This window comes from Clostridium estertheticum subsp. estertheticum, assembly GCF_001877035.1.
Classification (GTDB): Bacteria; Bacillota; Clostridia; order Clostridiales; family Clostridiaceae; genus Clostridium_AD; species Clostridium_AD estertheticum.
Window position 1 is genome coordinate 691,713 of sequence record NZ_CP015756.1, and the last position, 57,671, is coordinate 749,383.

Annotated in this window: 53 protein-coding genes, 1 pseudogene and 1 riboswitch (2 of these 55 cut by a window edge); of the genes and pseudogenes, 28 read left to right on the forward strand and 26 right to left on the reverse strand. The window is 30.3% G+C overall.

What is annotated here, in order from left to right:
* From A7L45_RS03320 to rpiB, 4 genes are all read right to left on the reverse strand, one after another.
* A protein-coding gene (locus A7L45_RS03320) for an ABC transporter ATP-binding protein (RefSeq protein WP_071611449.1) crosses the window boundary here: on the reverse strand, positions 1–235 show its 5' portion. It extends 689 nt beyond the left edge of the window; 235 of the gene's 924 nt are visible here — the first part of the coding sequence; it begins with the start codon at positions 233–235; its stop codon lies beyond the left edge, outside the window.
* Between the two features lie 191 nt (positions 236–426).
* A complete protein-coding gene (locus A7L45_RS03325) occupies positions 427–1,767 on the reverse strand; it encodes a sensor histidine kinase (protein ID WP_071611450.1) in 1,341 nt (446 codons plus the stop codon).
* Complete coding sequence (locus tag A7L45_RS03330) at positions 1,764–2,483, reverse strand: LytR/AlgR family response regulator transcription factor (protein ID WP_071611451.1); 720 nt, start codon at positions 2,481–2,483, stop codon at positions 1,764–1,766. Before A7L45_RS03330 ends, A7L45_RS03325 begins: the two co-directional genes overlap by 4 nt.
* Positions 2,484–2,701: 218 nt before the next feature.
* Positions 2,702–3,190 (reverse strand): ribose 5-phosphate isomerase B, encoded by a 489-nt coding sequence (gene rpiB / locus A7L45_RS03335; protein ID WP_338132995.1) that lies wholly within the window; start codon positions 3,188–3,190, stop codon positions 2,702–2,704.
* A 242-nt stretch (positions 3,191–3,432) separates the two neighbouring features.
* On the opposite strand from rpiB, the gene sstT reads away from it, so the two are divergent.
* The gene (gene sstT / locus A7L45_RS03340; RefSeq protein ID WP_071611453.1) at positions 3,433–4,665 is read left to right on the forward strand and encodes a serine/threonine transporter SstT; all 1,233 of its coding nucleotides are present in this window, start codon (positions 3,433–3,435) and stop codon (positions 4,663–4,665) included.
* Positions 4,666–4,864: 199 nt separating this feature from the next.
* On the opposite strand, the gene A7L45_RS03345 is transcribed toward sstT, so the two are convergent.
* On the reverse strand, positions 4,865–5,194 hold the full coding sequence (locus tag A7L45_RS03345; protein ID WP_071611454.1) for a rubredoxin-like domain-containing protein: 330 nt from the start codon (positions 5,192–5,194) through the stop codon (positions 4,865–4,867).
* A 376-nt stretch (positions 5,195–5,570) separates the two neighbouring features.
* Positions 5,571–6,866, reverse strand: coding sequence for a C40 family peptidase (locus A7L45_RS03350; protein WP_071611455.1), 1,296 nt, complete (start codon positions 6,864–6,866; stop codon positions 5,571–5,573).
* Between the two features lie 300 nt (positions 6,867–7,166).
* Here A7L45_RS03350 and A7L45_RS03355 point away from each other — a divergent pair, with 300 nt between their 5' ends.
* Positions 7,167–7,982: a zinc ribbon domain-containing protein gene (locus A7L45_RS03355; protein ID WP_071611456.1), complete on the forward strand. Its 816-nt coding sequence runs from the start codon at positions 7,167–7,169 to the stop codon at positions 7,980–7,982.
* A gap of 81 nt (positions 7,983–8,063) precedes the next feature.
* Here the strand turns inward: A7L45_RS03355 and A7L45_RS03360 are convergent, their stop codons facing one another.
* Positions 8,064–9,467: a sensor histidine kinase gene (locus tag A7L45_RS03360; protein WP_084647336.1), complete on the reverse strand. Its 1,404-nt coding sequence runs from the start codon at positions 9,465–9,467 to the stop codon at positions 8,064–8,066.
* A gap of 365 nt (positions 9,468–9,832) precedes the next feature.
* Here A7L45_RS03360 and A7L45_RS24025 point away from each other — a divergent pair, with 365 nt between their 5' ends.
* A complete protein-coding gene (locus A7L45_RS24025) occupies positions 9,833–9,967 on the forward strand; it encodes a hypothetical protein (protein WP_257786562.1) in 135 nt (44 codons plus the stop codon).
* Between the two features lie 271 nt (positions 9,968–10,238).
* Here the strand turns inward: A7L45_RS24025 and A7L45_RS03365 are convergent, their stop codons facing one another.
* The gene (locus A7L45_RS03365; RefSeq protein ID WP_071611457.1) at positions 10,239–10,832 is read right to left on the reverse strand and encodes an SH3 domain-containing protein; all 594 of its coding nucleotides are present in this window, start codon (positions 10,830–10,832) and stop codon (positions 10,239–10,241) included.
* Between the two features lie 162 nt (positions 10,833–10,994).
* On the opposite strand from A7L45_RS03365, the gene A7L45_RS03370 reads away from it, so the two are divergent.
* From A7L45_RS03370 to A7L45_RS03390, 5 genes are all read left to right on the forward strand, one after another.
* Entirely contained in the window at positions 10,995–11,999 is a 1,005-nt protein-coding gene (locus A7L45_RS03370) for a potassium channel family protein (protein ID WP_071611458.1), read from the forward strand.
* A 98-nt stretch (positions 12,000–12,097) separates the two neighbouring features.
* Entirely contained in the window at positions 12,098–12,889 is a 792-nt protein-coding gene (locus A7L45_RS03375) for a GDSL-type esterase/lipase family protein (RefSeq protein ID WP_071611459.1), read from the forward strand.
* Positions 12,890–12,914: 25 nt separating this feature from the next.
* Positions 12,915–13,400, forward strand: coding sequence for a DUF4358 domain-containing protein (locus tag A7L45_RS03380; RefSeq protein WP_071611460.1), 486 nt, complete (start codon positions 12,915–12,917; stop codon positions 13,398–13,400).
* A 29-nt stretch (positions 13,401–13,429) separates the two neighbouring features.
* Entirely contained in the window at positions 13,430–14,836 is a 1,407-nt protein-coding gene (locus tag A7L45_RS03385) for an MBOAT family O-acyltransferase (protein WP_071611461.1), read from the forward strand.
* A 21-nt stretch (positions 14,837–14,857) separates the two neighbouring features.
* Positions 14,858–16,021, forward strand: a complete 1,164-nt coding sequence (locus tag A7L45_RS03390; protein ID WP_071611462.1) for a DHHW family protein — start codon at positions 14,858–14,860, stop codon at positions 16,019–16,021.
* 148 nt (positions 16,022–16,169) lie between these two features.
* Here the strand turns inward: A7L45_RS03390 and A7L45_RS03395 are convergent, their stop codons facing one another.
* Positions 16,170–17,090 carry an AEC family transporter gene (locus A7L45_RS03395; RefSeq protein WP_151554016.1) on the reverse strand — a complete coding sequence of 307 codons (921 nt, stop codon included), beginning with the start codon at positions 17,088–17,090 and terminating at the stop codon, positions 16,170–16,172.
* A gap of 229 nt (positions 17,091–17,319) precedes the next feature.
* Here A7L45_RS03395 and A7L45_RS03400 point away from each other — a divergent pair, with 229 nt between their 5' ends.
* The gene (locus tag A7L45_RS03400) at positions 17,320–18,150 is read left to right on the forward strand and encodes a pyridoxamine kinase (protein WP_071611463.1); all 831 of its coding nucleotides are present in this window, start codon (positions 17,320–17,322) and stop codon (positions 18,148–18,150) included.
* 67 nt (positions 18,151–18,217) lie between these two features.
* Positions 18,218–18,871: a TIGR04100 family radical SAM protein gene (locus A7L45_RS03405; RefSeq protein WP_071611464.1), complete on the forward strand. Its 654-nt coding sequence runs from the start codon at positions 18,218–18,220 to the stop codon at positions 18,869–18,871.
* 116 nt (positions 18,872–18,987) lie between these two features.
* Here the strand turns inward: A7L45_RS03405 and A7L45_RS03410 are convergent, their stop codons facing one another.
* Both A7L45_RS03410 and A7L45_RS03415 read right to left on the reverse strand, forming a co-directional pair.
* On the reverse strand, positions 18,988–19,371 hold the full coding sequence (locus tag A7L45_RS03410; protein ID WP_071611465.1) for a YsnF/AvaK domain-containing protein: 384 nt from the start codon (positions 19,369–19,371) through the stop codon (positions 18,988–18,990).
* 70 nt (positions 19,372–19,441) lie between these two features.
* Complete coding sequence (locus tag A7L45_RS03415; RefSeq protein WP_071611466.1) at positions 19,442–19,903, reverse strand: YsnF/AvaK domain-containing protein; 462 nt, start codon at positions 19,901–19,903, stop codon at positions 19,442–19,444.
* Between the two features lie 372 nt (positions 19,904–20,275).
* Here A7L45_RS03415 and A7L45_RS03420 point away from each other — a divergent pair, with 372 nt between their 5' ends.
* The 3 genes from A7L45_RS03420 to A7L45_RS03430 all read left to right on the forward strand — a co-directional run bounded on the left by A7L45_RS03420 (position 20,276) and on the right by A7L45_RS03430 (position 23,798).
* Positions 20,276–20,902, forward strand: a complete 627-nt coding sequence (locus A7L45_RS03420; protein WP_071611467.1) for an IS607 family transposase — start codon at positions 20,276–20,278, stop codon at positions 20,900–20,902.
* A 22-nt stretch (positions 20,903–20,924) separates the two neighbouring features.
* Positions 20,925–22,415 carry an IS200/IS605 family accessory protein TnpB-related protein gene (locus tag A7L45_RS03425; RefSeq protein ID WP_071611468.1) on the forward strand — a complete coding sequence of 497 codons (1,491 nt, stop codon included), beginning with the start codon at positions 20,925–20,927 and terminating at the stop codon, positions 22,413–22,415.
* A gap of 333 nt (positions 22,416–22,748) precedes the next feature.
* Complete coding sequence (locus A7L45_RS03430; RefSeq protein WP_071611469.1) at positions 22,749–23,798, forward strand: alpha/beta hydrolase; 1,050 nt, start codon at positions 22,749–22,751, stop codon at positions 23,796–23,798.
* Between the two features lie 126 nt (positions 23,799–23,924).
* Here A7L45_RS03430 and A7L45_RS03435 read toward each other — a convergent pair whose 3' ends face one another.
* From A7L45_RS03435 to A7L45_RS03445, 3 genes are all read right to left on the reverse strand, one after another.
* Positions 23,925–24,437, reverse strand: a complete 513-nt coding sequence (locus A7L45_RS03435; protein WP_071611470.1) for a DUF3189 family protein — start codon at positions 24,435–24,437, stop codon at positions 23,925–23,927.
* A gap of 104 nt (positions 24,438–24,541) precedes the next feature.
* The gene (locus A7L45_RS03440; RefSeq protein ID WP_084647339.1) at positions 24,542–25,297 is read right to left on the reverse strand and encodes a PHP domain-containing protein; all 756 of its coding nucleotides are present in this window, start codon (positions 25,295–25,297) and stop codon (positions 24,542–24,544) included.
* Between the two features lie 287 nt (positions 25,298–25,584).
* Positions 25,585–26,136, reverse strand: a complete 552-nt coding sequence (locus A7L45_RS03445) for a hypothetical protein (protein ID WP_084647340.1) — start codon at positions 26,134–26,136, stop codon at positions 25,585–25,587.
* 195 nt (positions 26,137–26,331) lie between these two features.
* Between A7L45_RS03445 and A7L45_RS03450 the strand changes: the two genes are divergently transcribed.
* The 8 genes from A7L45_RS03450 (at position 26,332) to A7L45_RS03480 (ending at position 35,588) form a co-directional block, all read left to right on the forward strand.
* Positions 26,332–28,104: an aminopeptidase P family protein gene (locus A7L45_RS03450; protein WP_071611471.1), complete on the forward strand. Its 1,773-nt coding sequence runs from the start codon at positions 26,332–26,334 to the stop codon at positions 28,102–28,104.
* Between the two features lie 81 nt (positions 28,105–28,185).
* Positions 28,186–28,347 carry a transcriptional regulator gene (locus A7L45_RS22710; protein ID WP_151554143.1) on the forward strand — a complete coding sequence of 54 codons (162 nt, stop codon included), beginning with the start codon at positions 28,186–28,188 and terminating at the stop codon, positions 28,345–28,347.
* A 204-nt stretch (positions 28,348–28,551) separates the two neighbouring features.
* The gene (locus tag A7L45_RS03455; protein ID WP_071611472.1) at positions 28,552–29,151 is read left to right on the forward strand and encodes a P-loop nucleotide/nucleoside kinase family protein; all 600 of its coding nucleotides are present in this window, start codon (positions 28,552–28,554) and stop codon (positions 29,149–29,151) included.
* A gap of 26 nt (positions 29,152–29,177) precedes the next feature.
* A complete protein-coding gene (locus A7L45_RS03460) occupies positions 29,178–29,825 on the forward strand; it encodes a Bax inhibitor-1/YccA family protein (protein WP_071611473.1) in 648 nt (215 codons plus the stop codon).
* 25 nt (positions 29,826–29,850) lie between these two features.
* A complete protein-coding gene (locus A7L45_RS03465; protein WP_071611474.1) occupies positions 29,851–30,420 on the forward strand; it encodes a DJ-1 family glyoxalase III in 570 nt (189 codons plus the stop codon).
* A 170-nt stretch (positions 30,421–30,590) separates the two neighbouring features.
* Positions 30,591–32,330 carry an ABC-F family ATP-binding cassette domain-containing protein gene (locus tag A7L45_RS03470; protein ID WP_071611475.1) on the forward strand — a complete coding sequence of 580 codons (1,740 nt, stop codon included), beginning with the start codon at positions 30,591–30,593 and terminating at the stop codon, positions 32,328–32,330.
* A gap of 135 nt (positions 32,331–32,465) precedes the next feature.
* Positions 32,466–32,581: riboswitch (SAM riboswitch) on the forward strand.
* 117 nt (positions 32,582–32,698) lie between these two features.
* Positions 32,699–33,814, forward strand: a complete 1,116-nt coding sequence (locus A7L45_RS03475) for a trans-sulfuration enzyme family protein (RefSeq protein WP_071614849.1) — start codon at positions 32,699–32,701, stop codon at positions 33,812–33,814.
* 253 nt (positions 33,815–34,067) lie between these two features.
* Positions 34,068–35,588, forward strand: a complete 1,521-nt coding sequence (locus tag A7L45_RS03480) for an FAD-dependent oxidoreductase (RefSeq protein ID WP_169829557.1) — start codon at positions 34,068–34,070, stop codon at positions 35,586–35,588.
* Positions 35,589–35,747: 159 nt separating this feature from the next.
* Here the strand turns inward: A7L45_RS03480 and A7L45_RS03485 are convergent, their stop codons facing one another.
* Positions 35,748–36,422 (reverse strand): HAD family hydrolase, encoded by a 675-nt coding sequence (locus A7L45_RS03485; RefSeq protein WP_224616783.1) that lies wholly within the window; start codon positions 36,420–36,422, stop codon positions 35,748–35,750.
* Between the two features lie 295 nt (positions 36,423–36,717).
* Between A7L45_RS03485 and A7L45_RS03490 the strand changes: the two genes are divergently transcribed.
* The gene (locus A7L45_RS03490; RefSeq protein WP_071611476.1) at positions 36,718–38,805 is read left to right on the forward strand and encodes a methyl-accepting chemotaxis protein; all 2,088 of its coding nucleotides are present in this window, start codon (positions 36,718–36,720) and stop codon (positions 38,803–38,805) included.
* A gap of 511 nt (positions 38,806–39,316) precedes the next feature.
* Positions 39,317–39,490 (forward strand): hypothetical protein, encoded by a 174-nt coding sequence (locus A7L45_RS23070; RefSeq protein ID WP_169829558.1) that lies wholly within the window; start codon positions 39,317–39,319, stop codon positions 39,488–39,490.
* 190 nt (positions 39,491–39,680) lie between these two features.
* Here A7L45_RS23070 and A7L45_RS03495 read toward each other — a convergent pair whose 3' ends face one another.
* On the reverse strand, positions 39,681–40,616 hold the full coding sequence (locus A7L45_RS03495) for a flavodoxin family protein (protein ID WP_071611477.1): 936 nt from the start codon (positions 40,614–40,616) through the stop codon (positions 39,681–39,683).
* 176 nt (positions 40,617–40,792) lie between these two features.
* Between A7L45_RS03495 and A7L45_RS03500 the strand changes: the two genes are divergently transcribed.
* Entirely contained in the window at positions 40,793–42,226 is a 1,434-nt protein-coding gene (locus A7L45_RS03500) for a DDE-type integrase/transposase/recombinase (protein WP_084647343.1), read from the forward strand.
* A gap of 266 nt (positions 42,227–42,492) precedes the next feature.
* On the opposite strand, the gene A7L45_RS03505 is transcribed toward A7L45_RS03500, so the two are convergent.
* From A7L45_RS03505 to A7L45_RS03535, 7 genes are all read right to left on the reverse strand, one after another.
* On the reverse strand, positions 42,493–43,944 hold the full coding sequence (locus tag A7L45_RS03505) for a DHA2 family efflux MFS transporter permease subunit (RefSeq protein WP_071611478.1): 1,452 nt from the start codon (positions 43,942–43,944) through the stop codon (positions 42,493–42,495).
* A 107-nt stretch (positions 43,945–44,051) separates the two neighbouring features.
* Positions 44,052–44,621, reverse strand: coding sequence for a TetR/AcrR family transcriptional regulator (locus A7L45_RS03510; protein ID WP_071611479.1), 570 nt, complete (start codon positions 44,619–44,621; stop codon positions 44,052–44,054).
* Between the two features lie 152 nt (positions 44,622–44,773).
* The gene (locus A7L45_RS03515) at positions 44,774–46,144 is read right to left on the reverse strand and encodes a sensor histidine kinase (RefSeq protein ID WP_071611480.1); all 1,371 of its coding nucleotides are present in this window, start codon (positions 46,142–46,144) and stop codon (positions 44,774–44,776) included.
* Positions 46,135–46,797, reverse strand: coding sequence for a response regulator transcription factor (locus tag A7L45_RS03520; protein ID WP_071611481.1), 663 nt, complete (start codon positions 46,795–46,797; stop codon positions 46,135–46,137). Before A7L45_RS03520 ends, A7L45_RS03515 begins: the two co-directional genes overlap by 10 nt.
* Before the next feature lie 37 nt (positions 46,798–46,834).
* Positions 46,835–47,605: a lantibiotic immunity ABC transporter MutG family permease subunit gene (locus A7L45_RS03525; protein ID WP_071611482.1), complete on the reverse strand. Its 771-nt coding sequence runs from the start codon at positions 47,603–47,605 to the stop codon at positions 46,835–46,837.
* A gap of 1 nt (position 47,606) precedes the next feature.
* Positions 47,607–48,392 carry a lantibiotic immunity ABC transporter MutE/EpiE family permease subunit gene (locus A7L45_RS03530; RefSeq protein ID WP_071611483.1) on the reverse strand — a complete coding sequence of 262 codons (786 nt, stop codon included), beginning with the start codon at positions 48,390–48,392 and terminating at the stop codon, positions 47,607–47,609.
* Positions 48,389–49,108: a lantibiotic protection ABC transporter ATP-binding protein gene (locus tag A7L45_RS03535; protein ID WP_071611484.1), complete on the reverse strand. Its 720-nt coding sequence runs from the start codon at positions 49,106–49,108 to the stop codon at positions 48,389–48,391. The genes A7L45_RS03530 and A7L45_RS03535 overlap by 4 nt, the downstream gene beginning before the upstream one ends.
* A 291-nt stretch (positions 49,109–49,399) precedes the next feature.
* On the opposite strand from A7L45_RS03535, the gene A7L45_RS03540 reads away from it, so the two are divergent.
* Together A7L45_RS03540 and A7L45_RS03545 are read left to right on the forward strand one after the other, a co-directional pair.
* Entirely contained in the window at positions 49,400–49,885 is a 486-nt protein-coding gene (locus A7L45_RS03540; protein ID WP_071611485.1) for a MarR family transcriptional regulator, read from the forward strand.
* 178 nt (positions 49,886–50,063) lie between these two features.
* A complete protein-coding gene (locus A7L45_RS03545; protein ID WP_071611486.1) occupies positions 50,064–51,404 on the forward strand; it encodes an MATE family efflux transporter in 1,341 nt (446 codons plus the stop codon).
* A gap of 578 nt (positions 51,405–51,982) precedes the next feature.
* Here A7L45_RS03545 and A7L45_RS03550 read toward each other — a convergent pair.
* Positions 51,983–52,879, reverse strand: coding sequence for a DMT family transporter (locus A7L45_RS03550; RefSeq protein ID WP_071611487.1), 897 nt, complete (start codon positions 52,877–52,879; stop codon positions 51,983–51,985).
* A 47-nt stretch (positions 52,880–52,926) separates the two neighbouring features.
* On the reverse strand, positions 52,927–53,769 hold the full coding sequence (locus tag A7L45_RS03555; RefSeq protein WP_071611488.1) for a CPBP family intramembrane glutamic endopeptidase: 843 nt from the start codon (positions 53,767–53,769) through the stop codon (positions 52,927–52,929).
* 459 nt (positions 53,770–54,228) lie between these two features.
* On the opposite strand from A7L45_RS03555, the pseudogene A7L45_RS03565 reads away from it, so the two are divergent.
* Positions 54,229–54,525 (forward strand): annotated as a pseudogene (locus A7L45_RS03565) (MutS-related protein); the annotation flags it as partial.
* 5 nt (positions 54,526–54,530) lie between these two features.
* On the opposite strand, the gene A7L45_RS03570 reads toward A7L45_RS03565, so the two are convergent.
* A complete protein-coding gene (locus A7L45_RS03570) occupies positions 54,531–55,415 on the reverse strand; it encodes a MurR/RpiR family transcriptional regulator (RefSeq protein ID WP_071611491.1) in 885 nt (294 codons plus the stop codon).
* 839 nt (positions 55,416–56,254) lie between these two features.
* Here A7L45_RS03570 and A7L45_RS03575 point away from each other — a divergent pair.
* A protein-coding gene (locus A7L45_RS03575; RefSeq protein ID WP_224616782.1) for an aspartate ammonia-lyase crosses the window boundary here: on the forward strand, positions 56,255–57,671 show its 5' portion. The gene runs 11 nt beyond the window's last position; only the first 1,417 of its 1,428 coding nucleotides appear in the window; it begins with the start codon at positions 56,255–56,257; its stop codon lies off the right edge, out of view.

Below are 57,671 nucleotides of genomic sequence, written 5' to 3' on the forward strand. Positions count from 1 at the left end.
CAATAGCCTTTTCTCTTTGACTATGAACGTCATACCCGTTTATAATAACCTTTCCTGATGTAGGCTTTATGAGACCCATGATACTCTTTATAGTTGTACTTTTCCCCGCCCCATTTGGTCCAAGAAATCCATAAACATCTCCCTCATATACTGTAATGTTTAGATTATTCACCACTTTTTTACCCTTATATTCTTTAGTTAAACCCTCTGTTTCTAATAAATGCTTTTGCGTCATATATAATCAGCTCCATTTCTACTTGATGATTATATATTACCAATCTTTTAGTACTATATTGATTAGCTATTCCTAAGTGACATTTAATCCTTCATAAAAAAGCTTCTTTTTACGATAAGGCTTAAAAAATTAACGTTTACGAAAATTGAATAAATTATCAAACGCAAAAAAACATCCACATAGGATGCTTTTTAAATATATTTTATCCACAATTCTTGAACAAACATCTTACCTTCTATGCTTGTATTTAAGAATGCATTATGATATTTTTTATCTAAAATCTGTTTTACGCTATATAAACCTAATCCTCGTCTTTTCCCATTTGTGGAATAGCCTTCTTCATATATCTTATAAATCTTAGGTTTCTGCCCAAAAAAATTATTTTCAATAACTATGGTCACATAATTATCTTTGTTTACCAAGCAAACATAAAGCTTAGGATATTCACTTTTTTGTGCAGCTTCAATAGCATTATCTAGCAATATTCCTATGATTCTGCATAAATCCATTATATTCATAGCTATATTCTTTATATCTTCAATTATTTCCACTTTTATATCAATGTTAAGTCCTGCTGCCTTTATTAGCTTTGTAGATAGTATTGCTTTAAGGCCGTCTACCTTGATATATTTTAATTTATCAATATTGCTATTACTCCAATTTATGTCCTTGTCCATGTCAATAATATTATCATAAAAAAACTCCCTTAATCCTTCTATATCAGCCTTATCTATGTATTCTTTAAGGGGGGTCAGCATATTCATATAATCGTGCTTAAATCTTCTGGTTTCTCCGTACATTTCCTCTATCATATTAGAATATTCCATTATTTCTTTTTTTTCCTCAATCTCTCTTTTAAGATTAACACTATATTCTAAGCTCTTGTCATAGTTATACACAATTATGGTTATAAGAATAATAACTACTAAAGGCAATGCTACTGGTATAAAGTTACCTACAATAAAATCTACTTTCCCCTTATCTATTATGTGATAGCTCAAAATATACCACAGTCCAAATATCATCAAAGTTAAGGGTAGGCTAATAATTAATATAATTCTAAATCTTAATTTATCCGCTGTATGCTCATTATAGCCTTTTTTCCTTTTTACAGTGCTCTTTATTATTAAACAGCTTAAAATAACCACTGGTAACAATATAATAAATTCTAAAAAGCTGTATCTTGGTGGTGGTATATTATATAAGCTTTTACCTGAAAAAGCATATACAAGAATGTATAGCGTATGAAATAAATAAACCACATAAATTATTAGCAATGCTTTTATATTACTTCTATTATTTTTTAGCTGAAAAATAGTAATTATACAAAATGCAGGAAGAATGATTGAATAAGAACCAGTACTAATGAATATTCCTATTATAAAAGATATAAAAAAACATTTTCTTATCTCTTTTTTCCTTATTAATTCCTTATTTAAAATATATATAGAAATGCAACATAAAATGCTAATAAGTATGGAAGGTATAATCAGAGAACTTAAAATTACAATTATAGAAGATTCAAATATCATGCTAAAAGCCCCTTCATGTATCTAAAGGAAACATAACATTCTTCTCCATTTTCCATTATTATTTTATTATTTTTCTTGTCCACTTCTTTTATTTTATCCTTATTAACAATATAAGACTTATGACACCTGTAAAAGTTTGGAGTAAGCTTTTCCTTAATATCTTTTAGATTACCATAAAAGGCAAATCGCCTATCTTCCTCATGAACACATATCTTATGAGCCACTACTGTAGTTTCAATAAATAAAATGTCAAAAAGCTTTATATTTATTATTCTTGATTCATCTTTTATGGATATGTATCCATTTTTATTTTCTGATTTATAATAAGTGTTATAAGCCTTTAAAATGCAGCTGTTAACCCTATGCTTAAAATCTTCATCATCCTTTATTACATAATCCATAGCCTCCACCTTATATTTGAATGCCAAATAGCTCATCTCTAAATGAGTTGTGACAAATATAATAAAGCCTAGTGAATCCATTTCCCTTATAGTCTCGCCTAGCCTTATGCCATTTATATTGTTTTTCAAATCTACATCTAAAAAATATATACTTGTGTTTTGATTTTTTTGTACGTAGCTTATCACTTCTTCAGGATTCGCTGTGCAAACTGCTACTTCCAAGCTTAACTCTTCTCTTAAAATAGTATTTTCTATAAGATTGTTTAGCTTGCCTCTATGGACCGCATTATCTTCACAAATTATTACCTTAAGCATAACATTTCTCCTTAAGGTCATTGATATATTTCATACATCATGCCTTTTACCTTTATTATATCATTAGCAAATATAAACTTCCAGTTTATGTTATGACCCCAATGGACCTAACAATACGAATTTTATAAGTATTCTTAATGCAGCCTTTCTTATCTTAGTTGATAAAGGGCGCCCACAAAATGGACGCCCTTCACTTATATAGAAATATTTTAATTATGTTATATTTCGGAGAGCTTTTTCAAATGCTTTTCTGAAATTTCGTTTATTTTGTCCACTCGTAATTTATATTTTTTAGTGTCAACAAGAAAATCTGTAGTTAACCAGGTATTTACGATTTCAAGTGCTATCCCTGAACCAATTATTTTTGCGCCAATACAAAGGACATTTGTATTAGAATGTAATCGTGCTAATTTTGCACAAAATGGATCTTGACAAACAGCAGCATATAAACCATATATTTTGTTAGCAATTAAAGCACTTCCGTACCCGACTCCGTCAATAAAAATTCCTCTATCAGCTTCACCATTAGCAACAGCTAAGGATGCGGGATAGACAAAATCTGACAAATCACTGGCTTCTTCATTATATGTTCCATAATCTTGAACCTCATATCCTTTTGTTTCTAAAAATGTTTTTATCTCTTGTTTTAAAGCAAATCCAGAATGATCACTTGCAATAGCAATTTCCATATTCAATATAACCTCCATTTTGTTTCTAGTTTAATCAATATTAACATTTGTGAACTTCAAAAGTAAAGTAATGATTTAGAGTTTGAAATTTATACCATTATATTTTGCTACTTAAGAACGTCTTTATACTCAATTTCACGAATAGTGCGATAAAAGCTAACTTTGTGTTGAATTAATATATTATAAATGTTAAAATGAATTATTATATACACTAAACTTGCATTATTTCGTTATTATTAATTATTGGAGGGGAAATTATTTTGAAAAAATTAATTAAACAGTGGAATCAAGTAAGCCTAGTATTACGAATAATTATTGGCTTAGCTGTTGGTATTTTCTTAGCTTTAGCGATTCCTGAGCAAGCGAAATTCGTCATTATTTTTGGTTCTTTATTTGTTGGTGCATTGAAATCAATTGCGCCTATATTGGTGTTTTTCTTAATCATGTCTGCCATATCCAAGCATAAGAGTGGGCATCAAACTAATATGAAATCAATTATCGTTCTTTATCTTTTAGGAACATTTTTGGCCGGATTTACAGCGGTTGTTGTAAGCTTTATCTTCCCAGTAACACTTACACTTGCAATGGCTAGAGGTGGTTTGACACCACCTGGAGGTGTCGTAGAGGTTCTTAAAGCATTACTAATGAACGTTGTTGATAATCCAGTAAAGGCACTTTTTAATGCCAACTACATTGGCATATTGTCTTGGGCGTTAGTTCTTGGCGCTGCTTTAAAAAATGCGCCGGATACTACAAAAACGATGATTACTAATTTTTCAGATGCAGTAACTCAAATAGTTAAATGGGTTATAGACTTTGCGCCACTTGGAATCATGGGTCTTGTATTTGAGGCGATTTCTACAACTGGAATGAAGGTTTTAGCTAGCTATGGGCATTTACTTGCAGTTTTGATTGGATGTATGCTTTTTGTGGCTCTTGTTGTCAATCCAATTATTGTTTACATTTATATTCGAAAGAACCCATTCCCACTTGTGTTGATGTGCTTAAGAGAAAGTGGTATTACAGCATTCTTTACACGTAGTTCAGCTGCAAACATTCCTGTAAATATGAGATTGTGTGAAAAACTAGGTTTAGATAAGGATACGTATTCTGTATCTATTCCATTAGGATCTACCATTAATATGGCTGGAGCAGCAGTTACGATTTCTGTTTTAACACTTGCAGCAGTTACAACACTTGGAATTAAAGTGGATCTGCCTACAGCATTTATCCTTAGTGTATTGTCAGCAGTATGTGCTTGCGGTGCTTCAGGAGTGGCTGGTGGATCGCTGCTCCTAATTCCTCTAGCATGTAGCTTATTTGGCATACCAAATGATATTGCTATGAAGGTAGTTGGTGTAGGGTTTATCGTAGGTGTTTTACAAGACTCTTGTGAAACGGCACTTAATTCATCTACGGATGTACTTTTCACAGCAGCAGCTGAATTTGCGAAGATGCGTAAAGAAGGAAAAGAGATTATTATTAATAAATAAAACACTATATGAAGTCACATTTAAGGTTTAAATTAATTAAACCTTAGAATATAATTTGAAGAGTATAAAATAATATAATGCAAAAAAAACAGTTAGATAATTTTTAAATTATCTAACTGTTTTTTCATTTTTATACTATTATTCTGAGAATTATTAATAAAACTTAACAAATTCTCCAACAGGCTTTTTATAGCTTATTTTACCACTTACCTAAACTCATATGGCCTGCAAGTTCAGCTTTTGATCTTTGTTTTATAGTCCAAGCTTCATTTTTAGCTTGTGTAAAAGCTGATACACATTTAGGATCAAGATTATCGTCTATTCCTTCTTGACTAAGGAATGCTATTTTTTCAGCGAGCGCTATGATTTCAATATGAATATCATTTGATTTATTTGAACGGTAAATTTTTTCAGAAGCTTCACTGCTTAACTCTTCAAATTTATTTTCATCTACACCACATTTAGGACATTTTACTGGAGCACCCTCACTTACATATCCACAAACAGTACATTTAAATAATTTTTTCATATTTATACCTCCATTTGAATTATTGATAGTGTTAACACTATACTTGTTTTATTTATAAAACGATTACTTTATAGTTCCTATCTACTGCTATACTAATATATTATTAATAATATAGCAACATATTTTATCAATCACATTTTTATTAGTCATAATTTGAAAACAATTAGGGATTATAAGATTATTATGGGAATAACTAAGCAATTTATGCTTATTACTAATATCTACTATAATACTATATTTTATTTCGGGATTGAAATTTAAAGATATTGCAAATCTTAAAAAAAAATAGTATAAACTATGTTGGAGTGGATTACTATTAATGGAACTCTGCCAACACTGTAATGAATTATGGGGATATGATAAATGAATATTTAGTTTATTGATAATTTACTGCAGAAGTAAATTTCTGTATAAAAGGAGTTCCGCTTGTGGATATAAGATCTATGGTCGAAATGGCAACCTGTAAGGCAGAGCGTGTTTCGTAATTAGATCCATTTTTAATACTATATCCTGAAAAGCTGTGAATCATATAATGAGTATTCTTATATTTGCCAAGGTACATCATTACATGTCCCTCTAAAAATAGTGAAGCACCTGGTTTTAGTTTATCCATTAAGGAGTATCGGTTTTTTAGTGAATTATTTTTTTTGAATTTAATAGAATTTTTTTTATTAGCAAAACTATTTTCTTGTTGTTCAGCATTGCGTGGAAGTAAGAGTCCGAAACATTTATAAATCGTTAGTATAAAGCTAGAACAGTCTTTTCCGGAAAATTTATCTCCCCAATCATAGGGTGTATCGATAAATTTAAGAGCTTGATTTATTATGTTATACCTTGTATATGGAAGGTTTCCATTTATAATGTCCTCAGTGTTATCTATAGTAGCATTTTTAAATATAAGGTTGCCACTGATATCACTTGTTGGATATTTTATAACATAATTATCCATCATATTAGATTGATTATGGTTTAATAAGAATAGCTTAGTACCCATTCCACATTTTATAGTTATTGGGGTGGAGTCCTTTTCATTAATAGTTAAAGTAGTTTCTTTGGCAATAACCATTAAAAATTCTTTGCTTTTAGAATAATTTGAAATTTGTTTTTTATTTTTGGCTAATGCTATATCATTACTTTTAACCCAACCGAAATAATTGTAATTTTTTACAAAATACCATTTTTTATCTAGACTCTTATGGAGTATTAGAACTGGCTCGAAGGGAAAGCAACTTGTCTCTTGAAACCTATCAAAGTTATTTATTTTACTATGCTCTAAAGACGAAAAAATCGGGCTTTCTATGGGGAAACTTCTCACTGAAGTCTTTTTTATGCTTATACCGTACTCAATAGTAGTATAATCATTTATTTTATCTAAATTTGTATTGCGTATAATTTCTTCAAAGTAATCAGTGGGGATTAACTTCCCATTAGAATCAAACATATCTTTAGTGAATAGTTTATATGATTGTATGAGATCAATGAGAGGTTTAGAAGCTATAGTATCACCTTCATTAGCTAAATCATATAAAGAAGGTATTATAGATTTAAGATTATTATTGAATTTTTCAATTTCATCTATAGAAAGTATTATTTCTGTAGCGTCAGTAAGATCATGCATCCAAAAGGATGCGGAATACATAATAGTTGGGAATATATAGTCATCCTTATACATAAATACACCTCACTAGTTACAGAATCATTTACATTATAATACTAATTTTGAATATAATCCATATAAAAGATGCGGTAACGTATTGCAATTGCCAGGGCCATCCCTAAATTAGAAAATATTGGTGAAGATTTATAATAAAATATGGTATACTATGATAAATATAGTTGAAAAATTATGAATAAAGTAAATTGAAATCTGAATAGTAGGATTACAGCGTTTTCGTATTATCTTATAATTTATAGTTATATTTTATTTATTAGAAATTGTATAAAAAGATATACATATTAAAGGAGTGTTAAAATGAAACATTGCATAAAATGCAACACAGAACTGGCAGACAAAAGTAAATACTGCAATGAATGTGGAAAAAACCAATCGACAGATGAGTATGACAATCAAGATAGTTATGATGAGCGAGAGGATAATTACACAAGAAGTCCTGTATATAACACTAAGCCAGAGTATAGGGAAAACTCGGATTACGGAGATGCTAATAACTTTAATGCAAAACGTAAACATAGTCCAATATTAATAATATGCTTAATAGTAACAGTAATAGTAATAGTAGGAGGAGTTGTTGCACTTGGTTTATTGTCAGCTCATAAATATACATCAGATGATCTTAAATATCAGGATATACCGGCTTCAACTAAAAGTGTTACTCCCGAAGTAACTAAAACTGAACCAGCTAAAACAGCTAAATCAGCTATAGTAGGAAAATTACATCAGAAAGTTATTGTTCCGGATATTCGGTATGGAACATATGAAATTGAAATTAACAGTATTACATTAACAACAGAAAGAAATAAATATAGCAAGGTTAAACCAGTAGAAGTGTATAAGGTTAATTATACCTACAAATTATTGTCTAGTGGAACTTCAACACATGGTTTATACGTATCTAGTTTTGCTTCATTTGACAGCACCGGAGAGTCAGGAGAAGGTTATCCAGGCGGGACTGGTGATTACCCTAAGCCATTAACTATTATAGGGACTAAATGTTCAGCAGATACATTTGTAGCAGTTAAAAATAAAAGTTCTTTCATAAATTTAGTTTTAGACTATAGTGTGACTAATGATAGCGGACATATGATATTTAAAATACCAACTAAATAATTGATTAATTAATGCAAGGGCTAAATTTAGATTTAGCCCTTACACTAATTTAATCATATTTTTTCTACTTAACGTCTTGAATTATTCTGTATATATATCAGACAGCTCAATATTGATTCGGTCAGTTATGTCTTTTTTTATCTCGTTTGCACCTAAGGAATTATTAGCTTGTTTTACTGGAAGAATGATAATAAATTCACTTCCAATATCCGGTTCACTTTTAAGGATTATCTTGCCTTCATGTAGTTCCACAAAAGATTTAACTAGAGAAAGTCCTATACCAGTTCCTTCATTATTTCTTTTTAAGGTCTTATCCACTTGCATAAATCTACCGAAAATTATTTCCTTTTTATCATCGGGGATTCCTACTCCAGTATCTCTAACTGATATCTCGACATTATCCACTTTATCCAATACGGTTACATATATTTTGCCGCCTCTGTCTGTAAATTTTAAAGCGTTTGAAAGTAAGTTAAGTATAATTCTCTCTATCTTATCACCATCAAACGCCATTAACTTTTCTTCAACATTAGTGTCAAATATTATGTCTATACCTTTACTTTCAGCGATAGAAATTATAGACATGGTAATATCTTCAATCAAATAAACAATGTTTCCATTCTCCATATGTAGTGTAATAAATCCCGAATCTAGTTTCGTAATATCTAATAAATTGTTAATTAATCTAATAAGTCTATTAGAATTTTTCTTCATTATTTGTAAATACTTTCTTCTCTTTTCAATAATTTTTTCTTCAGTGCTTTCATTGTACATATTCATCATCTGTAGAGAAGCAAAAATTACATTTAATGGAGTTTTTAATTCATGCGATATGTTACAAAAGAACTCTGTTATAAATTTATTATGTTCTTTTGTTTCGTTCAATAGTTCAATAGTTGTTTTTGCATCTTCTTTTAATTTTAGCATTTGTAATTCCATTTCTAACAGTTCTACTTGATTGCTTTCAAAAGTCACGTGTTCCCCTAATATCCATGCTATAATGATAAATCCTACCGATAACACCAAGTCATTTTCAAAATAGGTGTTTACTACTAAATTAGAAACAAAAGTCAAATCTATAGATAATATAATAGCTGAAGATATATAAGAAAGTATCAAACCACGCCTCTTACCTTGAGATATGGTTGTTGTCATAATGCAAAAGAAAAACAGATATTTATATTGACTTTTATAAGTGCCAGATAATAAAATAAATAAAGATAGAATAAAAATAAATAAGATATCTTCTGCAACTAAAAGATTCTTTGATTTTTTAAAGTTATTTTTAAAATAAATAATCCACCATAATAAATAAAATAATGATAAAAAGATAAGAAATACTGCCAAATTTAATTGTAAACGAGTTATGGAGTTTGTTTTATTATATGGAATATTGAAAATAAGTATTAATATAAATAGTAAAATAGCGAACTTAGTAAATGTAATTATTGCTAAAATGTTATTATATTTATCATTGTTATTCATTTTTCACCTTCTATTTACCTATAGACAAACTAACTGGTTTAGCTACAGACAATCATATTTTTGTATCTTCTATTATGTTTTTGGTACTTCATTTTATTGTCATAAGATTTAACATGTAAAGCAAACATTTTATTTCCATTTATTCTAAATAAAAACATTTACATATAACATAATACATTAAAAGAGATGATAAATCCATACTTGTTTTGCAATGCGTGACAATTTGTTTGAATTATAGGGGAGTTCTCAAATAGTTTCTTTGGATACATAATTTAATAATTATTAAATATAAATTGTAATAATTTGGTTTTGTGTATAATTATCAGGGTCAATAAGATAAATAAATCAAGGTGTGGTTGGTACAAATGATAAAAGCTGTAAGTACACAAAACAAATATGAATTAAAGGTTGATGTGAAAGAAAAATTTGAAGGAATGTTTACAAAAGAAGCTATAGATATGAAGAATGATTATAAAACAAAAATACTTCCTTTTTTTTAGGGTAGGCAAAAATGTAGGAGTTATTCCAGTTGCATTTACGGAGGAAAAGGAGATTACTTAAAGACAGCTGGATATTAATAAGAAGGGAACATCAGTCTAGTTGATTTATCCAGTACTTAATTGGCAGTATTAAATTTTCAATATAACAAATCTGAATTAAGTTGAATGTATTGAAAAGTAGACTTTAACGATATTTTTAGGTATTAACATCGTTAAAGTCGCAATAATTATTGCTTCTCATCTCACATTATAAAAGTTTCAAATTTTTTATTTAAGTTGTTATCTTACTTCCAACGGGAAGTACATAATCTGCACTTACATATCCTATTTTGCCATTGTAAGCTATCTTATAAAAATTATTTGTTTTTCCACTTATCATAACTATTGTTGATGATTTTACACTTCCGATTATAGAATAGTTTGTACCTGCTCCACTTCTTACATTCAAAGTTGAATATGTTCTACCACCGTAAACTGCTGGCAATACAACGGGTTTAGCTGTTATTTTTACATATTGTGAACTTATGTAAGCTGTTTTACTATTATAGGTTACTTTATAAAAATTGTTTGTTTTACCGGTTATAATAACTTTGGTCCCCTTTTTCATAAATCCTAATACAGCATAGTTTGTTCCAGCTCCACTTCGTACACTCAAAGCACTTGCAGTTGTTGCACCGTATTGTGTTGTGTACACACTACCCAACACTTTTATATTTGTATCTATACTGCTTGTACTAATTTTATAGTTTGCATTATTGATACCACCTATAGATATAAATGTGATACCCATAGTAGCAATAGCTATAACAATCTTTGTTTTTAATGAATATTTTCTAAATTTTGTTAAGTTTTTAATATTTTTCAATGTTAATCCTCCTTTAAGTATATATTACCCATACTATTTTACCTTATTTTAGTATAAAATTAAGTCTTATTCTAAATTTAACATTTTATACATTTTTAATTGACTTAATATGTAAATTAATTTTATGGTATAATTTTTTTATACTAATTAGGGGGCGGAGTTATGGAAGGTTACCGTAAATTTAACTTGGTTATCACAATACTAATAGCATTGCTCCTTATAGGAACATTAGGATATAAATTTTTATTAGATGTTAGTATTGTAGATGCATTATATATGACTGTTATAACCATATCAACGGTAGGATATACTGAAGTGGCTATTATGGATGCAAAAGCTAAGCTTTTTACTATATTTCTTATTTTTTTAAGCTTAAGTACTGTGGGGTATATATTTAGTAGCATTGTAGCTTATTTTTTAGAAGGAGATTTAAAAGATGCATGGAGGAGGAGACGTATGGAAGTTGGTATAGCCAAACTAAAAGACCACTATATAATATGTGGAGGTGGTGAAACAGGGGGAAATGCTATAAAACAATTTCAAAAAAGTAATGTTCCATTTGTTGTGATAGATAGAGATGAAGAAATAATAAAGGGACTAATAGAAAATAAAATATATGCTATTCAAGGAGATGCCACGGAGGAAGAGGTATTAGATAAGGTAGGAATAAAGTTTGCTAAGGGTCTTATTTCTTCATTGTCTACAGATGCGGATAATGTTTATACTGTCCTAACCGCAAGAGAAATGAATAGCAATTTATATATTGTATCTAGAGCTATAAATAAAAATGCAAATGAAAAGCTAAAAAAAGCAGGTGCAAATAATACAATTTCTCCAAATGAAATAGGTGGAAGTAGAATGGCAGCTCTAATGCTTAGACCTACCGTTATTGCTTTTTTGGATATAGTAACTCATGATGGAGAGCTAATTTTAGACTTAGAGGATGTAACTATTTGTGAAAGTTCGATTATAATAAATATGAGTCTTATGGAAGCTAGAATTCCTGAAAAAACAGGGCTAATAGTTTTAGCAATTAAAAAGGATATTAATAAAAAACTAGTCTTTAATCCAAGTTCTAACCAGGTACTAGAAATGGGTGATACCATGGTAGTTCTAGGAACAGAAGAACAGGTTAGTAAACTTAAAAAAATTGCTAAAGAACTATAAAAGTAACTATTTTGTAATAACTTAGTTTCTAAAAAGAGTTATAATAAACTTCGTTGCGACAAAATATTCATTAATATATGTTAAATAAGGTGATGATTATGAATAATAAGTTAAAAAAAAGGAAACTGAAAATTATAATTGGAATAATTATATTAATACCATGTTGTTTTTTAGTAAAGTCTTTAATAAATAGTAATGAAGAAAAGAGAATAATAAAAAACAACTATATTAGCTTGGAGAAGCTAGGAAATGTAAATATTGCTACGGTAGAGGAGAAGATAAATAAAAAGCATAAGCTAAATGATGAAAAAAGTGGTGATAACTCAAAAGAAATAAGTAATAAAATGTACTTTGAAAAGTCTGTTTTTATGGGAGATTCTATTACTGAAGGGTTAGACTTTTATGATATAGTAAATAAATCTTCTGTATTAGCTAAAAAAGGTCAAGGATTGGTACAAGCAAAGAAATCAGTAAGTATTTTAACAAACATTAATCCAGAAAGAATATTTGTTCTTTATGGTATGAACGACTTAGAAAGTTCTAAAAACAGTGATGATTTTAAATCTAACTATATTAAGCTTGTAAAAGATATAAAACAAACAGTTCCCAGTGCTGAAATATATCTTCAATCTTTAACTCCAGTGCAAGCTAAAGTACAACAAAAAAATAATAGCTTTTCACAAGATAGATTAGATAAATTTACACAAGCAATAATTGAGGTTGCAAGGGAAGAGAATGTACATTTCATAGATATAAGACCTATGCTTAAAGGTAAAGAAGAGTTGTTTGAACAAGATGGCATTCATTTTAAGGGCGACTTTTATGGTTTATGGTTAGATAATTTAAAGAGTCAATTAAAGAGTCAATCAAAGAGTCAATCAAAGACTTAGTATTAAGTAAATAAGGATGATGAATATGAAGATATTTGATAATATACAAAAGAAGGTGTTGATTTTAAGTTTGGTTATTAGTATTGGTGTTATATTTCAAGGATGTGCTTTCATTAGACCTAAAAGTCCTGAAATTAGTGAAATAATAACTAATATTCAAAAGGTTACCGATTTATCAGCAATGAAGAAGGGTAACAAAACTAATCTTAGAAAAATTTATTCTATAAATACTAAAGGATTGAATGATTTTGTTTTGTATGCTCCAAAAAACAATATGCAGGCAAATCAAATACTTATATTAAAAGTTGTAAATGAAGACGATATGGATGGATTATTAGAAAACCTTGAAAATATAATTGAAGCTCAATCAAATAGCTTTAAAGAGTATAGTCCTGATCAATATGAAATTTTGGAAAATCATACTTTAAAAATAAAAGGAAACTATCTTATATTAATTGTATCAAAAGATGTAGATAAAATAACAAAAGTTGTTAATGACAGCTTTAAATAAAAGGTCAACATGAAGTGGAGGAACTATAATTGGTTTTTAGCAGCTTAGTATTTATTTTTATATTCTTACCATTAACCCTTGTCATATATTTTATTGCCCCAAAGAAAAGAAGAAATTTAATTCTATTGGTTATGAGCCTTATATTTTATGGATGGGGCGAACCAATATACATAGGTCTTATGATCTTCTGTATAATTTTCAACTATTTAAGCAGTTTATTTATACATAAATATAGAAAACGTAAAAAGCTTTCAAAAAAAATATTTGTAACCACACTTGTGATTGATTTAGGAATGTTGGCTTTTTTTAAATATTTAGGTTTTATAATCAACAATATTAATGCGCTATTTGGATTAAATATATATTTTGAAAAGCTTGCTTTACCTGTGGGAATATCATTCTATACATTTCAAATTATATCTTATGTAGTCGATGTTTATTTAAATAAAGTTAAGGTTCAAAAAAATATTATAGATTTTGGAGCATATGTAACTATGTTTCCACAGCTAGTTGCTGGACCCATAGTGCAATACAATGATATATTCCTCCAATTAAAAAATAGGAAAGAAAATATCAATCAATTTTCAGAAGGGATAGATAGGTTTATACTAGGTCTAGGAAAGAAAGTGTTGATTGCTAACAATATAGGGATGGTTTGGACAATCATAAAAGCAACTGAAGTTTCAAGAATATCTGTCATTTCTGCCTGGATTGGAATAATAGCTTTTACTTTTCAAATCTATTTTGATTTTAGTGGATATTCTGATATGGCAATAGGTCTTGGAAAAATGTTTGGGTTCGAATTTATTGAAAATTTCAACTATCCATACATATCTAAAAGTGTAACTGAATTTTGGAGAAGATGGCATATATCCTTAGGAAGTTGGTTTAGAGAATATCTTTATATCCCTTTAGGTGGTAATAGGGTTTCTTTAATAATGCAACTTAGAAACTTATTTGTAGTATGGTTTATAACAGGATTATGGCATGGTGCCAGTTGGAATTTTATATTCTGGGGACTATATTTCGGTTTTTTTATAGCTTGCGAAAAGTTTTTTTTAGGAAAGCTGTTAAATAAACTTCCTTGGTGTATTTCAAATTTATATACTATGATAATTGTTATAGTTGGCTGGGTGTTTTTCGATAGTAATAAATTAAGTGATGCATTAAATTATATAAAAGTAATGTTTGGACTTAGTGGAAATGTCTTTATAGACAGTACTGCTAAATATTATTTTCATGCAAATCTTATCTTGTTTGTAATAGCAATACTTTGTGCAACACCAATTATATACTTTTTCCATAAAAAGTTTAAAAATCGATTTAATGCAAGAGGTGCTATAATGATGGCGGCAAGCCGTATTTTTATATTATTTTTAGCTACAGCATACCTTGTAAATGATAGCTTTAACCCATTCTTGTACTTTAGATTTTAGATAAAAAGGATGATGATAGATATGAAATATAATAGTGCAAGGAAAAAATATAATAATATATATATAAAATCTTTAACTTTAATGTTTTTATTTTTCATATTTAGTGTAATGATATTAAATGTTATAGTTCCAGACAAGAAGTTTTCTTCTCAGGAAAATAGGAACCTTAAAAGTAAACCCAAATTATCAGTAGATAATTTACTATACAATAAATTTACATCAAAATATGAAAAATATATTGCTGATCAATTTATACTAAGAAACTTTTGGATAAATGTAAAATCAAGATCAGAAATACTTGCTGGTAAAAAGGAAAATAATGATGTATATCTAGGCAAAAACAAATATTTAATAGCTAAGTTCAAGACGCCTGGCAAAGAGGCCTTTGATGAGAAAGTGAAAGCTATAAATGATTTCAGTACTGAAAATAAAAAAGTAAATAAATACATTATGTTAGTTCCAAATAAAATAAAAGTATTAGAAGATAAATTACCAGAATTTGCTCCAGCAGAGAATCAACTTGAATATATAAATAAATTTTATTCGGGATTAGATAAATCAATAAAAACAATTAATGTTTTTGATGCACTAAATAAAAACAAAAATAAGTACATATATTATAAAACTGATCACCATTGGACAACCCAGGGAGCATATTATGCATATTTAGAATTTTGTAAAAGCTCAGGTTTAACACTAAAAGATGAAAATTACTACAATATTAAAAAAGTCAGCAATGAATTTTATGGAACTCTTTATTCAAAAGCTGGCGTTACAAATGTTGATAGTGACACGATAAATGTATATTTGCCTAAAAAACATGAAGATTTACTAGTTAATTATGTGGAAGAGAAAAAAAAGAGTAGCAGTTTGTATAATTCGAGTAGTTTAAATACTAAAGATAAATATTCTACATTTTTAGGTGGAAATCATCCTATTATAAAGATAAGCACTATGAGCGATAGTAGTAAAAAACTCTTAGTTATAAAAGATTCATATGCTAACTGTTTTATCCCTTTTTTAACTTCTCATTTTAGTGATATAATAGTTGTTGATTTAAGATATTATTCAGATAATATAAGTACTCTAATTAAAGACTACAATATCACTGATGCCCTTATGCTTTATAATGCAAATACATTTTTTGAAGATGAATCAATACTTAATATTAGTGACTACGATTAGAGTTAAAAGCTCCTAAACAAACTGTAATCTCTTAAATTGAAATTAGTAACTCTGACCTAAATTTACTAAATTCTAAAAAGCCTTATAAAATAATAAGGTTTTTTTACGTCCCTGGGGAATTTGATAATCATCTAATGGTCGATGGTATTTATTTTATAAAAAAATCTATTACTGACATAATAATAGGTATAGTCATTATAGATAAGATCGTAGTTAAAAAAGCACATTTTGAAGCAGTTACTTTATCACCGTTATATTTCTCTGCCAAAACTGCTATTAAACTTGCAGTAGGCATTGCTACTAAAATTACACATATATAAAGAAGTGTTTTACTAGCACCTAAAAGGTTAAGTACAAAATAAGTTATGAGTGGAGCGACTATTAGTTTAACGAAATTTACATAATATATGTCTAGGCCCTTAAACACATCTTTTAATTTAACATCTGCAAGCATACTTCCTACTATAAACATTGAAAGGGGAGTCGTCATATTTCCTATGCTGCCTAAAGTCTTAAGTAATGGCGATGGGAGTTTTATAGAAAAAAGAAATATTATAATTCCTAAAAGAGTACATATAAGAGGTATATTTATAAGATTCTTTTTTATACTCTTTAAGTCACTTTTGCCCGTAAAAAGTATCACACCATAAGACCACATAAAAATATTAAAAGGAATTGTATAAATAGATGTATAAAACACTCCTATATTCCCAAAGATACCTTGAATTACAGGATATCCTACAAATCCACAATTAGAAAAAACGGTTGCAAATATAAATACATTCTTCTTAGAGTTTTCAAATTTAGAATATAACAATTTACTTATAATTATTAAAATAATGTGTATCACAATAGAATAGAAAAGTATCATGCTAGCACCTTTTAGCATATCCATTGAGAATTTGAAATTAAAAGAATATATAATCATACAAGGCATTGTTAAATTAATTAAAATGTTTGAAAAGCTTTTATTTACTTCATCTGTAATTGTTTTTGTTTTTCTTAATATAACTCCTACCATCATCATAAGTGCTAATATAATTACTTGATTCATAACATTTATATTCAAAATATTACCTCCAAAGATATTGATCTAAAATAAATAAAGAGTAAAAACCACTTGCAACAACTATTATATATACTAACTTTATAAAAAACATTTGTCAAAAAAACAAAGAAGTGTTTTATATTTATCATAGTTTTAAATTTAAAAAAAAGCTTTAGGCTTTGTATCCGTACACTTTATTTTTTACCTTGATTAGATTATAATGAAGGTTATTAGAAAAGGTGGTGAGATAATGAGCTTAAACAAACAAAAGAAAATTGCTATTGTAAATGATTTTACTGGATTTGGACGATGTTCAATAGCGGTTGCATTGCCTATTATATCAGCAATGAAGATACAATGTTGTCCATTACCTACTGCAATATTATCTGCACATACGGGATTTTCAAGTTTCTTTTTTGATGATTATACCCCTCATATGAGGGATTACATGAATAATTGGAAAGAGCTTAATTTACAATTTGATGGAATCTGTACTGGATTTTTAGGTTCAAAAGAACAAATTGATGTTGTTGTAGAGTTTCTTTGCAATTTTAAAACAAAAGATACTATTGTCATGGTTGATCCTGTAATGGGTGACTATGGTAAGCTTTATTCTACATATACACAGGAAATGTGTGATGAAATGAAGAAATTAATTAAATATGCTGATGTAATGACACCTAATCTTACTGAAGCCTGTAGACTTCTTGATATTCCTTATCCAGAAAAAATTTTGAATCCTGAGCAACTTGAAAACATTGCAAAAGAGCTTTGCAAAAAAGGCCCAAATAAAATTGTTATCACTGGACTGCAGCATAATGGAAGTATACGAAACTTTATATATGAAACAGGAAAACCCTATACCATAATAGAAGTAAAAAAAATTGGTGAAGATCGTTCAGGTACTGGAGATGTATTTTCTTCTATTGTAGTTGCGAATATTGTAAAGGGAGTAGATATCGTGACTGCGGTAAAAAAAGCCACAGATTTTATTAGTAAAGCCATTAATTATACTGCTAAAATCGGCACTCCAGTACATGATGGTATTTGCTTTGAAGAATATTTGACTGATCTGCAATAATTTAAGTATATTTACTTATTAATATTAATTGAAAATTTAAATTATAAAGAAAAGAGGATGATAGGATATGGTTATTTTATATACATATAACAATGGTGTTTATATCAATTTAAAAGATGTTGATACTACGAGTAAAGAATTGAGCCACAAAAATATTTATGTTAATTTAACTAACAACTGCCCTTGTTCTTGTACCTTTTGTTTAAGAAACACTAAGGAAATGGCTAAATCAAATAGTCTATGGTTAGATAAAGAACCTACCGCTCAGCAGGTTATAGAAGAGTTTCAAAAATATGATTTAACTCAGTTCAAAGAAATTATATTTTGTGGATTTGGAGAACCTTTAACACGTCTTGATGATCTAATAGACGTGGCAAAATACTTAAAAAATAGAAGTAGCAATAATCCAATTCGTATAAACACCAATGGACTCGCAGATTTAGTTAATAAAAAAGAAACTGCAACATCTTTCAAAGACTTGATTAATACAGTATCCATAAGCCTTAATGCATCAAATGCGAAAGAATATTTAAGATTAACTCGTAGCAAATTTGGTATAGAATCTTATGACGCCATGCTTAAATTTGCGATAAGCTGCAAAAAATATGTTCCAAATGTAATTATGACAGTAGTAGATTGTATTGGACAAGAAGAAATAGATGCTTGCAAAGCTGTATGTGATGATATTTGCGTACCTTTAAGGGTGCGTCCTTTTGAATAAATGATACTGTTATCGAAAATAGAAAAAATTACTATTTATAATTTTAATATAAATAGTGATTTTTATAAATTAGTTATTAATATCAGGCAATGGAATATTAGGATCTGTTGTGGTTATTAGGAGTGTTTTGAATTATCTAAAAATTTTAAGGAGTCGGAGATTTTAACTTTAAGAGCCTCCCTCTTTAATGTCTCTTCAATGTGTTTTATATCTTGTATCTGCTGTTTATAAATGGATACCTCCTCTAAATTAACTTTATGATTGGTGAATTCAACATGTTCCTCACTAAGAGGTATACGGATAATCTCTGTTGGCATATTTTTGATTTCTGAATCAGCTGAGGCAAGGACTTTTTTCTTTATTACAAGCTCTTCTCGTTTAACTGGTACCGTAAATGTTTTTTCCTCTGTAAAAGTCTCCCTATAAATATTTACTTCCCCTGTTTGTAACCATTCTTTTGCTATATCGAGCTCTTCTTTTTTTATTTGAAACGTTGCCATAAATACTCCCTCCAGTTGTTAAGAAAAACACCTCACGAGTCATGAACTTCGGAGGTGTTTTCTACTTTATTTATTCGTGATGACCACCGATGTCAACTACATCAGGGTTACCAACTTTATTTATTTGTGCTTCCTCTCGTTTAAGCGTTTCTTCTATATGCTCTGTATCTTCTATAGCATGTTTGTGAGCTGAAATTTCTCCTGTTACTACTGTATGTTTATCTACATGAACTTTTTCTTCATTAACAGGAATTTTAATGCTTTGTTCATCAGTGATTGGTGAATCACTTGCTTCATTATTTAAGCTCTTTCTTTCAATAACTACTTCTTCGCGTGTTACAGGAACATCAACTGTTTTTTGTTCTTCTATAATTTCCTTACCGAACTCTACTTCACCTTTTTGCACACTGTTTTTGGCAATATCAAGTTCTTCTTTTCGCAGACTAAGCTTTATAGCATCATCTTTAATTTCTTTAGTTTCTTTTTTGATATCATCGTCGTGTTTTTCAAAAACCCCTTCAAGTACGCTCATATATATACCTCCATAAATTAATATTTTTATCCTTATTAAATTGCCCTACATGAGATATAATATCCTGTTTGAATATTGGAAATATAGGAGAAAGTTATGGAAATGAATTAAAAGAATAATTTAATAAAAGCAAATTTTAAATAAATATTTTTTTCATTATAATATAAACTTAACTTTATGGTGAACATATAAGTATTCAAGAGGATTCTATTTTACGTAACAATTATAAATAAAAATCAATTTTGCAAATACTTAAGTTCACTGGTGGAGGTATAATCAGTAATAAAATACTTGTACATTTATAGACATATATGAACCAAATGGTATAGTAATTAATATTATTGGGTAAAATAGTATTAGAGGTGAGTAAATATGCATGAATATGTAAGTATAACAAAAGCTGCTCAAATAATAGGTGTAACACCTAAAACTATGAGAGTATGGGACAATGAAGGTGTGCTTAAAAGTTATAAAACACCAAAAGGTCATAGAAGGTACTCTTTAGATGAAATTGAGTCATTAGCACTGGGAAGAGTATCTAATGTTGTTAATATAGATAATAAGGTTTATATATATTCAAGGGTTTCAACAAGAAAACAATGTGAAAGTGGTAATTTAGATAGGCAAACACAAAGATTACAAAAATATTGTTTAGATAAAGATTATGAAGTTGTTGAAATCTATAACGAAGTTGCTTCTGGTATTAACGATAAAAGACCCAAGCTAAGTAAAATGCTATCTAACTTGGAGGGCGTAAGTAAAATAATAGTTGAATATCCAGATAGATTAGCTAGATTTGGTTTAAATTATCTAATTTTAATGCTAAAAAACATAGGTATTACCGTGGAGTTTGTCGAAGATGCTGAAAGTAAATCTATAAATGAGGATATGACCAAAGATATTATAAGTATAATAACGTGTTTTTCTACTAAATTATATGGTGCTACAGGTGGAAAAAAAGTTAGAAAAACTTTAGATGAATTAGCCGTGCTTAAATAAATAGAAAAGGTGGTGAATGTAATTGAAGGCGACTCTAAGATGTTTACTTTATAATCCAAGTAACGAAGACTTTGACTTAATAAGTGACATGATGAATCATTTTTGCAAAGCTAAGCATTTTGCTTATAAGCGTCTTGAAGAAAATAGATTTACAGAAGGTTTTAAAATCCATGAATTGAGTAAAATTGTTTCTGAAAACTACGGTTTAAATTCAAGGCAATCTAAAGATGCTGTGGAACAAGCTAGACAAACAATGATTTCCCAGGTACAGCTATTAAATTTAAGAATAACTGAATGTGAAGGCAAAGTAGAAAAACTTCTTAAGAAATTTGATAAGGGAGTTAAGTTAGAACAAAGACATGGTCTAATATCTAAATTAGATAAAAGGCTTAGAAAACTTTGTACTTATTTAACTCACAAAACAAATAATACGTTACCTTCAGTTATATTTGGAGGCAAAGAAAATTTCTACAAACGTTGCAAGGGTACAATATCTAAGGAAGACTATCAATTACATAGAAATAATCAATTTGTTTCTCGTGGAGATAAAACTAAGAAAGGTAATCCTAATCTTAGAATTGTTATTAAAGACACAAATGTTTATCTTGAAATAACAACACTTGAATCAACAAAAACGGATTCTCGATTAAAATCTGACGGTAGCTTTACAAAATCAAAAATAACTTACAAAAAAATATTAACGCCAATATACATTCCACAAAAATTATCTAAAAAAACTGGCAAGATAAATGGATTTAACTATAAAGATAAACTACTTATGCAAGTAGTAAATGAAAATCCATATCAAGTTGAACTACTTCTTAGAGATGGAAAGATATATGCACATGTTACTTTTGAACTAGAAAAAACTGAAGTTACTAATACTTGCCATAATTTGATCATCGGAATTGATACTAATCCAGATGGTTTAGCATTAACTATGATAGATAACAAAGGCAATTATAAATGGCATTATTATTTAAAAAATACAGAACTTTTAACCGCAAGTAGTACCCGCAGAGTAAATCTATGGGGGGAACTAGCTAAATCAGTAGTTTGGGCATCAAAAACTTACGGATGTGGCATTGCTGTAGAGGATTTAAAGTTTATTAATGATAAGGATGTTCATTCAAAAATTGCAAGAAAAACATCGCAGTTTTGTTATAGATTAATACTAACTATGCTTGAATCAGCTTGTTATAAAAATGGTGTTGAATTTATTAAAGTTAAACCACAATATACAAGTAAGATTGGTTTATATAAATATTGTCAACAGTATGGAATGGATGTTCATAACGGAGCGGCTATGGTTATAGCAAGGCGAAGTTATGGATTTAAAGAAAAAGTTCCGAAGCTATATAAGGGTTTCTTTAAGCCAATACCAATTATTAAAGATGGAAAATTAACTTATACTAATACGACTTATTCTAACGAATGGAGTAACTGGTATAATGTTTCTGCGAGATTCAAAATAGATACTTCAAAAGGATTGTTACCCAGGATTTGTTATTAAGAATCGTAAAGATATAAGAAATATGATACTTGCTTAATACAAGTAATAACTTAAAATAGAATATTGCATAAGTACACGTTGAGAAAGGCTTATGCAACTTACTACGCTGGGTTAACTGCCCCAATGCTGCTGAACTTTAGCTTTATGAAAACTAAAGGCACGTTGGCATTGCTGAGGGTTCTTCGGAATCTAGGAGCTGAGCGAAAAACCTGTGAAAAGCTCGCATCTATTTTCTTACAATTAAACAAAAATTTATTTGAAAGGATAAGGTGCTTAGATTATAAATAATCTGACATGTTCAGATTTGTTTAGATTTAATTAACCAGGTATTAAATGAAAAAGAAAAAAATATTGTTGATTTTTCCTGTTGTTGTCTTAATTGTTGCAACCTACAGTTTTATTTTAATTAAAAATTTTGCTTCAACAAGTTATGGTAAGCTTGATACATTATTTGGCGTAATGTCAAAAATAGAAGAACAATTTAATCCTATTTCACTTAAAGGAAAATCAATATATGAAATGCGCGGGGCATTACATAAGTCAACAACAATATGGAAATCTAAACCTATACCCTTTTCCAATATAAAAAATATGGATATAAAGACAGCTTCAAATCAAGTGCCGGTGCGAGTATACACGCCTGATATCAATGAGAATAAATTACCTATCATAATTTATTCACATGGTGGCAGTTGGATTAGTGGTAGTATTGATGACTATGACAATGTTTGCAGGAAGATTTCAAGAAATTCAAAGGCTATAGTCGTATCTGTAAATTATCGTCTTGCGCCAGAAGATCCATTCCCAGCTGGTCTTAATGACGTATATAATGTGCTCCAATGGGTTTATACATATGCTAAAAGCATTAATGGGGACTCCAGTCGAATATGTGTTGTAGGGGACAGTGCAGGTGCCAACCTTTCTGCTGTAGTTTCACAAATGGCGCGTGATAAAGGTGGAGCCCACATAATCTCTCAGGTACTAATATATCCATCTACAAATATTTATCAACTAAATACTAAATCTTGGTCGTATTTTGGTATGGATTATAATCTTACAAGGGAAAATTCTGAAAAATTTATATCACTATACACTCCAAGTTTAGAACAAAGAAAAAGTGGATATGCCTCGCCTTTATTATCTAAAAATTTTAAAGATTTACCTGACACACTTATAATCACAGCCGAATTTGATCCATTAAGGGATGAAGGTGAAGCTTACGGTAATAAATTAAAGCAAGCAGGTGTGGATGTGATTTCTACCAGATATAAAGGTGTTACACATGGCTTTATTTCAATGGATAAGATTACGAATAAAGCAGATGAGGCTTTAATTGAAATTTCAACATATCTAAAAGCGAAATTTAATAGAAAACAAATTTAAAGTTTTTAAAGCCACTAATAATAAAATAAGTATTAGTGGCTATATTTATATTATTATAAATTTTTTTGGTAAGATTCAGCCATTTTAAATCCGCTTTAATTAATGTAACCCTTATAGTAGTTAAATTCAATTTTTCTTAAATTCCTTATTATCTAAAATAATAACTCCTGACTTATCTTCCTTTGCTACCTTCTTTGTCTGATTTACAAGTTTTATTATGTCTTGGTAAGATTGTTTTGCTCCCTTTACAAGCAATGGCACTCCTATAAAATCAATTTTTAGCCACCTAGAAAAGAATCCACCAAAGGTCATTGGTAATGGAACAGTTGGCGAAGTATTGGAAAATATAATTTTCTCGTTTAGTAGATTTTGTTTATGAAGCATAGAAGCTAAATTATATAATCCTGGAATTAAAACCTTTGAACGGCCCCTACCTACAATATAGACCTTATTTTCATCCTCATCACTTCCATAATAAAAAAGTTCTCCACGATTTCCATATACTAACTTATTAAAGTTAGGTAGTTTCAATATTTCATCCTTAGTCGGTTCGCGGTTTTCATCTAGCATTTTTAAGTGATAAGCCATTGCTAAAATAGATGAGTGGGTTCCTCCATAACAATTATATATGTATATCATTTAAATCACCTGATTTCCTATTTTTTAGTATTTTTATAATAATTGTAGTATAAGCAATAAACATTGATATTAAACATTCTTTGAACACGATTTCTATAATTAACCTAATCTTTTAATAATTTCATTGATCTATGTGCACTTCCATCAGCATTAACAATATCATCAGCTGTAAGGCCTGCATTAACTGCAATATTATAAGCTTTACCAAAATACCCTATATCCTCAGATTTGTGTGAATCACTTCCCAATGAAAATTTAACACCCATATTTTTTAAATTTTTTATTGTTTCAATATCCATATTCTTATGACTTCTATTAATTTCCAAAGCAGTATTTCTTTGAGCGGCAATCTTTCCAATTTCGATAATATCTGGATTAACATGCTCTAAGGGATGATTTAATATTGTAATATCATATTTTTTAATAGCATTAATTGCAGCTTCTGTATAGTTCCTAAGTAAAAATGGATTTTGTATTGCTCCAGGATGATAACCAGCGCAAATTATGTCCAGGTAATCAATTATTTCATCTTTAATATCTATATCACCTTTTTTAGTAACAATATTACATTCTACGCCAAGAAGAATCTTAAAGTCATTCTTCTTCAATAATGAACTTTTATTAAGGTCATCAATTAATTTACGTAGTTTTTCGTATTGATTTAGTTTCATTCCGAAGGTAATATGTTTATAACCATGATCTGTTATGGCAATTTCTTTTAATCCTTTTTTTATTCCAGCTTTAACATTTAATTCAATACTTCCTTTTGCATGTTCTCCGAAAATAATATTAAACAAGGGAATATGTCCCTTTGCAATATTAGTATGAGTATGATAGTCTGCAATAATCTTAAAACTCATTTTATCCCCTCCATGGTTTAATATTTTTTAATTAGCTGCTTCGGTATCAAATTGAAAAGCTTCTTAGATTACTAATGGCATGTTTATCATCCAATTTTATTTTGCCCATATTACTGGATAATACTTGCCTACTCTTCATATATTTTTAAAAAAATGAGCGGTTTGCCTTATACCTCATTTACTAATTTCAACCAATTAGCAGTAAAAAGCAAAGCCCCAAGGGTATACCTCGGGGCTTCATTAATTATCCTTGAAATCTCATTTCACCATGTTATCAGTCATTTATCTTAATACACATGATGGAACATTGGTCTACGTCTTCTTCTACGTCTTCTTCTTCTTCTTTCATGTAAATCTCTGATAAACAGTATTCTAGCTAAATCATGAATCGGAACTCTTCTATCTTGACGAAATGTGCCCCTCATATCCTCATCATCGCCATCTTTATAATGTTTTTCGTAATTGTCACTTACTTCTTTACACATATTATCTATTTCATCCTTACTAGGGGAATGCATTATGCCATACATGGACTCCATCATATCACAATGGTTTTTTACCATAGGATATATTATGCTATAAATCTTGGGATACATGATTTTTAAATCTTCATCCTCTTCATCATCATCTTCATCATCGCACATTGGCATCATCATCATGGGCATAATCATCATAGGCATACTCATCGTAGGCATATCCTTCATGGGCATATTCATCATGGACATATCCTTCGTATCCTTCATGGGTATTTCTTTAATGGGCATATCCTTCATAGGCATACTTGCCATAGGCATATTCTGCCCAAGATTTTCACAGTCTTTACAACGGTAATCGTACATAAGTACCTCCAAAATAATATTCACCATATATAATATTCTGTTTTACTTATTTTGTTACAAGAGGGTAGTTATAAAAAATTAACATAATATCCCTATTTTATTCTGTTATAATGAAGATACAGATATAAAATATTGTGAGTAAATAATTACAATGAAAATTGTAGGTGAAATTTACAAACTAAAGGGGTGATTAGGATGAGTGTAAAAGAAAGAATTGAACAATTAAGAAATGAGATGAGAGAAAGAGGCATAGATGCCTTCATTGTTCCTAGTTCGGATCCACATCAAAGTGAATATGTAGCGGAGCACTATAGTGCTAGAACTTTTATAACAGGATTTACAGGTTCTGCGGGTACTGCAATTGTAACCTTAAAAGAGGCAGGTTTATGGACAGATGGAAGATATTTCATACAAGCAGAAAATCAACTAATAGATACGGGGGTAACACTATTTAGAATGGGTAACGAGGGTGTTCCAACTGTGGAAGAATTTTTGAAAGAAACACTTAAGAAGGGAGCGAAAATTGCTTTTGATGGTAAGGTTATTTCAATAGAGTATTTTAGAGGTCTAAAGAGTACTCTAGAGAGTAGTGGATTTTCCTATGAAGTTAATGAAGATTTAGTAGATATAATTTGGAAGGATAGACCACAAAAACCTTGTAGCCAGGTAATTTTGCATGATGTAGTCTATGCCGGAGAGTCAAGAGAATCAAAACTTGCAAGGGTTGCACGTGAAATGGAAACTATGGGAGCAAACTACTATGTTATATCAGGACTCGATGACATAGCATGGCTGTTAAACATTAGAGCGAGAGATGTAAAATGTAATCCACTAACTATATCTTACACCGTTGTTTCAGAGAAAAAAAATTATTTATTTATAGACGATAAGAAAATAAATCCAGAGGTTAGAGCGGAACTAGAAAAGGCTAATGTAGAAATAAAACCTTACGAAAGCATAGGAGAATTTTTAAGGAAAATCAAAGATGGAGCAATATTACTTGATGCGGCAAGAACTAGCACTTGGATTTATAGTTCCATAAAGATTAAGATTTTAGAGGCTATGGATATTACTACAAGGTTTAAGGGTATAAAGAATGAGATTCAAATTAAAAATGTTAGAAAGGCTATGCTACGCGATGGTGTGGCTATGGTTAAATTTATAACATGGATGAAGAAAACTATAAAATCGCGCAATATTACAGAAATAGAAGCATCAGATAAAATCGAGGAGATAAGAAGTGTAGGAGAAAATTTCTATGATCTAAGCTTTGCATCAATCTCAGCTTATAAAGCAAATGCTTCTATGCCTCATTACTGCGCTACAAAAGAAAATCAAGCTACTATAAAGCCGGAGGGGCTTTACCTATTAGATTCTGGTGCTCAATATTTAGATGGAACAACAGATATCACAAGAACATTAGCTGTAGGTCCATTGACAAAGGAAGAAAAAACAGATTATACCTTAGTATTAAGAGGGATGATTAATTTAACATTGCAGAGATTTTTATATGGAACAACAGGTTCAAATTTAGATATTATAGCTAGGATTCCACTTTGGAATGCAGGTATGGATTATAAGCATGGAACAGGACATGGAGTAGGTTTCTTTCTAAATGTTCATGAAGGACCACACCGAATATCTGTGCTTCCCAATAATATTGTGCTTAAAAAAGGAATGATAGTCTCCAACGAACCAGGAGTTTATAAAGCAGGAAAGCATGGTATAAGAATAGAAAACTTAGTTGTCGCTCAGGAAGATGAAAAGACTGAGTATGGTGGACAATTTATGAAGTTTGAGACTTTAACGCTTTGCCCTATAGACTTAGATGCTATAGATGTGTCCTTATTAACAAATGATGAAAAATCTTGGCTAAATAATTATCATAAAACTGTATTTGAGAAGCTTTCTACTCATTTACAGGGAGAAGAATTAGCATACTTAAAAGGAGCAACAATAGCAATATAAGTATAAATATTTAATTTTAAAAGGAAATAACTCTCAAATGCAGAATAGATATATGAAAGATTATTTTAAGGGGGTCAAATAATGCCAAAATTTGAAATTCCAAAAGATAAGGACGAAATAAAACGACAAATTAAAGCCTTGCAGAGCCTACTACCTATAGATGATAAAAAAAGCGATAGGAAAAGCAAGCAAATACATCAAGATGAAATTAAAGCTCTAAAAAAAGCATTAAGCGGCAAATAAGAGATATTAACTATTGCAGGTACGTGTGAATGGTAAGAAAAGGATTAAGGCATAAAAGCTTTAATCCTTTTCTTTTGTTCACGTCCACCGGGGAAGTTTATAAGCGAAGTGAATTTGCTAAATTATTAAACAGGAAAAAGGGGTATAATAAAGTAAACATGAAAAGTTTCAGACTTAAAAATTTTTGACTAGGAGAGGATTGTTATGAAAAAACTGATTTTAGTAACATCACCACCAGCAAGTGGAAAAACTTATATCGCAAAAAAGCTTGCCGAGGCATTACGCCATGTTGTCTATCTTGATAAAGATACACTCATAAAATTATCAAAACAGATTTTTGTTGTAGCAGGTGAAGAATATAATAGAAGCTCAGATTTTTTTAATGAAAATATACGTGATTATGAATATGAAACAATAGTAGAAATCGCAATGGAAGCTTTGAATTATGATGATATTGTGCTAATTAATGCACCATTTACAAAAGAAATACGAGATTTAAACTATATTAAAAAATTAAAGGTAGCATTAAAAGATAAGAACGCATCTTTAGTAATTATTTGGGTAGAAACTTCAATCGAAGTAACGAGGCAGAGAATGATTGAGAGAAATTCTGATAGGGATACATGGAAACTTGCGAATTGGAATGAATATGTAACAGGAATTAATTTTGATGTTCCTATTGCGTTGGATGATCCGTGTATAAAAGATGATTTACTTATATTCCAAAACTCTTCTGAGGAAGAATTCGAAGGTTCCTTAACAAAAACAATAGATATACTGGAAGAATCATCGGGTAGAAAATAAATATAATAACAAAGGAGTATGTTAGTATGGAAAGTAATAGTTTGATAAAAAGCAGATCTACTTTTATAGGAAAGACTTTGTGCCTAATGGCAGTTGGATTACTAATAACATTTATAGTTGGTCTGTTTACGAGTAACTATATAATGAATGTATCTACAACAGTAATTTACGGGGCTATGATTCTTGAACTAGTCATGGTTATAACATTAGTTAAGATAGTTGCTAAAATGTCTACAGCATCTGCAATATTTTGGTTTTTAGTTTATTCAGCTTTAAATGGTGTAACATTGAGTATAGTTTTTTTAACTGTAAACCAAGGTCAATTAATTACTGTGTTTGCTTTAACTTCATTAATGTTTTTAAGCAGTGGAATGGTAGGGATAACAACAAAAAAAGACTTAAGTGCAATAGGCCAATTTGCCATGATGTTTGTAATAGGTTTAATTTTACTTACTATTATGCAGATGTTTTTCGTTTCTTCCACATTCGATTTAGGTGTATGTCTCTTAGGTATAATAGTATTTGGGGCATTAACAGCATATGACATGCAGAAAATAAAGCGTATGCAAGTACAAAGTAATGATATGCATGGGGTTGTGCTTGCGGCATTAACTTTATATTTAGACTTTATAAATATATTTTTGTTTGTACTTAGGTTATTTAGTAGGAGATAATAGTTAAGAGAAGGGGAGAGTTAAATTGAAAAAAGTTGCAGTTTTTTTAGCAGAAGGATTTGAAGAGGGTGAAGCATTATTTGTAGTTGATGTTTTAAGAAGGGCAGAATTTCAATGTAATTTGGTAAGCATCAATGAAGAAATGGTAAAAGGTTCTCATGGTATTGTGGTACTAGCGGATAAAATTATAAGTGATGAAATAAAAGAATACGATATGATTGTTTTACCTGGTGGATTACCTGGTGCAAGCAATTTAAGAGATGATGAAAGGGTTATTGAATTAGTAAAATATTTTGATAAAGTACCGGAAAAGTTTGTTGCAGCTATTTGCGCAGCACCGATGATTCTAGAAAAGGCAGGAATTATCAAGGGACGCACAGTAACATCATATCCTGGAGAGGAATATACTACATTGCTTAAAGATGCAAATTATGTTGAAGATATTGTTGTTGTAGATGATCACTTGATCACTAGCAGAGGACCAGCTTCTGTCCTACCATTTGCTTATACATTAGTAGATGCATTAGGTGGCAATAGTAGTTTGTTAAAGCAAGGAATGCTTTATAATATGGTAAAAGAAAGTCAATTCGAGTAGATAAAATGAAATGATTGAACTTAATCTTAAAAAGTGTTATGCTATCTATGGTAAACTAAGTAGAATATCTCTACTAGATAAAATTCAAGTATAAAATTACAATTGAGAAGAAAATACATTGAAGAGCTTATTTAATAGGCTCTTTTTTAGTGATAAAGAGAGGTAATAATATGATAAAAGTTGATAATTTGTCCTACTCGTTTCCGCAAAAGGATCTATATAAGAACATTTCATTTACATTAGAAGATGGTCAACATTGTGCTTTTATAGGAACAAATGGTTGTGGAAAAAGTACACTTATAGATATAATTATGGATCCAGAAAAATATATGTTCGATGGAAAGCTTGAGATGGACTCAGATTGTAGAATAGGCTATGTAAGTCAATTCTCACAGCTTGGCGAAACAAAAGAAATTACAGTTTTCGAATATATTGGTGAAAAGTTTATTAAACTGCAAAATGAAATAACATCTATTTGTAGCGAAATGGAAACATCTTCAGATATTGAACCTTTACTAGAAAAGTACCAACAAACTTTAGATGCATTTGGTGCAATTAATGGGGATAATTTCGAAAACAATATTAATAAAAACCTAAATCTTGCAAACTTAAGCAAGTATAAAGATCTAATGATATCTGAACTTAGTGGTGGAGAATTTAAGCTTATTCAAGTAATTAAGGAAATGTTAAATAGTCCAGAATTAATGATTATGGATGAACCCGATGTGTTTTTAGACTTTGGAAACCTTAATTCTCTTAAAGATCTAATTAATTCACACGTTGGAACAATGTTAATTATTACGCACAACAGATATCTATTGAATCATTGTTTTAACAAAATTCTGCATCTTGAAAACATGGAGCTCCAAGAGTTTGATGGAAGCTATATTGAGTATAACTTCTCTTTACTCCAAACGAAAATTGAACTGCAAGAATTAGCTACTTCTGATGAGGAAGAATTTTGGAGAAATGAGATGTTGATAAAAAAACTAAGATATCTCGCAACTGAGCATACTGAAGCTGCTAGAGGAAAATCTCTAAATGCTAGAGTTAAAATCCAAGAAAGATTAGAAAAACGTAGAATTAAAGCGCCATTTGTAGATATTAAAGAGCCGAGTATCAGTTTTGTTACAGATAATGAAATGGAAGAAACAATTGTTTTAAAAGTTAATGATTACAGTGCTCGCTTTGATGATATACTTTTAGAAAATGTTAACTTTGAGATTAAATCTACCGATAAAGTAGCTCTTGTCGGATTAAATGGTACCGGTAAAACAACCTTAGTTCAAGAAATCTTTAAAAATAATAATGATTCTATTGAGATAAACCAGCAGGTTGAAGTGGCTTATTTATCTCAACTTCAAGGCAAAACATTAAATGAGTCTAATACTATACTTGAAGAATTTTTTGATGTTGGTTTTAAAACTTATGAAGAGATTAAGTCATATATTTCTGGTTATGGTTTTGAAGAAGAAATCATTAATCAAAAGATAGAGTCTTTATCTGGTGGAGAAAAAAATATGCTTCAACTGGCTAAAATTTCTGCTAGTAATGCAAATTTGTTGATTCTTGATGAACCGACAAGTCATTTAGACACCTATTCACAAATAGCACTAGAAAAAGCCATAGAAGACTATAAAGGTGCGATTTTAATGATTTCTCATGATTTTTATACTATAGTAAATTGTATGGATTTTGTTTTAATCATTGAGGATAAAACAATTAGAAAAATGAGCATGCGAAAGTTTAGGAAGATGATTTATGCTAGTTATTTTGACAAAGACTACTTAGAAATTGAACAAAAGAAAAAATTAGTTGAAACTAAAATAGCATTAGCTTTAAAAGGGACTGATATTGAGCTTGCAAAAGTTTTATCTGATGAGTTAGAAGGGCTGATTAAGTTACTCTAAATTTAGTGAGTAGTTAAGAGTACTAGTTTACGGATAGAGAAGATAATTGGAGTGATTATCAGATAAAAGTATTGACATAATCATATTTAGTGATTAAAATTTAGATAAGTTAATTTAATATTGATAACAATCTTGTTCTTATCAAGAGAGGTGGAGGGACTGGCCCTATGAAACCCAACAACCGGCATTCTCATTCGAATGTAACGGTGTTAATTCCTGCAGAAATGAAATATATTTCTGGAAGATAAGAAAAGACGCAGATTTTATTTGTGTGCTGCTTTTCTTTTGAAAAGTGGCTTTTGTTTTTTTATGGAAAATAATAGGAGGTGGCGGTTTTGAAAACAGACTGTAATAACTTGGAGACAATAATGGTTCACGGAAGTGGTGAATGGGAAGATCAAACAGGGTGTATAAGTATTCCAATATATCAAAGTGCAACATTTAAACATAAGGGATTAAACCAAAGTACTGGTTATGATTATTCAAGGCTCCAAAATCCTACTAGGGAAGAGCTTGAAAAAACTATAGCGAAACTTGAAGGTGGAAAGGAAGGTTTAGCATTCTCAACTGGTATGGCAGCAATAGACTGTGTTGCAAGACTATTAAAACCAGGAGAACATATAATAATATCAGATGATTTGTATGGTGGAACTTATAGGCTTTTTGAAGATGTATATAAAGTTTATGGTATTGAATCAACATATGTAGATACAACAGACCTAGAAAAAATTACAATGGAATTAAAGGATAATACAAAAGCTATTTACATGGAAACTCCTTCTAACCCAATGATGAAAGTCAGTGATATAGGGAAAATATCAGCTTTAGCAAAAGAAAAAGGTTTAATTACAATAGTAGACAATACTTTTCTTACACCTTATTTTCAAAGACCAATGGATTTTGGTGCAGATATAGTAGTTCATAGTGGAACAAAATTTTTAGGTGGACACAACGATACTCTGGCAGGTCTTTTGGTAGCTAGTAGAGAAGATTTAATTGAAAAATTAAGGTTTACTCAAGTTTCCATTGGAGCTACTCTTTCACCTTTTGATAGTTGGCTCATACTCAGAGGTATAAAAACTCTTGCAATAAGGCTTGAAAAACAGCAAGAAAATGCAAAACACATTGCTTTGTGGCTTAAAAACTGTGATGCTGTTGAAAAAGTATATTATCCGGGATTTAAAGAGCATGAAGGTTATGAAATTTCATTAAAGCAGACAAGTGGATTCGGATCAATAATTTCATTTACGGTTAAGGAAAAGAAAGCTATAGGCAAAGTACTTGAAGAAGTTGAAATTGTAACTTTTGCTGAAAGTCTTGGTGGAGTAGAGAGTCTTATAACTTATCCATATCTTCAAACACATGCGTCTATTCCTGAAGAAATAAGAAATAGAATGGGTGTTACTGATAAGCTTTTAAGGCTTTCAGTAGGCATAGAAAATGTAAATGATATTATATATGATCTAAGCAAAAGCTTAAATTAGTTCTCTTAGGCGATTTCATTGTCTCTTCTAGATAGGATCATTGATATACTCTAAAATTAGAGTTATAGTTATAGTGTTAATATTGTGATAAAGAACTATAAACCATATTAGCAATCTTTATACCTTAAAGTTAATTAAGGTATAAAGGTTGCTTTTTCTTATATCATATCCAACATAAGCCATTATGTTGGTTGTTTATCATGTCGATTTGAATGCTTTAGAAAACATGGTGTTATATATTAGGAGGGATTTTATGTACAAGCAAGCGGAAAACAAAGTAGGAATGATTACAAAGACAATTGAAACAGAGGTTATAGTATGTGGAGGTGGTACTGCTGGTATTATTACAGCACTAACAGCTGCAGAAAATGGTGCTAAAGTTATTTTGCTTGAAAAGGGAAATAATTGTTATCCACCACGTACTTTTATTGGAGCAATAGGTTCGAAAGTACAGAAGGAACATGGAGTAGAAATAGATAGGAATGAAATTGTAAATGAATTATGTCGTCATGCCTGTTATAGGGTAGATCAAAGATTAATTAATCTTTGGGCAGATGAAAGTGGAGAGATGATAGATTGGTTGGGAAGCATAATGATAGATAATGGTATGAAAGTTACTCTTGAAACTGATATCAATAAGAATATGGATATAAAAGAGTGGTCAACCTGTCATTGTTTTTATAATGATAATATGGAAAACAAAAAAAGACCTGTAAAAATACTTGAAGAAAGAATGAAAGCACATGGGGTCGATATAAGGACAAGAACTCCAATGATTCAGTTGATAAGGGATGATGATAAAGTAGTAGGTGTTATTGCTAAAAATTCAGATGGAGAATATATTCAAATAAATGCAAGTAAGGGAGTTGTACTTGCCACAGGTGGCTATTCCAATAATATGGAAATGTTAAAGGAATTAAATCCAATTGCTGCATTTAATATAAGTTCACTTCCATTAACACCAGGTGTAACAGGTGATGGAATTAAAGCTGCTAAAAAAATAGGAGCTGAAATGGATCTTATTTCGACGGCAATGATTTTTGATCGTGGAGCAGTTAAGCCAGGAAAAGTTGCGGGAGAACCATTTGAAGATAAATTGTTTTGGTTAGGTAGTCAGCCATTCCTTAAGGTAAATAAATTAGGTGAGCGTTATACAAATGAATCAGTTCCATATGATTTTTGTATACATGCTGCTAGTATGCAACCAGGTAAAGTGTGGTGTTCTATATTTGATTCAAATTGGATGGAAGATGTACTTAAATTTCACACAATTGGTTGTTCACGAGTGGTACTTCCAGAAGATATTGAAAAATATCCATGTAATTTTAATGTGAAAATTGTAGAAGGAATGAATGAACAATTGTTAAAAGCTGGTTATATGCAACAGGCGAATACAATTGAAGAACTTGCTGAAAAATTAATGCTTCCTCCTAAAACATTAGAAGCAAATATATACCATTATAATGAATTATGTGAAAAAGGTGAAGATGAAGATTTCGGAAAGACATCTTTTCGTATGAGACCTATTATTAAGGCCCCATTTTATGGCATAACAGTAGGTGGAAATTTATTGTGCACATTAGATGGTTTGAGAATTAATACAGATATGCAAGTATTAGATACAAATATGGAGCCAATTAAAGGTTTATTTGCAGTTGGAAATGATAGTGGTGGCTTCTTTGCATATTCGTATCCAGAACTAACTCCAGGAGTTGCAGCAGGAAGATCTATGACATTTGGTCGCCATGTGGGTAAATATCTAGCAGATTTATAGTTACATTCATTTTAAGAAGGGGTCTCGTCAACATTTCTCTGAATTACACCAATAAGAAATATTGACGAGTTATCCTATTATATATAAGCTTTCTTAAATTATATTTCTCAAACGGTACAATGATATTAAAAAAACAACCAATAAATGTAAAAATAATTATTAACTTAATTTAATATAATTAACTTCTTTAAAGCTATTTATCACTAAATCTGCCATGGAAATGTCTTGACTTCCTGCAGCACCGCTATTAATTCCTACACATTTCATACCTGCTTTTTTAGCAGCACGAACCCCATTATGAGAATCCTCAATAACTATACAATTTTCCGGGCTTACCCCAAGCTTCTGTGAAGCAAAAAGAAATATATCTGGTTCAGGTTTGCTTCTCTGTACATAGTCACCGGTAACAAAAATTTCAAAGTATTCTTCTATTTGAAATTTACTTGCAATAGCCATAATTACATTTAGTGGAGAGGATGATGCAATGGCTAGCTTTATACCATTCTCATGAAAGTCTTTTATTAGCTCTTTCACCCCATCAATAAGAGTTATATCGCATTCATCTGAATTAAGGTATTTAAAATATTTACTTCGATCATATTCAATTAATTCATCAAGAGTTTGATTAAGCTTATGTTTATTTTTTAGAGCTTCCCACATATAACGAGAGGTTGCTCCTACAAAAGAGTGATGCTCATCGTCTGTAACCTCTATGCCTAATTTTTTATAAGTCTCATTTTCCAGCTTCATATGTGCTGGTTCACTATCAATAATTACTCCATCCATATCAAATATAACTGCTTTTAGAATAAAATCACCCTGAATTTTATCCAAACTCATCATCTCCCTATAACTATAGCATTTGAAATAATATATATTCTATCCAATTTAAACGTATCCTACTCAAGTACAAGGATAAATACATTATTCAATGTTAAGGGAGGAGTTAACATTAATTTATAATGCAATAAATTGTTAGATAGTTCGCTCGCTTATAGTAGTGAATATGTTTACATTTTTTTGTATGATTTTATTTGTAAATATTTCTTAGATTAACACGATATTATAGTATATTGTATTTTATTAAATCGTAAAAAACTAAAGAAGATATTTTAAGGAGGAAACATTGTTGAAAAAGAAAATTAGCACTAAAATAGTTATTGCTATAGTGAGTTGTTCAATTTTAGTATCAGCACTTGTGGGAATTGCAAGTATTGTTAAATCTACAAGTATAATTAAGAAGGAAGCCACAGAGAACTTATTAAATATAGCTTCTAGTAGAGGAAATGAGTACACGGTGCATACTACAAAGGTGGAAAACACTGTAAAGGAATTATCTGGATTAGTAATAGGCACAATAGACGTATCTAAGGTTAAAGACCCAAATTATATGAATGCGTATGAAAGCCGGTTAAGTTCTTTAATAAATAATTTGGGTGTTAGTAATACTGGAATTGTAGGGTTATATATGAATTTTGATCCTAAATTCGCAGATGGAAGTAAGGCTTACGATGTGGCTTATTACTATGATGAACAAAAGAAAGAGAGTGAAGTTAGCAGTAATTCCTATTCATTAGAGGATTATAAGGACAGTAATAAAAGTTTAAATTGGTATTATAGCGCAACTAAAGCCAAACAAGGGGTATGGTCAAAACCTTATATAGACCCAGCTAGTGATAACAAAGAGCTAATATCATATACACTACCTATATATGATAATAATAAATTAGTTGGAGTAGCGGGTATGGATATTTCTTTTGAAAGTTTGAGAAAGACAATTTTAAACACAAAGATATATGATACTGGCTCTGCATTTTTGCTAGATAAAGATTATAGTTTTGTAGTAGCTACGGACCAAAAATTGACGGATAAATTAGACACTTTAGAAGATGGAAAATATAAATTTATAACCGATGAATTAAGTAATAAAAAATCTATGGTGCTCGAGACAAACTTTGAGGGGCATAAGCAGCTGATGAGTTATTATACGTTGAATAATGGTCAAATTATGGGAGTGAAAGTGCCTAGTTCAGAAGTGTTCAAAACTTTAAATGATTCAATAGATATTATTCTTTTAATTATCACTCTAGGAATTATACTTTCAATAATTATTGCATTAATTATTGGCAGAAGAATATCTAGACCAATAGAGGTTGCAACAAGTTTTATTGGTAGATTATCTGAACTTGATTTAACTTATAATGACAATAAACAAATGATATCAAGCAAGGATGAAATAGGTATTATGGGAAACAGTTTAATAAAACTAAGGGAAGAATTAATAAAAGTTGTTTACGAATTAACAAAGGATTCAGCTGAAGTATTAGAATCTTCAAATGATATTTCTGCTACAACAGAAGAAATATCGTCAAAAATGGAGCTTATCAATGAATCAATAAAGCAAGTATCTTTGGGTGCAGAACAGTTAAGTGCCACTACGCAGGAAGTAAATGCAACCACAGAAAGTATTGCACAGAGTGTGGATAATGTTACCAGGCGTGCAAATGACGGAACTGAGATTTCAAATAATATAGAAGTAAAAGCTAAGCAAGTTAGAATAACTGCTGAAAATAGCTCTAGTACCACAAATGAATTATATTTAGAGAAGCAAGAAAGCATATTAAAAGCAATTAAAGATGGTAGTGTTGTTAGTGAAGTTAAGATAATGGCTACAGAAATAGGAAATATTGCAAGTCAAACAAATCTTCTTGCACTTAATGCAGCTATTGAAGCTGCAAGAGCAGGAGAACAAGGTAAGGGCTTTGCCGTAGTTGCTGACGAAGTTAGAAAATTAGCTGAGGCATCAGAGGCTACAGTTAAAAAGATTCAAGAGGTAACTGAAAAAGTTGAAAATGCATTCCAAAATCTTACCAGCAACGCTCAGGATATATTAAGCTTTATTGATACTAAGGTTAAACCCGATTATGATCTATTTGTAGATACAAGTAAGCAATACGGCTCAGATGCCTTAAAAACCAATATGATATCTGCGGATATTGGAGCTTCAATGAATATAGTAAATGAAACTATATCAGAGATTAGAAATGCAATTGAAAATATATCGGCTACAGCTGAGGAATCGGTTGCTAGCTCCGAGGAAATATCAGCAACTGTTAATGAATCGGTTATGGCAGTCCAAAAAATATCAAAATCTTCTCAAAATCAAGCCATATTAGCAGATAAGCTAAATAACATTGTTCAAAAATTTAAGTTATGAAATAAATGTTAAAAACCTGTCAAGAAATAAATGTTAGTGGGGATCTTAATAACTATAAGATTGACTAACATAAAAGGCTGTACTCATGATGAGTACAGCCTTTTATGTGTTAGGGTTTTTCAATAATTAAAGTCATATTAAAGGGGGCACCTTTAATATAATGATTATATCAATTCAATGTTAATATTTTATACCAAAACAAATAACAAATTGTAAACATTTTGTATTTAAATAAACGCCCTCATGGAGGGAAATATGAATATGAAATCATGAGAGGTTGTTTTATGATAAATAATTATTTTATTATCAATTGCTCAATCCATGTAAAATATAACTGTTTTTAGTATAAAATCACACAGGATTTTACCCGAACTTGTTCATTTAACATTTTTCTATAATGATATTAAGTTAAAAGTCTGATATGATAGGTATACACATTGGTGATTTAATGGATGAATGGAAGGCCAAAATATTAAAAAATAACTTAAAATAATGATTGATAGGGGAAAACATGAAGATATTCCAAAAGCTTAAAAAGTTAAAGAAGATTAAAAAGTTACATGCAGTAGAGAAAATAGATCCGGTTGGTGCAGATGTCGCAAATAATGATTCTGAGAATACTAAACCTTTTAAACTTGATCGACAAATACTAGTAGACTATATGGACAAAAATAATCAAAAATAATAAATATTCAGCATAATGAACGTCGTTAATAGAAAAAGGGCTCCAATGATCGGTTTGTTAATTTACTTCTTCCTATTAGGAGTCGTGGTAATTATTGAAGAAAAAAATATTAGCCTTTCCGGTGAAAGCTTTTTATTATTTAACCTGTTACCGGAAAGGTCAGCAAATCAATATCTGAAAAAATAGTGTTTTATTTTTCTGGTTTAGTTGCCGTAATAAATTCCTTATAGTTTTCTGAACGTTGTTTATAATCATCTGATTTCTTTAATTCCATGCTTATAGCAACAGTATTTTTGATATCCTCTACATGAATAAGTTTTCCGGATAAAGTATCATGAGCGTGTTCTAATTGCTCTTTTGGGAATTCAAATCTTACTTTACCATCTATAATTTTAACATCACCTTCAATACCACACATACAGCAAATTGCATGTGTAGATTCTCTATCTAAATAGAAGTTTCTACTATGACAATGCGGGCAAACTCCTTTCTCTCCTTTATAAGAAGCATTTGCAATATCTTTTGCAGCTTTTGCAAGATTCATACCTATTTCATGTACTCGTGTAACTTTATCATTATCTATAATAATACCTGTAGACCAAGGAAATACTTCGTTATCTATAACTTTCCACATAGGAGTTAATGCTTGTATTGCACAGTCACATTGAAATCTTGTAACCCAGTCTGAACCACCAAATCCTATATAAGAAATCACTTTATCTTTTAATATTCTTGGATCTGGTGCTTTACCTCCTGTTGCTTTTGCAATTTTAGTTGCTATAACATTATTACCTCTATCCATCCTTGGTCCAAAACGGTCTCTAATTGTAAGGAATAAACTTGGAGTCCCTTTACAGAAAATTGGATTTGTAAAAATTACTCCATCTGCATCTAACATCTTATTTAGTAACCAATCAAAATCATCTTTTAATACACACATATTTCCTTTTCCTGTCATAAGTGAGCCGACACATGCTGTGCAACCAATACAATATTTTATATCCAAATCTAATAAATGAACAAATTCAACCTCTGCACCCATTTCCTTTGCAGCCATCAAAGCTTCCTTACACATAGCATCATTATTACCATCTTTTCTTCCACCTGAAATACCTAAAACTTTCATTTTTTATCCTCCTCATTATATATGATAGTGTTAACACTATCTTTGTTTTATTTATTTTAAACCCTGCTGTTGCAAGGAGTGTAGCTGTTTTTAGCTCAAAAAAAACAATGACCCCCTCTGTTTGGTATAATTGTTGTATCTAAACTCAACAAAAATTCCCGAAAGAAGGTGTCATTGTGAGTCCAATTATATCAATGTTAGTTACTTATAATCAAGTATTACTTTCTCAAATTAAACAATTACTTATTTTTATTGCTAAAAATATACCATTAAAGGTTCCGAAATACGATATGACAAGTCCTAAATATAAAAAACTTACTGTAGATAAATTGCCAATTATTAAAACCTTTGAAAAGCTTGATTACAGGCAACTCTTAGCTGAGTATAAACGCAGTAATGGCAAGGATAAAAAGCCTGTCAATTCTCGCGGTAAACATCCTATATCCTCTGATACTATATGCCCTCAATGTGGTGCTCCGCACACCTATATCTACGATAACGCCGGAGGCCGCGGGCAGCTTTGGTGCAAAGTTTGTGATATGCATTTCAATAAAAACAAGGATGATTTCAAAACCGAAAAACTCATTTGTCCATTTTGTGGACATGCCCTAAGTAAAAAGAAGGACCGCAAAAATTTTTATATCCATAAATGCGTTAATAAAAAATGTAGCTTTTTCCTTCAATCTCTTGCAAATCTTTCAATGGAAGACATTAAGGAATATAAGAAAGATAAACACAAATTTAAGCTACATTACATCTACCGTGAGTTTACCACTAATTATTTTGATGTAGATTTATCTTCAATGCCAAAAGGTGCTACTAGCCTCAAGTTCAGAAATTTTTCTTCACATGTAATGGGACTCTGTCTAACATATAACGTTAATTTAGGACTATCTACACGCCGTACGGCACTTGCTCTTTGGGAAATCCATGGGGTGAAAATATCTCATGTCATGGTTAGTAGATACGCCATTGCAGCTGCCGCTTTTGTCAAACCATATGTTGACAACTATGATTATAAGCCCACTAATTATCTTGCTGCTGATGAAACCTATACTAAAGTAAAAGGAGTTCATCAATATATCTGGCTTGTTATGGATGCCATCAAGAAATCAATTTTAGGATACCAAGCCTCTTTTAGTCGTGATACTGGCCCTTGTATTTTAACTATGCGTATGGCTTTTGATAAGTTCAAAGAGTTTCCCGGAAAATCACTTAAATTCGTTGCTGATGGCTATACTGCATATAAGCTCGCTGAGCAACAGTTTAAACTTAACGGCATGGACTTCGATGTAATCCAAGTAATTGGTCTTACTAACTCCGATCCTGTTTCAACCGAATATCGTTGGCTTAAACAAATAATAGAGCGTCTTAACAGAACATTTAAATTTTCCTATAGGGTTACAAATGGCTTTGGTAGTGAAGAAGGTTCCAACACGCACTTGGCGTTGTTTGTAGCATATTACAACTTTCTCCGCCCACATAGCTACGCTTATTGGGGGCCATTGAACTCAATACCTGAACTTGAAAACATTTCTACTATGCCAGCAAAATGGCAAAAGTTAATCGAACTTTCACAGCAACTTATAGTAGAAAAACAGGTTGTATAAGTGAATTTACCTTTTAATATAGTTTGAATTTTCTTACCCGGCAGGGTTCCGTAAAAAAGGAACAATCTGATCAGGTATATTTTTGATGCAATTTTTTATTCACCTGGAACAAAATCCTTAATTAATACACATTCTTTAAGATACTCTTACTAATATTTTCTGCGATAAGGTATATTTTCAGTTATAATCGAAAGCACATGCCCTAATTTTACCAATTAGTGTTTTTTCATAAGTTAGTTAACACTATCTTATATATGATAATTAAATTAAAGACCGCTCACTTTTTCGTTTTCTAAGCTTAAATCAGAGGTTGAACAAGAATTCTTATTTCCAAATCTTAAAGCAAAGGATAAACAAAGTCCTACTAAAACAAATATGACTGCGACTGTTGCACTTGACTGAAATCCAGTAGCCACTGCAATTTGCTCTGTAGCTGAATTATTTAAGGCTTTTAGCTGGGAAGCTGACATAATACCAATAAATAATGAGGAACCAAGTGCTGCTGATATTTGTTGAAGGGTATTCATAACCGCTATTCCATGTGGATAAGCTTCTTTTGGTAATTGGTTAAGAGAACTCGTTTGACAAGGTGACATTGTAATACCAACCCCAATGCAGACTACTATATATGAAACCATAATCTTAATAAGAGATGTATTACTATTTGAACGTGATAAAACGAATAATGCCACAAGGATTATAGTAAAACCTACTGGTATTAGTACTTTCACTCCAAACTTATCATAAATTTTCCCGCCTATTGGAGTTACAATTCCACAAGCAAGTGATGCTGGAAGTAATACCATAGCGGCTACAAAGGTTGTTGTTTTAAGGGCTCCTTGAAGGAACATAGGTAACATTACGTTCATAGTGAACATTGTCATCATTGTTAACATAACAAGTACTACCCCTACTGAAAATAAAGGATATTTAAATATACGCATTTCTAACATTGGTTCTTTTAAAGACAATTGACGTTTAACAAATATAATTAATGATATTATTCCAACAATAAATATTAAACTAATAATCTTCATATTTCCATCACCACTAAAACTACTTATACCATATATAACTCCACCAATTCCGACGCTTGATAATATGATTGATATAAAATCGATTTTAGGCTTTGTTAGAGTTGACACATTAACTAAATAAATTGAACCTAAAATCATAGCTATTAGTATAAGTGGTATTAACATTATAAATAATGCATGCCAACTAAAAAATTGTAATAAGATTCCTGAAACTGTTGGTCCAAGTGCTGGTCCAATTGAAATTACACAACCGCAAATTCCCATAGCCGCTCCATGCTTTTCGGGTGGGGTTACCAATAATACTGTATTCATTAGAAGTGGAATCATCATTCCAGTTCCCGAGGCTTGTAACATTCTTGAAATAAGTAACATTGCAAAAGAGCTTGAACAAGCTCCACATATTGTTCCAACTAGAAGTAATGTCATTGCACCTAAAAATAAATGCTTTGTTTCAAATGTTTGAATTAGAAAAGCGGTAATAGGTACCATAACTGATACAACTATCATGTATGCAGTAATTATCCATTGCACTGTTCCTGCGGTAACATTCATTTCCGTCATAAGAGGAGATAATGCCACATTTAATATAGTTTCATTAAATACAGCTAAAAATGCGCTGAAGGCTAAAACTCCTATAATTGCGTTTGAATTGAATTTTTTTGTAAGTTTCGTTGTTTCCATAAATTTCGTTCCTCCTAATATTAGACCAGTCTGTATAATGAGCTCCTAAAAAAACACCTACTTATAAAATAGGCATTAATTAATCATTTGAATTTTGTATTCCATTACTATATATTTATTAAATTAGGTATTTGTTTAGCTAGGATTCTAAGTGAATCACCACTTTTTTTCGTAAGTGATAAAGTAATTCCACCTTCTATCATTGCAGCAATTACACAACCTAATTCATAGGCTTTATCTTTGCTAATTCCAGAGTTGATTAATTTTTCTGCATATATATTTTCGAGTGAAGTAAATATATCGTTGCAAGCGTTCCTTAAAACTTCACTTGTTATATATGTCTCTAAAGCTATTAAGCTTATAGAAATATCTGGAGTACTTTTTTCATTATCAATTAGTATTGCAATGTTTTCTATATTAAATTTAATAGCTTCAATTGGATCTTCGATACTGTCTAATGCATTAATTATTTTAGTTATTATTTTTTGACCTGCTAATTTTACGGATTCTAAGGCAAGTTGCTCTTTTCCTTTAGGAAAATGATAATATAATGATCCTTTTGGTGCTCCACTTTTTATTAAAATCTCATTTAGCCCAGTTGCGTTATATCCTTTAATTTGAAAAAGTCTTGATGCAGTTTCTATAAATTTTTCTTTTACATTTACCTTATTATTCATATCAGTATACCTCTCTAATAAAATGTAGTTGTCTAACAAGTTATAGCTCTCTAGTAAATTATAGTGACTGGTCTATATTTTTTTATTATACTTTAGGTTATAACAAATGTCAATAATTAAAAATGAAAGGTAGGTGGTCTAAAGAAAAAATATTAATAGGGCAACTCTACTGGCAATAATATTACAATCTGTCCACCGCCTGTATATATATCATTCTGTATACGAAGCGTACCATTATGAACCTTAATTACCTTATCAGCAAAAGCTAATCCGATACCGTAATGTCCTGTTTGACTTCGGCTTTTATTATTTGTATAAAACATTTCTGTAGCTTTTTTTAAGGCTTCAGAAGAAAACCCTTTTCCAGAGTCAGTAATAACAAAAGAAGCTAAATTATCTTTCAGAGAAACCTCTAAATTTAATGATGTTTCATTCGGAGTATATTCAAGTGCGTTTATAATAATATTCATAAATGTCCGTTTCATTGAAGAATAATCAATGCTCCATATTACTTCCTTGGGCATGTGGTTATTAAGCCCAAAACGAATATCTCGATTCCCAATAGAAGCAAGTGTATCCTTTTGAATTATATTTAGAAATTCATTTATATTGTTTGTTTCTTTATGCATGGTGAAAATTTGAGCATTTTGAGAAGTATCAATCAACAGTTGTGTGTATTCTTCGATTTCACTTGTTGCTCCTATAATTTCATTTGCGTAGTCTAATGCATTTTCATCTTTTTGTGTAAGAATCAACAGTTCTGCATTTCCTTTAATAATGGTAATAGGTATCTTAATGTCATGTGCCAATGAACTTATCTGTTCCTGCTTGTTTTTTTCTTGTTCAAATTGGTAAGTTAGAGACTTTTTAAGATTATGACGCAAACTGTCCAAGGAATCCATAACCTTTTGATGTTCTACAAAACAGGTAGGCTGAACCTCAAAATCAAGATCCTGCTGCTCAATCTTTTCAGTGATCAAACTAAATTTGTTTAATTCTTTTTTTATTTTGTTTGAAAACTGCAAAGAAAGAGCATATAGTGCAATTAATAAAATAATAATAGAAAGTGCAACGATAGTTATCTCAGGATAAGGTATTAGCCTTCGCAATATTAGATTCGCAAATTGGACAATTAATTGGTAATGAATGACACAGTATGATTTTGGACGCTCAATTACCTCATAAACATTAGTCCCTAGTTGATGATTTTTAACATTAATTTTTGCTTTTTCGGTTTCGGATTTATTCATAGTACCATTAATAGTCTTTAAAGTTTGTTTATCTAAAATCACGTATTTTAAGTTTTCGGGTATTAACTCCGGAGTTACTTGTTTAGCATTTTTTATATTTGTTTTAGCCTTATCTATCAATTGCTGTGAATGGTTGGCTGATAGAAGAATGCCGGAACTCCCCATATAACTGAAAATAAGTAAAATAACAAATAAAAACATTATAGAAGAAAGTCCTATTTTAAAAATAAATTTAATAATATAAACTTGTAAGGATGTTTTTTTTATTTCCACATGTATCCAACTCCCCAAACCGTTTCAATAGGGAAACAATTATATTCTTTGAATTTATTGCGGATTAATCGGATATATTCAGTAATCACTGAAAATTGGGTATCGCTACTAAAATCGTAAATTGCTTCAAAAATTCCCTGCTTTGTAAATACTTTACCTCTGTTCAATGCTAAAAACTCACATATGTTGTATTCATTTTTCGTATACGCAATAAGATTGTTACAAACCCTAATCTCCTTTTTATCAAAGTCAATTGTAATATTGTCATACACTAACTTTTTCGTGGGCTTTCCACGGGTTTCTCGCCGTAGGTATGCATCAACACGGGCGTTGAGTTCCATTACTCCAAAGGGTTTTTTTATATAATCGTCACCTCCAAGCATTAGTGCTCTAACAATTGCTGATTCTTCTATTTTTGCTGTTAAGAAAATAATTGGACAATCTACTGTATGGCGTATTTTCTCACAAAGTTTAAATCCGTCTATTCCTGGCATCATTATATCCAGTAAGATCAAATCATATCCACAAAAGGCTTCTATAGGAGTATTTTCTGCATTTTGTAATGTAACCACATTATGTTGGTTGATTTCTAAAGCGTTTTTTATCAATTTTAAAATTCGCTTATCATCGTCTACAGCTAAAATCTTCGCCATATTTTCACCTCCATTATTTACATAATACTTTTTCTGATTATTTTTGTCTACCTTCCCAAAGATGAAATGTAAAAATATAAACAGCAACGCAGAAAATTGTCATTACTCCCATACACATCAATCCTATATCCATCCCACCTTGAGGGTAAGAAATATACTTCAGTGGTATTTTACTTAAATCATTAAATCGGAGTGCAGCTATAAAGTCGATAAATCGTACAGACCAGACCCAAGGTAAAAACATCCAAATACTATCTCCCTGACTTGTAGAAGCTAAAGCCACAATGATAACTCCAGAAAATCCAACCATAGTGCAAACTCCTGTATTGAAATGATAAGCTAAAATTAAATATAAACTATAAAGGAAGATAACGCTTAAAAATATCAATCCTCCTGTTTTAAAAAATAAAAGATAATTGATGTTATTTACATGTAATATCCATTTCATTGATATCATAAATAACAGGATAGCTAAAAATATAGCAGCTAAACACATTGTGAGTAACATGCACAATTGGCTTATAAAAGCAGTTGTTTTATGTGGAAGTTTACCAATCATCATTTGATAATCTCCAGCCTGTTTCTCTTGACTTGCAATTAACCCACAAAGTGCTGCAGCAAGCAGTGGAAAGGCAAAACCAATCATCTTAAAAAAAATCACAAACAAACTTAAACTACTCAACTTGCCAAAGCGACTAAAAGTCATAATGGCAACTAAAAGAAAAGGCATTAAAATATGTGCCCAAAGAAAAACACTGTGTTTGTTTTTAAAAAATTCTGCTTTATAACTATGCCAAAATACACTCATATTAATGCACCTCACTTCTTTTAAATGAAAAGCCGGTGAGAAAAGTTAGAATTAAAAATAGAAAAACACCTAATAATATACCTATTGGAATAACTCCACTGTTTAATAAAGCACTGTTTGATTCTAATGGAAGACAATTTGGATGAAGGTGTAATAGTGGACATTGTAACCGCAAAGGCCAAGTCCATGGATTCATCCACCACAAAGAAGAAACGGCTTTTCCTGCGCCAAGTTCTAAATTAGCTGCACAAGTTATAAATAGTAAAACAAAAAAGTTTATTTTTTTACTTAACCATAAGCATAAAGGAATCTGCCAAAGTGATACCAACCAACTTATGATAATGGCTATAAAGTAATTGTAAAATGGGACAATACTCAAATGTTGTCCCATTATTAAGATCCCATTTGTTGACGCCTTAATAATGGTAAAGTTTAATATAAGAATAAGTATACCTAAAAAAATAGAAGATACTAAAGTAAATAATGATAAAAGTATAATTTTAGATATCCAACTTTTTCTTAAATTAATAGGAAAAGAAAAAATTGTTTTGTAACCTGTACTATTTTGTTCAAGTTTATGAAACATACCTGTAAGTAGAACAATTAAAGCTGGCAACCATAATAATGACCAATGATTAATCGAAGTGATATCAGCGCTATTGATATCACCTCCTAAAAAACCAAAAATAGAGGCAAGGACCACAGATAATATTGGTATAAAAATTATTAATTTACGGAGCATAGTTCTCTTGGTTTTTAATGTTTCCGATATTAAATATTTTTTCATCTGGCAATGCTCCTTTTTTCATTATTTTTATCTGCAACATTCATAAACAAAGTTTCCAAGTCTTCATTCTCGTTAATTTCACCCTGATAACCTAAGATGCCATGGCTCATAATCCCAACATAGTCTATAACCTGTTCTACTTCAGATAAAACGTGACTGGATAAAATTACAGTGATTCCTTGCTCAGGAAAAGATTTTATTAATTTTCGTAAGTCACGAATACCAATGGGATCTAACCCATTAGTAGGCTCATCTAAAATCAACAATTTAGGATGATTCAGAAGTGCAGTAGCAATTCCTAAACGCTGTTTCATTCCCATAGAAAAATGTTTGGCTTGCTTTTTTTCTGTATTTGTCAAATCTACAGTTTCTAATACTTCGAAAATACGGTGATCTGGTAACCCTAAAAGAGTGGTATGAACTTTTAGATTTTCATGTGCAGTTAAATTCCCATAGATAGGTGGCTGCTCAATCAAGGCACCAATGTTTTTTAAATCATTACGGCTCCATGGATGTCCATCAAAATTAATTTCACCTGAAGTTGGTTTTAAGAGTCCTGTTATCATTTTTAATGTGGTAGATTTTCCTGCGCCATTAGCCCCTAGTAATCCATAGATGTGATTTTTCGGAACTGAGATGGAAAGAGCATCTACTGCATATTCCTTTTTAAATGTTTTCGTTAATTCTTGGGTTACTAACAAATAGTCTTTTTGCATAATTAACACTTCCTTTTTTATTTATAAAAGAAGCATATCAAATAAAAACCAAGATTTTAACAAAAACCAAATTATATACCCCTGGGGTTTGAAGCATAAAAAGGTATGGGTACAATAATGCAATACACTGATTGGAACCAATGTGACTTTCTAATGTAAGATTGATCAAGTTAAAGCTACAATTCAAGGTTGAGTGATAAAGAAACTGTTATAATAATAAATGTAAAGAAAAGATAAAATTTTGTTGAGGTAATATACATTTTTTAAAACGAAGGTATGGGAGGCCAGGCCATGAGTAAAGATGAACAGGTCATAATGGGTTTCAGGGACATATTGAACAAGATAGTTTCGCTTAATAAACCTAAGATGAAAGACAGTCTTAAGGGTTTTAAGTCTTCTGAAGTACATTGCATTGAATACATTGGAAGAAATGTAGATTCCAACGTGACAAAACTTGCGGAATCCTTTTATATGACTAGGGGTGCCATAAGTAAACTAACTAAAAAGCTGATAAAAAAAAGTATTATCGAAAGCTACCGAAAACCGGATAACAAGAAAGAAATCTATTTTAGGCTTACTGAGCAAGGGAAAGTAATTAACAAAGTTCATGATGAACTGCACAAAGAGTTTCAAGAGCGGGATAAATCCGTATTTGAGCAGGTAACCGAGGAACAATTTGATATCATTCTTAGCTTTATCGCAAAGTATAGTAGTCATTTAGATGCAGAAATAAAGAAGCAAGGTGTAGATATAATAAATCAAAATGATTTTGAATAATGGTGTTGTATAAAAAAAGTAGGCTAAATGGGGCTGTATCAAAACGCTGGAATATAAGCGTATGATGCGGCCCTGTTTTATTGTTGACAAGGAATCAATAAAATGATAAAATAATTATGTTTCCAAGGAAACATAATTATTTTTTTTCGAAAGGTGAAAATTTAAGGAGGATTACTATATGAAAGAGAAAGGAAATTATTATTTTGAACAAGCAACTATACCAAAAGCAATAACACACATGGCAGTGCCCATGATGCTGGGGATGTCAGTTATTATGATTTATAATGTTATTGACGCTTTTTTTATTGGAAAGCTAAATAACACGGCAATGATGACAGCTGTAACATTAGCATTACCTTTTACAATAATATTATCGGGAATAGGTAATATTTTTGGTGTAGGTGGTGGAACCTATATATCTAGATTACTTGGAGAGGGGAAATTAGGAGAGGCAAAAAAAGTTTCATCAGTTACTTTTTTCTTAAGTTTACTCGCTGGATTTATTTTTATGTTATTCGCGATACCTTTAATTCATCCAATTGTACAAATATTAGGTGCAAAAGGTGATACCGTTTTGTTCACCAAAGATTTTATTATGGTTCTAATCATAGGAGGTCCATTTGTAATTGCTAATTTTGCATTAGGACAAGTAGTCCGAGCAGAGGGAGCATCAAAAGTCTCGATGAATGGTATGTTTATAAGTGTTATCATAAATATTATACTGGACCCCATACTAATTTTTATATGTCATTTAAATATTGTAGGAGCAGCAATTGGAACAGTTGTTGCGAATACATGTGCATTATTGTACTATGTTTATTACCTTAAAAACAAAAGTTCAACTTTGACAGTCTCCATAAGAACATTCAAACCAACGCTTAGTATGCTTAAAGATATTTTTAAGATAGGAATATCCTCGTTCTTATTAGATGTATTTTTGATTATTTCCGTTTTATTGCTAAATAATTTTTCAGCATACTATGGCGACTATGCTGTTGCTGCATTTGGAATATCTCAGCGAATTGCCCAACTTGCTCAGTTTGCTGCTAAAGGGCTATATATTGGAGTTATTCCCTTAATTGCTTATGCATATGCAGCTAAGAATATAAAACGAATGAAGAGTATTATTAAGATTACTGCAGCCTATATTGCAATCCTAACTTTCGCATTTTCATTAATAATATTTATTTTCAGAGAACCAATAGTACATTTATTTAGCAACAATACTTACGTAATAAACACGGGTATATACATTTTGATAGCATTGCTTATTTCAGCTTTGTTTGCTAGCATTACTGGTCTTTTTATAGGGATATTCCAAGGAACTGGAAGAGGTAAAGAGGCAACCATAATGTCTGTAGTGCAGGGAATTTTATTAATTCCTATTATGATTTTAGGGAAATATACTTTTGGTTTAGATGGGATTATATGGTCGATGACTATAACAGAAATATTAACTTGCATAATAGGATTGTATTTATGGATTAGGCTGAAGCGGGATCCTTCTATGAAGGAATAAAAATAGATAGATATATGCATAATTACAAAGAGAGCAAGAAAAGGTAATAGGTAAATAAATGTCCTAAGCCTTACTTTTGGACTAAGTATATTAAGGTGCTAGTACCTAGCACCTTAATATTAAAAATGTATCGAGTAGTACTCAGTGCTATTATGATGGAGTAGTAAGTTATAATAATTATACATGTTGTTAAAACGTTTACAAACAGCCGTTAAATAATAAATTATGTAGTGCTGATCTCGTTAATATCATTGGTGATTGATTACAATTCAATTTTTTAAATTTAGGAGTCGTCTCAAGTCTTTTTCTCCATTTTATTTTGGAGCGTGTCATTTTGACTAAACTTTTAATAGCATCAGATTTAATTTTAATTTTATATGTTAATAATATTTTAATCACCTCACTTATTATAGATATTAGTATCTTTAAATTTTAGAAATTTAAAATACTATCCAGTTAATATATATTTTTATTATAACATTTAAAGCATTATATAACAATCGAATCGTTTACAACCGTTGGTTTTTATGATTCGTTTACATCGGGTGGTTTTAAAATTATTTAATTAGTGAATTTGCTTATATAAACAAAAGCGAAATACCTAACAAAGTTATAATTGCCCCAAATATTTCTCTTGGGAAAATTCTTTCCTTAAACACAATAATTGAAACAGGTATTAGTAGTATTGGAGTTATTGATGTTATTGTTGAAACTACTCCAGTTGATGCATGTTGAACAGCGAGTAAAGAGAGGGATACTCCTACAAATGGACCAAATAGTGAACCAATAGAGATGTATTTCATTGCTCTCCTGTCTTTAACTGCAACAATTAGCTCACCCCACTTCTTTAATACAGAAATGACAATTGAAAAACCAATAATTGCTGCTATAATTCTAATTTGAGTTGCAGCAAACGGATCATAGGATCCCATTCCAAACTTACTAAAAACAAGACCAAAAGCTTGTCCTAATGCACCTATAAAAGCATATACTAATCCCTTAATTGGATGAGATAACCTTACTTTTTTATTACCTGGATTTTTAGTTAGGATTACAAGAGCGATACCAACAATAGTTATTATCATCCCCGAAAGCCCGAGCACCGTAATTTTCTCACCCATTAGAAAGAATCCTGTAATCGCTGTTATTGGTGGTACCGTTGACATAATTAACATTGATATACGTGCGCCAACCTCAACATATGCCTGAAACAAAAATAGATCACCTATAACAAAACCAATTATTCCTGAAAAGGTTAACCAGAACCAGGCAGAACTGGAAGCATCTATTGGCAAGATCATTCCTCTAGTAAATAAATTATAAATTGATATTAATATAAATGCTATAACAAGTCTTATTAAATTTACTGATATAGAACCGACTTTTTTTCCTGCGGCTTCAAATGATACAGCAGTAATTGTCCAACATAATGCAGTTGCAAGTGCAGCCATTTCGCCTAAGTGTGATTGAAACATCTAACATTACTCCATTCTCCTTGTTCTTCAAGGATTAGTTTAGCTTATTATCTTTCTATAAATTCTTTGTATATATCTAATGTATCTTCTGGCTGCTTTCGGGTGTACCATCTATAGGCAAAAATTAAAATTGTAATCCCTACAAGGAAAAATATACTACGAATTATCATGGAATACTTTCCACTTAATAATTGGAAGGACCCTGAAGTTGTAATTGCAACAGAATTATTTATAAAGTGTGCAAATATACATAAATATATTGAATCCGAGCTTAAGTAGATAGCTCCAATAATTAAGCCTAATAAAAATGCGTTTATGCCCTGGGGAATATTCATATGGGCTAATGCAAAAATTAAGGCGGATATTATAAGTGCTAAGTTTGGATTCATTTTATTTGCCATACCCTTTAGCAATATCCCCCTAATAATGACTTCCTCATATATAGGTGCTATAACAGCAACTGAAAGTATCAGAATAATAGGTGAAATAGACATTTCTCCAAAGGCTTGACTTATAAAATCGGGCATAGGTATCTTATCAACCAAGTAAATTAAGCTATTATCGTACGCTAAACGAAAGCCTATAATAATTATAGCAACACGAATAAATTTTTTCTTATCTAAACTTTGTTTTCGGGGCATGTCGTAGGACATTTTACTATACAATTTTAATAAAAAAGTAATAACAAAAAATTTAATTATTACATCTGCTACAAGGTCTATATATGGTAATACAGTTGAATATTTTTTAGAAAGTATATTGATAATAACTATAGGTATTTGTCCTAATAATTCTAACAAAACTGTTAGAATCATTATAAAAAACGCTTTTTTTATTGTCATTTCTTTAATGCTTATAGTTCCTTTTTCTATGTTCCTTAAAAAATTCATAATATCACACTCTCAAACTTATTGTATTCTTTAACCTGATTTAGATTAATACTATTTAGATTATACTATATGTTTATTAAAATGTCGTTAACAATACAATTCCTCTTTAATAATAGTTTTTAATAGATCTACTATGGCTTAATTTAAAGGATAATTGAGTATGTCTGTTGAAATGTAGCAGAGTTATATTTTTATAATCGATACCTACTTTGATATTGCCATAAGCAAATACTTATTTTAAAAATATATTAGAACCAAATATTATGACGAAAATTGGAGGGAAAACGTTGGTTAGTGCATATAATAATTATGTTAATAAATTGAGGACTTGCAAAGACTTAATTGAAGAACAAAATAAGTCAATAAAGATTTTGGTTTATTTTAGATTTTTTACCTTCGTAATTGATTTTAGTGTTACGGTCTATACTTTTATCATTAAAAGTTATTTGGTAAGTATAAGTGTTTTTCTTATTAGATGAATTATTTAAGGGAACTAATTCTATTGATAGACATGATGGAGCTACAGCATTAATAAAACAATTAGGTCAACAAGGTGCGTCAGGACTTATTTCTACTCACGACTTGGAATTGTGTGATTTACAATATGAGTATTTTAAAATTAAGAATTATAACTTCCAAGAGTATTATGTAAATAATGAGATAAAATTTGACTATAAAATCCGAGACGGAGTATCAACTACTAAGAATGCTTTATATTTAATTAAGTTGGCGGGTATAGATTTAGATTTAGAATAGTTGTATTACAGATATTTGTTATCTTTATCTTTTAAGGAATAAACATTATATTCTTCCCAGATGCTCTCTAAAGTAGAAAATGTTTTTGCAACTTTTTCTTTTCCCCTTAATTCAACAGCTATGATTAATGCATTTATTACACTAAATGGTGCTACTAAGGAATCAACAAAGGAAGTTATGTTACTTTGTGCTATTAACGTATAGTTAGCATTCGATGCTAAGGGAGATGATAGACTATCAGTAATTGCTACAACGATGCCATGTTTACTTCTAACGAATTCTAGAGCTTCGATTGTTCTTGTAGCATACCTAGCAAATCCTATCCCAATTATTATGTCTCGTTCATCAACATTAAACATCTGCTCAAATATATCACTAACACCATAGGCAACTACCTGGACATTTTCTAAAATAAGATTTAAATAAAAAGCTAAAAATCCTGCTAATGCAGAGGAACTTCTAAGTCCAATTATATATACCTTTCTAGCTTTAAATAATGAATTAACTATATTCTCAAAAGTTTGATTATTTATTTTCTCTAAAGTAACTCTAATATTTTCTATATCACCTTTTAAAACTTCGTCTAGTACATTTTCTTGAGTCATGGAGTCATAAGATAGGTTAAATCTTTGCATAGTAGTTAATTTATTTTTAATTAATTCCTGAAGAGATTTTTGTAGTTTAGGATAACCATTAAATCCGAACTCGTTTGCAAATCTTATAACAGTTGCTTCACTTACTCCTACACGAATACCTAATTTAGCGGCTGTCATAAATGCTGCTTTATCATAGTGTTTTAGAATATATTGAGCTATCAATTTTTGCCCTTTACTTAAACGTAGAAATTTAGCTTGAATAGATTTCATCAAATCTTGTTTGTTATTTTCCAATCAACTCAATCCTTTCTATACAAATATTTAATTAATATAAACTAGTTACTCAAATTGTTATCAAAATAATTATCTAAAACAAATTTCATTAATTTGCATTTATGATAATATACTATCATAAATTCAAAGGAGGATGCAATATGTGATAATTATATTTAAAGGCAAGCACGGATTATTAAGATTTAAACAAACAAATAAATATACTTATGTGGATTTTATCTAAGATTTAGGGGTGAAATTCACTTTTTTAATTTTTGAAAAAAATATTTTTTAATGTGAAATTCATAAATTGAAGTTTAGAAAAGTAATAATGAAACCTTATTGAAGAACCATTTTAAAGGTATAAAAATAATTGATTCTAACAGGTTTAAATTGTATGAGAGGCATTAAATAATTATAAATGCAATGATGTAAACAATTTGGAATGATTAATTAACAGATGAACTTATGCATTGTGATTTGATAAAATAGTAAAGAAATCATAGTAACAAGGAGATAATTTCTAGTTATATCATAGTGCGTTGTGCTGTTTATTTTTTTATGCGAATTATTAATCGAAAAGTAAATCTAAAATCAAATTAACATTATTCCTACAATAAACTAAATATTCTAAATATTTAGATATAAATAAATAGTCAGTAAAACTATACATAAATCAAAAAAGTATTTTTAAATTTAATGACTTAAAACTTGTAATACCAATGCATACTGAGTAAAAAGTAATGGATTTAATTTAGTTATATCACTTATTAATAATGATTTAATGCATAGAAGTCAAGTTGACAATATTTATATATAATGTTATTGTAAGCCTATTAAAGCAAATGGGGGGTAATAATATGAAAGAAAACATGCAGAAATTTAGAGTGGAAAGTGATTCTGTGGGATCTAAAAATGTACCTATAGAAGCATATTTTGGAGTTCAATCATTGAGAGCTTCAGAAAATTTTAATATTACAGGTAGAAGGATGCACAAGGACCTAATAATTAGCCTTGCCCAAGTTAAAAAAGCAACAGCTATTACAAATAATGAAGCTGGTTTAATGAATAAAAAAATCAAAGACGCTATAGTACAAACATGTGATGAAATAATAGCTGGTAAATTGCATGACGAATTTATAATTGATCCTATTCAAGGTGGAGCAGGTACATCGGGTAATATGAATGCCAATGAAGTAATTGCCAATAGAGCAAATGAAATATTAGGTGGTAAATTGGGTGCATATGATAAAGTTCATCCAAATGATCATGTGAATATGGGACAATCTACAAATGATGTATTCCCAACAGCAGGTAAGATGGCAGCACTAAAACTCATTCCAAGGACGTTAGAGGAGTTAAGAAAACTTAATGATGTACTTATTGACAAGTCTAAAGAGTTTGATGATGTTATTAAAATGGGAAGAACTCAAATGCAAGATGCCGTACCTATTAGATTGGGCCAAGAATTCCATGCATATAGTTCAGTAATAAAAAGGACTATTTCTAGGATAGAAAAAGCAAGTGAAGGGTTAAAGATTGTAAATATGGGAGCTTCTGCTATAGGAACAGGAATAAATGTGGATACAGAGTATTTAAAAAATATTGTACCAACAATTAATGCTGTTGTAAATTTAGATTTACATCAAGCAGAAGACTTAGTAGATGGAACACAAAATCTAGACGTTTTTGTGGATGTTTCATCAGCTCTTAAAACTTGTGCAGTAAGTTTATCCAAGATATCTAATGACTTAAGATTAATGTCTTCGGGTCCTAGAACAGGGTTTGGAGAAATTAATCTTCCAGCGAAACAAAATGGATCCTCAATAATGCCAGGAAAGATAAATCCCGTAATTCCAGAAGTTATGAGCCAAGTCGCTTTCAATATAATAGGAAATGATATTACTATAACTATGGCAGCAGAAGCTGGACAATTAGAATTAAATGCATTTGAACCAGTTATATTCTATAATTTGTATGAGTCTATAGAAACACTAGGTAATGGAGTTAATACTCTTAGAGAAAATTGTATTGCAGGTATTACGGCTAACAGGAAAAGATGTAAGTACTTGGTGGATAATAGTGTAGGTATAATTACAGCAATAGTACCTCATGTAGGCTATAAGGTAGCTGCAAAAATTGCAGCTAGAGCTATTGCAACAGGGGAACCAATAAGTGAATTGGTACTTAAAGAGGGTATTTTAACGAAATTGCAGCTTAGTGAAATACTAGATACAATAGCAATGACTGAACCAGGAATAGCAGCAAAACATTTAA

Bases quoted from the DNA above. Each gene is read 5' to 3' on its own strand.
- A7L45_RS03325 (WP_071611450.1), bottom strand. From the start codon at position 1,767: ATGATATTTGAATCTTCTATAATTGTAATTTTAAGTTCTCTGATTATA.
- A7L45_RS03330 (WP_071611451.1), bottom strand. From the start codon at position 2,483: ATGCTTAAGGTAATAATTTGTGAAGATAATGCGGTCCATAGAGGCAAG.
- rpiB (WP_338132995.1), bottom strand. From the start codon at position 3,190: ATGGAGGTTATATTGAATATGGAAATTGCTATTGCAAGTGATCATTCT.
- A7L45_RS03345 (WP_071611454.1), bottom strand. From the start codon at position 5,194: ATGAAAAAATTATTTAAATGTACTGTTTGTGGATATGTAAGTGAGGGT.
- A7L45_RS03350 (WP_071611455.1), bottom strand. From the start codon at position 6,866: ATGTATAAGGATGACTATATATTCCCAACTATTATGTATTCCGCATCC.
- A7L45_RS03355 (WP_071611456.1), top strand. From the start codon at position 7,167: ATGAAACATTGCATAAAATGCAACACAGAACTGGCAGACAAAAGTAAA.
- A7L45_RS03360 (WP_084647336.1), bottom strand. From the start codon at position 9,467: ATGAATAACAATGATAAATATAATAACATTTTAGCAATAATTACATTT.
- A7L45_RS24025 (WP_257786562.1), top strand. From the start codon at position 9,833: ATGATAAAAGCTGTAAGTACACAAAACAAATATGAATTAAAGGTTGAT.
- A7L45_RS03370 (WP_071611458.1), top strand. From the start codon at position 10,995: ATGGAAGGTTACCGTAAATTTAACTTGGTTATCACAATACTAATAGCA.
- A7L45_RS03375 (WP_071611459.1), top strand. From the start codon at position 12,098: ATGAATAATAAGTTAAAAAAAAGGAAACTGAAAATTATAATTGGAATA.
- A7L45_RS03380 (WP_071611460.1), top strand. From the start codon at position 12,915: ATGAAGATATTTGATAATATACAAAAGAAGGTGTTGATTTTAAGTTTG.
- A7L45_RS03390 (WP_071611462.1), top strand. From the start codon at position 14,858: ATGAAATATAATAGTGCAAGGAAAAAATATAATAATATATATATAAAA.
- A7L45_RS03400 (WP_071611463.1), top strand. From the start codon at position 17,320: ATGAGCTTAAACAAACAAAAGAAAATTGCTATTGTAAATGATTTTACT.
- A7L45_RS03405 (WP_071611464.1), top strand. From the start codon at position 18,218: ATGGTTATTTTATATACATATAACAATGGTGTTTATATCAATTTAAAA.
- A7L45_RS03410 (WP_071611465.1), bottom strand. From the start codon at position 19,371: ATGGCAACGTTTCAAATAAAAAAAGAAGAGCTCGATATAGCAAAAGAA.
- A7L45_RS03415 (WP_071611466.1), bottom strand. From the start codon at position 19,903: ATGAGCGTACTTGAAGGGGTTTTTGAAAAACACGACGATGATATCAAA.
- A7L45_RS03420 (WP_071611467.1), top strand. From the start codon at position 20,276: ATGCATGAATATGTAAGTATAACAAAAGCTGCTCAAATAATAGGTGTA.
- A7L45_RS03430 (WP_071611469.1), top strand. From the start codon at position 22,749: ATGAAAAAGAAAAAAATATTGTTGATTTTTCCTGTTGTTGTCTTAATT.
- A7L45_RS03435 (WP_071611470.1), bottom strand. From the start codon at position 24,437: ATGATATACATATATAATTGTTATGGAGGAACCCACTCATCTATTTTA.
- A7L45_RS03440 (WP_084647339.1), bottom strand. From the start codon at position 25,297: ATGAGTTTTAAGATTATTGCAGACTATCATACTCATACTAATATTGCA.
- A7L45_RS03445 (WP_084647340.1), bottom strand. From the start codon at position 26,136: ATGTACGATTACCGTTGTAAAGACTGTGAAAATCTTGGGCAGAATATG.
- A7L45_RS03450 (WP_071611471.1), top strand. From the start codon at position 26,332: ATGAGTGTAAAAGAAAGAATTGAACAATTAAGAAATGAGATGAGAGAA.
- A7L45_RS22710 (WP_151554143.1), top strand. From the start codon at position 28,186: ATGCCAAAATTTGAAATTCCAAAAGATAAGGACGAAATAAAACGACAA.
- A7L45_RS03455 (WP_071611472.1), top strand. From the start codon at position 28,552: ATGAAAAAACTGATTTTAGTAACATCACCACCAGCAAGTGGAAAAACT.
- A7L45_RS03460 (WP_071611473.1), top strand. From the start codon at position 29,178: ATGGAAAGTAATAGTTTGATAAAAAGCAGATCTACTTTTATAGGAAAG.
- A7L45_RS03470 (WP_071611475.1), top strand. From the start codon at position 30,591: ATGATAAAAGTTGATAATTTGTCCTACTCGTTTCCGCAAAAGGATCTA.
- A7L45_RS03475 (WP_071614849.1), top strand. From the start codon at position 32,699: ATGGTTCACGGAAGTGGTGAATGGGAAGATCAAACAGGGTGTATAAGT.
- A7L45_RS03480 (WP_169829557.1), top strand. From the start codon at position 34,068: ATGTACAAGCAAGCGGAAAACAAAGTAGGAATGATTACAAAGACAATT.
- A7L45_RS23070 (WP_169829558.1), top strand. From the start codon at position 39,317: ATGAAGATATTCCAAAAGCTTAAAAAGTTAAAGAAGATTAAAAAGTTA.
- A7L45_RS03495 (WP_071611477.1), bottom strand. From the start codon at position 40,616: ATGAAAGTTTTAGGTATTTCAGGTGGAAGAAAAGATGGTAATAATGAT.
- A7L45_RS03505 (WP_071611478.1), bottom strand. From the start codon at position 43,944: ATGGAAACAACGAAACTTACAAAAAAATTCAATTCAAACGCAATTATA.
- A7L45_RS03510 (WP_071611479.1), bottom strand. From the start codon at position 44,621: ATGAATAATAAGGTAAATGTAAAAGAAAAATTTATAGAAACTGCATCA.
- A7L45_RS03520 (WP_071611481.1), bottom strand. From the start codon at position 46,797: ATGGCGAAGATTTTAGCTGTAGACGATGATAAGCGAATTTTAAAATTG.
- A7L45_RS03525 (WP_071611482.1), bottom strand. From the start codon at position 47,605: ATGAGTGTATTTTGGCATAGTTATAAAGCAGAATTTTTTAAAAACAAA.
- A7L45_RS03530 (WP_071611483.1), bottom strand. From the start codon at position 48,392: ATGAAAAAATATTTAATATCGGAAACATTAAAAACCAAGAGAACTATG.
- A7L45_RS03535 (WP_071611484.1), bottom strand. From the start codon at position 49,108: ATGCAAAAAGACTATTTGTTAGTAACCCAAGAATTAACGAAAACATTT.
- A7L45_RS03540 (WP_071611485.1), top strand. From the start codon at position 49,400: ATGAGTAAAGATGAACAGGTCATAATGGGTTTCAGGGACATATTGAAC.
- A7L45_RS03545 (WP_071611486.1), top strand. From the start codon at position 50,064: ATGAAAGAGAAAGGAAATTATTATTTTGAACAAGCAACTATACCAAAA.
- A7L45_RS03550 (WP_071611487.1), bottom strand. From the start codon at position 52,879: ATGTTTCAATCACACTTAGGCGAAATGGCTGCACTTGCAACTGCATTA.
- A7L45_RS03555 (WP_071611488.1), bottom strand. From the start codon at position 53,769: ATGAATTTTTTAAGGAACATAGAAAAAGGAACTATAAGCATTAAAGAA.